Origin of the sequence: Paenibacillus sp. FSL E2-0201, from assembly GCF_037963325.1 — a bacterium.
In the GTDB taxonomy this organism is placed as follows: domain Bacteria; phylum Bacillota; class Bacilli; order Paenibacillales; family Paenibacillaceae; genus Paenibacillus_AQ.
On record NZ_CP150154.1, the window covers coordinates 980,413 to 1,038,083 of the forward strand.

At 44.2% G+C, this 57,671-nt stretch carries 46 protein-coding genes, 1 pseudogene and 1 riboswitch (1 of these 48 running past the window's edge); of the genes and pseudogenes, 32 read left to right on the forward strand and 15 right to left on the reverse strand.

The window, feature by feature from the left end; all coding sequences use genetic code 11:
- Positions 1-554, forward strand: the 3' portion of a protein-coding gene (locus NSU15_RS04325) for a Gfo/Idh/MocA family oxidoreductase (protein WP_339289333.1). The gene continues 445 nt to the left of window position 1, outside the view; the window shows 554 of its 999 coding nt (coding positions 446-999); its start codon lies off the left edge, out of view; it ends in the stop codon at positions 552-554.
- 85 nt (positions 555-639) lie between these two features.
- Here the strand turns inward: NSU15_RS04325 and wrbA are convergent, their stop codons facing one another.
- Positions 640-1,275 carry an NAD(P)H:quinone oxidoreductase type IV gene (gene wrbA, locus NSU15_RS04330; RefSeq protein WP_042124350.1) on the reverse strand — a complete coding sequence of 212 codons (636 nt, stop codon included), beginning with the start codon at positions 1,273-1,275 and terminating at the stop codon, positions 640-642.
- A 154-nt stretch (positions 1,276-1,429) separates the two neighbouring features.
- Here wrbA and NSU15_RS04335 point away from each other — a divergent pair, with 154 nt between their 5' ends.
- Both NSU15_RS04335 and NSU15_RS04340 read left to right on the forward strand, forming a co-directional pair.
- Positions 1,430-1,912, forward strand: coding sequence for a GyrI-like domain-containing protein (locus NSU15_RS04335; protein WP_339289334.1), 483 nt, complete (start codon positions 1,430-1,432; stop codon positions 1,910-1,912).
- A 317-nt stretch (positions 1,913-2,229) separates the two neighbouring features.
- Positions 2,230-2,784 (forward strand): pyridoxamine 5'-phosphate oxidase family protein, encoded by a 555-nt coding sequence (locus NSU15_RS04340; RefSeq protein ID WP_339289336.1) that lies wholly within the window; start codon positions 2,230-2,232, stop codon positions 2,782-2,784.
- A 201-nt stretch (positions 2,785-2,985) separates the two neighbouring features.
- On the opposite strand, the gene NSU15_RS04345 is transcribed toward NSU15_RS04340, so the two are convergent.
- The 3 genes from NSU15_RS04345 to NSU15_RS04355 are packed head-to-tail and all read right to left on the reverse strand — an operon-like array spanning position 2,986 to position 5,912.
- A complete protein-coding gene (locus tag NSU15_RS04345) occupies positions 2,986-4,764 on the reverse strand; it encodes a hypothetical protein (RefSeq protein ID WP_339289338.1) in 1,779 nt (592 codons plus the stop codon).
- A 58-nt stretch (positions 4,765-4,822) separates the two neighbouring features.
- Positions 4,823-5,749 (reverse strand): hypothetical protein, encoded by a 927-nt coding sequence (locus NSU15_RS04350; protein WP_339289340.1) that lies wholly within the window; start codon positions 5,747-5,749, stop codon positions 4,823-4,825.
- Complete coding sequence (locus tag NSU15_RS04355; protein WP_231574047.1) at positions 5,742-5,912, reverse strand: hypothetical protein; 171 nt, start codon at positions 5,910-5,912, stop codon at positions 5,742-5,744. Before NSU15_RS04355 ends, NSU15_RS04350 begins: the two co-directional genes overlap by 8 nt.
- A gap of 187 nt (positions 5,913-6,099) precedes the next feature.
- Here NSU15_RS04355 and NSU15_RS04360 point away from each other — a divergent pair, with 187 nt between their 5' ends.
- From NSU15_RS04360 to NSU15_RS04400, 9 genes are all read left to right on the forward strand, one after another.
- Positions 6,100-7,917, forward strand: a complete 1,818-nt coding sequence (locus NSU15_RS04360) for a vWA domain-containing protein (RefSeq protein ID WP_339289342.1) — start codon at positions 6,100-6,102, stop codon at positions 7,915-7,917.
- A gap of 60 nt (positions 7,918-7,977) precedes the next feature.
- A complete protein-coding gene (locus NSU15_RS04365) occupies positions 7,978-11,367 on the forward strand; it encodes a tubulin-like doman-containing protein (RefSeq protein WP_339289344.1) in 3,390 nt (1,129 codons plus the stop codon).
- Between the two features lie 4 nt (positions 11,368-11,371).
- Positions 11,372-13,774, forward strand: a complete 2,403-nt coding sequence (locus NSU15_RS04370) for a transcription initiation factor TFIID (RefSeq protein ID WP_339289346.1) — start codon at positions 11,372-11,374, stop codon at positions 13,772-13,774.
- 332 nt (positions 13,775-14,106) lie between these two features.
- Positions 14,107-15,378 (forward strand): vWA domain-containing protein, encoded by a 1,272-nt coding sequence (locus NSU15_RS04375; protein ID WP_042124364.1) that lies wholly within the window; start codon positions 14,107-14,109, stop codon positions 15,376-15,378.
- A 22-nt stretch (positions 15,379-15,400) separates the two neighbouring features.
- The gene (locus NSU15_RS04380; protein WP_339289347.1) at positions 15,401-16,042 is read left to right on the forward strand and encodes a beta-mannanase; all 642 of its coding nucleotides are present in this window, start codon (positions 15,401-15,403) and stop codon (positions 16,040-16,042) included.
- An 86-nt stretch (positions 16,043-16,128) separates the two neighbouring features.
- The gene (locus NSU15_RS04385; protein WP_042124368.1) at positions 16,129-17,391 is read left to right on the forward strand and encodes a hypothetical protein; all 1,263 of its coding nucleotides are present in this window, start codon (positions 16,129-16,131) and stop codon (positions 17,389-17,391) included.
- Positions 17,388-20,372 carry a hypothetical protein gene (locus NSU15_RS04390; RefSeq protein ID WP_339289349.1) on the forward strand — a complete coding sequence of 995 codons (2,985 nt, stop codon included), beginning with the start codon at positions 17,388-17,390 and terminating at the stop codon, positions 20,370-20,372. Before NSU15_RS04385 ends, NSU15_RS04390 begins: the two co-directional genes overlap by 4 nt.
- 122 nt (positions 20,373-20,494) lie before the next feature.
- Positions 20,495-20,696: riboswitch (cobalamin riboswitch) on the forward strand.
- A gap of 175 nt (positions 20,697-20,871) precedes the next feature.
- Positions 20,872-23,451, forward strand: coding sequence for a DUF4430 domain-containing protein (locus tag NSU15_RS04395; protein ID WP_339289351.1), 2,580 nt, complete (start codon positions 20,872-20,874; stop codon positions 23,449-23,451).
- Positions 23,452-23,660: 209 nt separating this feature from the next.
- On the forward strand, positions 23,661-25,367 hold the full coding sequence (locus tag NSU15_RS04400; protein ID WP_076119842.1) for a methyl-accepting chemotaxis protein: 1,707 nt from the start codon (positions 23,661-23,663) through the stop codon (positions 25,365-25,367).
- A 76-nt stretch (positions 25,368-25,443) separates the two neighbouring features.
- On the opposite strand, the gene qoxD is transcribed toward NSU15_RS04400, so the two are convergent.
- From qoxD to qoxA, 4 genes are read right to left on the reverse strand one after another with little or no spacing between them, the layout of a single operon-like run.
- A complete protein-coding gene (qoxD, locus tag NSU15_RS04405; protein WP_036680878.1) occupies positions 25,444-25,734 on the reverse strand; it encodes a cytochrome aa3 quinol oxidase subunit IV in 291 nt (96 codons plus the stop codon).
- Positions 25,735-25,738: 4 nt separating this feature from the next.
- Positions 25,739-26,335 (reverse strand): cytochrome aa3 quinol oxidase subunit III, encoded by a 597-nt coding sequence (qoxC, locus tag NSU15_RS04410; RefSeq protein ID WP_042124373.1) that lies wholly within the window; start codon positions 26,333-26,335, stop codon positions 25,739-25,741.
- Positions 26,332-28,275 carry a cytochrome aa3 quinol oxidase subunit I gene (qoxB, locus tag NSU15_RS04415; RefSeq protein WP_042124376.1) on the reverse strand — a complete coding sequence of 648 codons (1,944 nt, stop codon included), beginning with the start codon at positions 28,273-28,275 and terminating at the stop codon, positions 26,332-26,334. Before qoxB ends, qoxC begins: the two co-directional genes overlap by 4 nt.
- 38 nt (positions 28,276-28,313) lie before the next feature.
- Positions 28,314-29,309: a cytochrome aa3 quinol oxidase subunit II gene (gene qoxA, locus NSU15_RS04420; protein ID WP_042124378.1), complete on the reverse strand. Its 996-nt coding sequence runs from the start codon at positions 29,307-29,309 to the stop codon at positions 28,314-28,316.
- Positions 29,310-29,792: 483 nt separating this feature from the next.
- On the opposite strand from qoxA, the gene NSU15_RS04425 reads away from it, so the two are divergent.
- From NSU15_RS04425 to NSU15_RS04475, 11 genes and pseudogenes are all read left to right on the forward strand, one after another.
- On the forward strand, positions 29,793-30,902 hold the full coding sequence (locus NSU15_RS04425) for a polysaccharide deacetylase (protein WP_076119843.1): 1,110 nt from the start codon (positions 29,793-29,795) through the stop codon (positions 30,900-30,902).
- A 210-nt stretch (positions 30,903-31,112) separates the two neighbouring features.
- Complete coding sequence (locus NSU15_RS04430; protein WP_042124381.1) at positions 31,113-31,883, forward strand: amino acid ABC transporter substrate-binding protein; 771 nt, start codon at positions 31,113-31,115, stop codon at positions 31,881-31,883.
- 29 nt (positions 31,884-31,912) lie between these two features.
- The gene (locus NSU15_RS04435; RefSeq protein WP_339291245.1) at positions 31,913-32,572 is read left to right on the forward strand and encodes an amino acid ABC transporter permease; all 660 of its coding nucleotides are present in this window, start codon (positions 31,913-31,915) and stop codon (positions 32,570-32,572) included.
- Positions 32,573-32,587: 15 nt separating this feature from the next.
- Entirely contained in the window at positions 32,588-33,340 is a 753-nt protein-coding gene (locus NSU15_RS04440; protein WP_339289355.1) for an amino acid ABC transporter ATP-binding protein, read from the forward strand.
- A 167-nt stretch (positions 33,341-33,507) separates the two neighbouring features.
- The gene (locus tag NSU15_RS04445) at positions 33,508-33,897 is read left to right on the forward strand and encodes a GntR family transcriptional regulator (RefSeq protein WP_076119847.1); all 390 of its coding nucleotides are present in this window, start codon (positions 33,508-33,510) and stop codon (positions 33,895-33,897) included.
- Positions 33,890-34,792 (forward strand): ABC transporter ATP-binding protein, encoded by a 903-nt coding sequence (locus NSU15_RS04450; protein WP_076119848.1) that lies wholly within the window; start codon positions 33,890-33,892, stop codon positions 34,790-34,792. The genes NSU15_RS04445 and NSU15_RS04450 overlap by 8 nt, the downstream gene beginning before the upstream one ends.
- Positions 34,767-36,788 (forward strand): hypothetical protein, encoded by a 2,022-nt coding sequence (locus NSU15_RS04455; protein WP_339289357.1) that lies wholly within the window; start codon positions 34,767-34,769, stop codon positions 36,786-36,788. Before NSU15_RS04450 ends, NSU15_RS04455 begins: the two co-directional genes overlap by 26 nt.
- Positions 36,789-37,164: 376 nt before the next feature.
- Entirely contained in the window at positions 37,165-37,968 is an 804-nt protein-coding gene (locus NSU15_RS04460) for a nucleotidyltransferase domain-containing protein (RefSeq protein WP_339289358.1), read from the forward strand.
- Between the two features lie 106 nt (positions 37,969-38,074).
- Positions 38,075-38,421: pseudogene (locus tag NSU15_RS04465) on the forward strand (hypothetical protein).
- A gap of 30 nt (positions 38,422-38,451) precedes the next feature.
- Complete coding sequence (locus NSU15_RS04470) at positions 38,452-39,006, forward strand: RNA 2'-phosphotransferase (protein ID WP_339289360.1); 555 nt, start codon at positions 38,452-38,454, stop codon at positions 39,004-39,006.
- A gap of 38 nt (positions 39,007-39,044) precedes the next feature.
- Entirely contained in the window at positions 39,045-39,566 is a 522-nt protein-coding gene (locus tag NSU15_RS04475) for a mismatch-specific DNA-glycosylase (protein ID WP_339289362.1), read from the forward strand.
- Positions 39,567-39,965: 399 nt separating this feature from the next.
- Here the strand turns inward: NSU15_RS04475 and NSU15_RS04480 are convergent, their stop codons facing one another.
- On the reverse strand, positions 39,966-40,901 hold the full coding sequence (locus NSU15_RS04480) for an MraY family glycosyltransferase (protein ID WP_339289364.1): 936 nt from the start codon (positions 40,899-40,901) through the stop codon (positions 39,966-39,968).
- Positions 40,902-41,070: 169 nt separating this feature from the next.
- Between NSU15_RS04480 and NSU15_RS04485 the strand changes: the two genes are divergently transcribed.
- On the forward strand, positions 41,071-41,769 hold the full coding sequence (locus NSU15_RS04485; protein WP_339289366.1) for a YjjG family noncanonical pyrimidine nucleotidase: 699 nt from the start codon (positions 41,071-41,073) through the stop codon (positions 41,767-41,769).
- A gap of 62 nt (positions 41,770-41,831) precedes the next feature.
- Here NSU15_RS04485 and NSU15_RS04490 read toward each other — a convergent pair whose 3' ends face one another.
- Positions 41,832-42,809 (reverse strand): ring-cleaving dioxygenase, encoded by a 978-nt coding sequence (locus NSU15_RS04490; protein ID WP_339289368.1) that lies wholly within the window; start codon positions 42,807-42,809, stop codon positions 41,832-41,834.
- 166 nt (positions 42,810-42,975) lie between these two features.
- Between NSU15_RS04490 and NSU15_RS04495 the strand changes: the two genes are divergently transcribed.
- From NSU15_RS04495 to NSU15_RS04505, 3 genes are all read left to right on the forward strand, one after another.
- Complete coding sequence (locus NSU15_RS04495) at positions 42,976-43,782, forward strand: AAC(3) family N-acetyltransferase (protein WP_076119854.1); 807 nt, start codon at positions 42,976-42,978, stop codon at positions 43,780-43,782.
- Positions 43,783-43,878: 96 nt separating this feature from the next.
- Positions 43,879-44,811, forward strand: a complete 933-nt coding sequence (locus NSU15_RS04500) for a manganese-dependent inorganic pyrophosphatase (protein WP_042124406.1) — start codon at positions 43,879-43,881, stop codon at positions 44,809-44,811.
- Between the two features lie 183 nt (positions 44,812-44,994).
- Positions 44,995-46,101 carry a Glu/Leu/Phe/Val dehydrogenase gene (locus NSU15_RS04505; RefSeq protein WP_076119856.1) on the forward strand — a complete coding sequence of 369 codons (1,107 nt, stop codon included), beginning with the start codon at positions 44,995-44,997 and terminating at the stop codon, positions 46,099-46,101.
- Positions 46,102-46,343: 242 nt separating this feature from the next.
- Here the strand turns inward: NSU15_RS04505 and NSU15_RS04510 are convergent, their stop codons facing one another.
- Complete coding sequence (locus tag NSU15_RS04510) at positions 46,344-47,009, reverse strand: peptidylprolyl isomerase (protein WP_339291247.1); 666 nt, start codon at positions 47,007-47,009, stop codon at positions 46,344-46,346.
- Between the two features lie 204 nt (positions 47,010-47,213).
- Between NSU15_RS04510 and NSU15_RS04515 the strand changes: the two genes are divergently transcribed.
- A complete protein-coding gene (locus NSU15_RS04515) occupies positions 47,214-48,419 on the forward strand; it encodes an MFS transporter (protein WP_042124410.1) in 1,206 nt (401 codons plus the stop codon).
- Between the two features lie 94 nt (positions 48,420-48,513).
- Here NSU15_RS04515 and NSU15_RS04520 read toward each other — a convergent pair whose 3' ends face one another.
- Complete coding sequence (locus NSU15_RS04520; protein WP_076119857.1) at positions 48,514-48,918, reverse strand: hypothetical protein; 405 nt, start codon at positions 48,916-48,918, stop codon at positions 48,514-48,516.
- A 224-nt stretch (positions 48,919-49,142) separates the two neighbouring features.
- Here NSU15_RS04520 and NSU15_RS04525 point away from each other — a divergent pair, with 224 nt between their 5' ends.
- Both NSU15_RS04525 and NSU15_RS04530 read left to right on the forward strand, forming a co-directional pair.
- Positions 49,143-51,041, forward strand: coding sequence for a HAMP domain-containing sensor histidine kinase (locus NSU15_RS04525; RefSeq protein ID WP_339289371.1), 1,899 nt, complete (start codon positions 49,143-49,145; stop codon positions 51,039-51,041).
- Positions 51,042-51,268: 227 nt separating this feature from the next.
- Positions 51,269-53,065 (forward strand): ATP-binding protein, encoded by a 1,797-nt coding sequence (locus NSU15_RS04530; RefSeq protein WP_339289373.1) that lies wholly within the window; start codon positions 51,269-51,271, stop codon positions 53,063-53,065.
- A gap of 16 nt (positions 53,066-53,081) precedes the next feature.
- On the opposite strand, the gene NSU15_RS04535 is transcribed toward NSU15_RS04530, so the two are convergent.
- Both NSU15_RS04535 and NSU15_RS04540 read right to left on the reverse strand, forming a co-directional pair.
- A complete protein-coding gene (locus NSU15_RS04535; protein WP_170880314.1) occupies positions 53,082-53,321 on the reverse strand; it encodes an NHLP leader peptide family RiPP precursor in 240 nt (79 codons plus the stop codon).
- Positions 53,322-53,415: 94 nt separating this feature from the next.
- Complete coding sequence (locus NSU15_RS04540; protein ID WP_339289374.1) at positions 53,416-54,351, reverse strand: hypothetical protein; 936 nt, start codon at positions 54,349-54,351, stop codon at positions 53,416-53,418.
- 103 nt (positions 54,352-54,454) lie between these two features.
- Here NSU15_RS04540 and NSU15_RS04545 point away from each other — a divergent pair, with 103 nt between their 5' ends.
- Positions 54,455-54,748: a hypothetical protein gene (locus NSU15_RS04545; protein WP_042124418.1), complete on the forward strand. Its 294-nt coding sequence runs from the start codon at positions 54,455-54,457 to the stop codon at positions 54,746-54,748.
- A 41-nt stretch (positions 54,749-54,789) separates the two neighbouring features.
- Here NSU15_RS04545 and NSU15_RS04550 read toward each other — a convergent pair whose 3' ends face one another.
- Positions 54,790-56,700: a glycoside hydrolase family 20 zincin-like fold domain-containing protein gene (locus tag NSU15_RS04550; RefSeq protein WP_339289376.1), complete on the reverse strand. Its 1,911-nt coding sequence runs from the start codon at positions 56,698-56,700 to the stop codon at positions 54,790-54,792.
- An 84-nt stretch (positions 56,701-56,784) separates the two neighbouring features.
- On the opposite strand from NSU15_RS04550, the gene NSU15_RS04555 reads away from it, so the two are divergent.
- The gene (locus NSU15_RS04555; RefSeq protein ID WP_042124422.1) at positions 56,785-57,639 is read left to right on the forward strand and encodes an AraC family transcriptional regulator; all 855 of its coding nucleotides are present in this window, start codon (positions 56,785-56,787) and stop codon (positions 57,637-57,639) included.
- Positions 57,640-57,671 lie beyond the last annotated feature (32 nt).

Sequence of the window (57,671 nt, forward strand, 5' to 3'; positions counted from 1 at the left end):
GTGAAGTTCGCTTGGTGAAGGCGGATTTAGGATTTCGCACCGACTGGAATCCGGAGAGCAGATTGCTGAATCCGAAGCTCGGCGGAGGCGCACTGCTGGATGTTGGGATTTATCCGGTTTCTTTTGCCTCGATGGTGTTTGGGCCTCATCCTGAATCTATAGCCAGTACTGTGCATATTGGTGAGACTGGTGTGGACGAGCATTTCTCTATGCTGCTGTCTTACGGTAATGGAAAAACCGCTTCATTGAACGGCGGTATTCGTCTTAATATGCTGGAGGAAGCACATGTATTTGGGACAGAAGGCCGTATTATTGTAGAAGGAACGTTAGTGAACCCGAAATCTGCTTCGCTCTATATAGGAGATGAGAAGATAGAGAGCTTTGTGGATGATCGAGCTTCTATCGGATATTGCTTTGAAGCAGAGGAAGTAGGACGTTGTCTCCAGGCGGGACTTACAGAGAGTCCGGTGATGTCACTCGATGAGTCTTTAGCGATTCTGAAACTGCTGGATCAAATACGTGCGCAGTGGGGCCTTAAGTATCCTGGAGAATAATTTTCAAAAAAAAAACACCCCTCGGTTTACATGCTACTAAGGTAGCTCCGAGGGGTGTTTGCTATATCGAACGATAGGTGTAAGCCTAGTTCTGACTATTGGCGTTCTTGCCTGCTAGGACCCAGCCTGCAACTTCAACGGTACGCTTCGCTTGATGAAAAACAGCGTCACGGATCCGATCCTGATCTTCAATCATTTTACCGTCTCCATCTACACTGACGCTTGTTCCGTAGGGGTTGCCTCCCGCACCGAATGTGACTGGATCGGTATAACCTGGTGCTGCGACAATCGCTCCCCAGTGATACATCGATGTGTAGAGTGCTAAAATCGTAGCTTCTTGTCCACCGTGTGGATTCTGTGCTGAGCTCATGGCACTGACGACTTTGTTTACCGTTAGTCCTTTGCCCCAAATGCCTCCGGTTGTATCAAGGAACTGTTTCATTTGAGAAGCAATGTTACCGAACCGGGTAGGAGAACTGAAAATAATCGCATCTGCCTCCACAATATCGTCGGGTGTTGCCACGGGGATATCTTTTGTTTTCTCCGCTAGGGCTTTCATAGCCGGATTGGCGGCAATTTTGTCCTCGGGAACCAGCTCCTGTACCTTCAGAAGTTTTACCTCAGCCCCCGCCTTCTCGGCGCTTTCCGCGGCCCACTGTGCTAGCTGGTAGTTAGTTCCTGTGGCACTGTAGTAGATGACGGCTAATTTTATTTTAGACATGGTGTTGTCATTCCCTTCGAGTGTAGTTCCATACTATTAATTACCCCATTGAAGCATTTATAACCCAAATTACTAATTGTAAGATGAACTGGACAGACAGCTGTCCACTTTCCTTGTGTATACTAAGCTCAATCACAGGAAATGAGGGAGAATTATGGATACTTATTTTGTACAAAAACCGAAAATGACCGTGGCTGGAGTTAGCATACGCACGACTAATGAAGTGGAAATGGGACCTGATGGGCGCTTGTCGCAGCTGTGGGAAACGTATTTTCAGAATAATATTGCGGGGCAGATAGATACGGCTCAGCCTGAGTATGTCTATGCTTTGTATACAGATTATGAGAGTGATGCGTCGGGTGCGTATACCGTTGTAATTGGGCATGAAGTCGCTATGGAGAGTCATGTAGAGGGCGGCGCCCTCGCGTGTGCGGTTGTTCCGGAGAGCAAATACATGGTGTTTACGACGAAAAAAGGACCGGTATTCGAAGTAGTCGCGCAAGCGTGGGGGGAGATTTGGGCGTATTTTGAGGCGTCTACGGAGGTAAGAACTTATACGGGCGATTTTGAAATTTACGATTCTCGGAATTTTGATCCTGCTAACACGCAGGTTGAGATTTATATTGCGATTAAGTAGATCCGGTGAGGGATTTTTCAGCTAAATGAAATGTTTCGTGGGATTTGGGGGCTGCCGAGAGGCAGCTCCCTTTTTCGCGCCGATGAGCTGAATACCTCGGGAGAAGGGTTACTCAACGATTGAAACGAATATATATCAACAAAAGGAATGAGCAAGGACTCTTCATTCTATGGCAGATGTGCTGTTAACCAGTGAACGTTAGAAAATTTTGTATCCTGCGCTGTGTTTGGCCGAAATGGTGCAAAAGAAGGGTAAAAGGAGTTGAACAATCCGCCAAACAGCCAACACACAAACCACAAAGAAATGGAGAACACCAAATGGGAAAACAATTCGCGGCTATGCTACCTGTACATGAGGAGTTTATTCTTCGCCAGCATCTTTTTTTTGTAGGGTCAGCGCCCCTTTCTGAAGAAGGGCATGTTAACCTTTCGCCTAAGGGTCATGATTGCTTTCGGATTTTGTCTCCTAATCAGGTGGCTTATCTTGATATGACCGGTAGTGGCAATGAGACCAGCGCACATCTGATGGAAAATGGAAGAGTGACGGTTATGTTTTGTGCGTTTCAAGGACCGCCGAACATTCTGAGACTGTATGGAACAGGGGTGGTAATTTTACCTGGATCATTGGAATGGGAAACGCTGTACCCTATGTTTACACCTCTTCCGGGAGCTAGACAGATCATTTTAATCGATGTTCATAAAGTACAGACTTCCTGTGGATTTTCGGTCCCATTTATGAGTTATGATGGTGAGCGAGATACGTTACAACGTTGGTCTATCCAAAAAGGGGAAGTAGGTCTAAAAGAATATAGACAAGAGAAGAACAGCACCAGTATAGACGGACTACCAACCCCCCTTGGACAAAAAAAATGAGCGGACATGGCCGCTCCAAGGTTTATGCATCTTGTAAAATAACCTTACTAATCTTAGGTTTGCTCCTTTAAATCACTATAGCCGATTATTGCTCCAAGGGCTTGCTCTCTCAGGCAATACATCTACGCCACAAGCTGAAGGGACTCTCATTCGTCACGACGAGAGATCCCACAATTCGACTAAGCAGTTATCTCATATGTTCTACTGTCTAAAACTCATACTACCCACGGATTCCACCACAAACACAGGAACATATTGCTCTCCCATGTCCGTTCCAACAAGCTGATAACCGTTCTGATATTGACCACTAACTAACGCGTTACCTGTAACGGAACCTAAGTCTCCTTGAAGTAAAATATAAACTCCATTTGAGTAAGCAAGCATATTACCGAAGTTATCTGCGACGATTTCACAGTGAAAAGATACCTTTTCAAAAGGATGAAGCGCTACATCGGAAGCTGAAATTACAGCATACTCCTGAACAATCTCAGCAAACTGATAGCTGCCGTCTACTTTACGGTAACGTGCCGTCTGTCCATCGACACCGTCTCCGAGATCCGCGTTAGGTACGAGTATGGAATCATCGGACTGTAGTTCGTAGCTATCGCCAGACATTGAGAACAACTGGGAAATACCATCCGATTTCATTTCATATGCTGTAAAAAGGGTACGTCCACCTTTGACCTCGGATTCAGCCAGAACTACGGGGGCACCAGAGCCTGAAGAGGCAGCGAGCTGATCATTAAAAGTAAGACTGCGAAGGCTCTCGAAATTCGGTAAAATATTTCCAGTTAAAGTAATGACACTTTCGTCGTTATTCATTGCTGCATAATAGAGTACACCATTGCTATCTGTTCCAGCCACAATGACCTTTGTACCATGTAGTCCCTTGCTGGAGATGACGTTCCCATATTTGTTTTGCTCTTCACCGCCCGGAAGAAGGCGCACAGGTTCGGCGATATTCCAAGCCAACCTTGTAGCGGCAATGATGGAAGAAGTATCCTCTAGCGGAGCAAGATCGCCGTATAGCTGGATAGCTTCAGCATATTGACCTTTACTTATCATGCGCTTGGCATTTTTCAGTAGTTGAGCTTTACTAGTATCGACTAAGGTTAGTACTTTAGATGAGGTGATATTCGCAGATCCCGCAAAATTACGATAGGCTACAGCATGCCCAGCAAAAGCGGTTATGTTATTGCCCTCTAGGTCTTTGTTCAGGATGATCTTTCCACTGCTTTCTGTCTGTAGAAGTACCCATGGAGCATCGTAACTATGCTGGCTGTAAGCATTCATCATAGAGAGTGCGCTCTCCAGCATGCCTGAAAAGTTTCCTGTGCCTGCTAAGTTTTTTAATTTAGCTGTATCATGGCTTTTGAACTTGGAGGCTAGCAACTCATTCTTGGAAGCGGCGCTTCCGTAATAAGCATCGGGAATCAGCAATAGATTCCATTTAAAAGTGTCCTCTTCACTCGTATTTCCACTCTGATTCTGAGCAAGCTCGGCAAGAAATTGCTCCTTAAACTCACGGAAGTAGGTTGTGAACTGGTCAGAAATGCCTGAAGCGGTTGATAACTGGCGATAATAGGATTCATAAGGCCCACCGGGCTTCATATATGTAGCTTTTAAGCTGAGGAGAGTATCATAACTTTTCATGAATCCGGTAAAATCCTTAGTCACTGCTTGTGCTTTAGCGGATGATACCAAGGCATTCAAACCTTGGCGGATGGCCGTAATGGGTGACAGCTCATCAAGCCGCTTCGCAACCTTCTCTTCCATATAAAGAATGGAATGGTTTGCTGCCGCTAAGCGATACTGATTCTCTGCACTAATCAGATCGCCAGCAGCATAGAGACGGTCGGCTTCCTTGGTTATTTGTATTTTATCAGCGATGAGAAAAGCCTTCTGTCCAAGCAACACAAACATGCTTATACACAAAATGATCATAAAGTTTCGCAGGGTTATTAATTGTTTGAACGTCATATAGAGTAGCCTCTTTTTTCGAAATATAAGAAAGCATAGTTTCACATCATTCTTTATCCTATTGAACTTCCGGGTCCCAGCGATATTTAGCTTCTCGAATGTCAGCTACTCTATGGTCCAGTCCGTTCCATGGTTCATGGGGATTCGCAGCAATGAGTTTGGACAACCGCATAAAGCGGTCTTTAGGTAGATCTTGCACGTATCGGCTGATCATACTGGAGTAGAGCAGGGCATAACGCTTCATTCTTACTGCGGCTCCGGTAACTCCCGTAAGGATGGTCATACCATTATCCATATGACGGATTTCTTCTTCATAGTTCTTTACGTATCGCAGTGTACGATCTTTGATCAGATCAGGGCGGACTTTAGCGATCTCGCCGATATATTCGGCCAGCAGCGGCTCGAAATCCTTCAAAAGTAGCTGTTCCAGTTCTAAATCCATGTCCTTGCGAAGCAAAAAACCATGCAGCAAGGCGATCCGTTGCCGTGCGATCCGGTCACCACGAAGCAGGATGGAGAGTTCACGCAGCTTCTCGTAGGCAAGGACATCATCCTCACGGAGTACGGAGACAGCCTCCTGGCGGTTGATCTCTAGCCCCTCTTTGATGATGCCGATCCCTCGGCCAAGCAGCTCGTTAAGAGAACGAAGATTCTCGTTCTGCCGTACTTTTCGCTGCGTATAGTACAATAGTCCAGCGAGGAGAACCCCTCCGGCACCACACAGGATCATCTGCTCTATGCTATTTCCAAAATAGACGGATGCTAATGTGAGCAGTAAGATGAATAGGAGGCGTGTATGCATTTTTCTTCCTGCAATGGATGCGGCTTGCTGCTCTACCGTAATAAGTGAGGCTCTGCCGCATTTGGTGCATCGATCTTCACCGAGAGCGGTGTATTGCCCGCAGTGGCGACAAATGCGCAGCTTGTCATAAGCGTAACGAGGGGCCTTGAAAGGCCGAAAGGTAACAGGTCTTTTCTTATTCACGGCCTTTATCGCCTCCGTTCAAAGCGGCCAGTAGGCGGTCGTTAATATCATCACGTGTTAGTGGTTTACGCTGGCGTGAAGCATAGATGGAAATCTGAATTACGGCAATTAGGAACGTAATCCCAAGAATGACGTATGAAATCATGGAACAGTCCTTTCTCATGGACGCCTCGCAGTCTGGATGGCGCATAGAATGATCATTCTATGCAGCATTGCTACTTTGGTCCGGCGGTCCTAAAGTTGAAGTTTACAAGGTTTAATTATATCATAATGGCATACTATTTACAGATTTTAGCGACAGTGCTGAAGCTGTCATATGTGCCTAATATAACACAAGAGGAGCCCTATTTATGCTTCGTAAATATCAAAGTAACAGAATAACTAAGACGCTTATACAACGTATCTTCCCGGCATTACTGCTGGCTCTATGTCTTGCTGCCTCACCATTTGCAGCTGTTCAGGCCTATGCGGCAACGTCGGTGCAATCTCACATTGATGCGGTGCTTCTTATCGATGTCAGCAACTCTATGAAGACTAGTGACAAGAACAAAGTCGCGAACGAAGCGATGAAAATGTTCATAGATATGCTATCCACCCAAGGTGATAAAGTAGGTATTGTTGCCTATACCGACAAGGTACAGCGGGAGAAGGCCCTGCTGGAAATTAACTCAGAGACAGATAAACAGGATTTGAAGGATTTTATTGATGGACTGGACCGTGGAGCTTATACCGACATTGCTGTCGGTGTGGAAGAAGCTGTGAAGGTGCTCCAGAATGGTAGCGATCCGAAACATGAGCCAATCATCGTAATGCTAGCTGACGGCAATAACGATTTCAACAAAACAACAGGCCGGACGCAAAGCGAATCGGATAAAGAACTGAACGCCGCTGTGGAGGTTGCCAAGAAGAATGGCTATCCCATTTATACGATTGGGCTTAATGCAGACGGCAAGCTGAATAAACAGAAACTCGCTGATCTGTCCACTGAGACAGGTGGTAAAGCATTTTCGACGGACTCCGCAGATGATCTTCCGCAAATACTTAGTGAAATTTTTGCTAGTCATCTGAAGCTAAAGGTAGTACCTGTGCAGTCGATCACTGCAAATGGGGATTATCAGGATGTGACCGTCAACGTGCCTAACGGCAGTGTTTTGGAAGCCAATATCTCAATTATGTCGTCACAGCCTGTGACCGCGAAGCTAACTGATCCTTCAGGAAATGCTGTCGCCATCCCGTCCAAGGATGTTGTGCTGTCGAAGTCTTCTACTTATAGCTTGATCAAGCTGTTGTCACCGCAAGAAGGAGATTGGAAGCTTCAGGTCAAAGGTGTGCCAAAGGATAAAATTGATATTAATCTAGTTTTCAACTACGATTTGGAGCTTAAGATCGATGCGTTGCCATCAGCAACCTATAAAAAAGGTGATAAAATTGATATTACCTCTCACCTGTTCAGCAATGGTACTCAGGTAACGCTCAGTAATTTGTATCAAGATATGAAGGCGGTACTGCTTGCTACAGATATCGATACAGGTGATGTACAGGAAATCGAACTAGATAACTCCGGGGATGTTTTTAAGGGCACCTTCGAGGTAAAAGAAATCCATGACTATGAGCTGAAGGTTCGTGCAGAGGAAAGCAGTTTCTATCGTGAAAGTGCTCCTGTAAAAATCAGCGCGAAGGCAGGTGGCGCTGCAACTACCAGTCCTTCGACAGGGACTGGCACAGAAGAACCTCTGAAAGAAGCTTCGTCCAATACCTTGTATTACATTATTGGTGGTATTCTTCTGGTGTTGGCAGCCGCTGCCGCATGGTATGTGCTGAATAAGAAATCGGCACGTGGTTTTGTTGGACAGCTGGTAGTCGAGGTTAAAGACGGCAATACGGGTGAGAAGACCTACCCACAATATAAGAAGCTTGCTGGATTCAGAGGCAAATTTACCCTTCATCAGCTGCTGCAATTAGCGCCTGAGCTGAAGGAAAGCGAAAGTATTATTTTCACACCAGCTAAGAACGACCGATTGCTGCTACGCAGCGGAGAAGGTGTTACTGTAGAGAGATCCGGACGTGCTGCGGATGCCTCACGTGGTTTGGAGCTGAAGAGTGGTGACCGCGTTTCGGTATCCCTACACACGGTAGATAAGACGATTTATCTCGAATATTTAGTATAGAAGTGGTTTTGCAAGAGATCTGAAGTACAGCTTCCGCAAAACTTTTAGGAGGATAAGCATATGAAACCAGTAGTAAGAGAGCATATACAGCAATTGGATGTATCACTAGGCGGAGGGATTGTCAGTGATAAGATCAGGGTGGATACGATTGATAATCCGATCCTGATTATTGGACTAGGCGGCACGGGCATTGATGCCCTGCTGCGTCTTAAATATCAGATTAACCGCCGCTTTAAGCTGCCGGAAGATCCGATATCCAAGAAGAAACGGGACAAGCCGGATAATGTAGAGTTCCTAGCTTTTGAGACGAATGAACAGGATCGCGGAAAAAAATACAAAGGGATCGGGCTCGATCCTCAGAATGAATTTGTATTACTAGCGAATGCTGAGATCGGCGGATTGCTGCAGAATCGCAGTATTCTTGACTCGTATATTACGGACTGGCTGTCGCCTGAGCTGAGCATTACGGATGGTATGAACGGTGCTGCTGGTGTGCGCCAGGCCGGACGTCTGCTCTTGTTCACCAAGATTAATCAGGTGGTAGGCGCGATTGATAAGAAAATTAAGACATTATCCGTAGGTACTAACAAAAAGCTGATGGTCTTCCTTTTGACAGGATTGTCAGGGGGTACCGGTAGTGGAGCTTTCCTTGATATTGCGTATATCGTACGCGGTATTATTGAACGTGATTATGGATCAGCTGGTATTGACCGTGTGAACACACTGGGTTATCTCTTTACACCGGACGTGAACCTGTCTAATAAAAGTCTAAGTGAGCATACGCGTGAATATATTCGCAAGAACGGTTATGCGGCGCTAAAAGAGCTGGATTACTGGATGAATGTAGACAGTCGTGGCGAGCGATTCCAACAGCAATACGGTAATATTTTGACGGTGAATTCACCGCTGCCTCCGTTTAATCTATGCCATTTGATCTCTGCAACGAATACCGAAGGTAAGCTGCTTGAGAATGCGTACGATTACTGTATGAATGTAACGGCGGAGAACATCACGAACTTTATGGCAAGTGAAGAAAAACAGTCTGGTGAAGAATTCGCGATCCATGACTATATCAGTAATATCCGCACCAACATTGCGCAGATGAATAAGACATATCCAGCTAACTATGAGTACAACATTATCGGTGCCTCGTCTGCCGTGCTTCCGATTGAGGAAATGACGACTTATCTGGCCTTCCGCTTGTTTGACAAAATGGAAAAAATGTTCCAACAGGCGCCTGGTCAAGAGGATGTAGAGAAATTCGCGCGCAAGCTTGGGATAGATCTCGACAGTATGATTAAGACGTTTGAATCCCGTGTGCCTGAGCCATTGCCAGGTTACGAGAACAGTGAACGCTTGAGCCATGCCAACGTAGTTAAGAATCAGGTTGTGAGCATGGATACAGAGCTGGAGCAGAACTTCTTGGCTCGTGCCCGTGAAGAATATATCAAATCGAAAAAACAATTGCCTGGCGAAATAGTAGGACGTTTCAGTGAAGAGCTGGAGCGCATCTTCCTGCACCCAGAGCAAGGGCCGTTCTACGTTTCCCGTTTGCTGTACACCGAGAAGGGCTTCTGTATTTTGAAGCTGATTCAGTCTTATATTGAGGCGTTACGTGAAAGCTTGCTGCGTTTGCCACGCGATATTGAAACGGCACAGGACAGTGCGGATGAGAAGCTGAGCGATGCTCGCAGCGCTTTTGTATCTAAAGAGAAGAAGAAAAATGCCTATATTGAAGCTAAAATCAATGAGTATTGGTTGCATGCCGATGTAGAACGCACAGAGCAAATGATTCAATTCTATGAGGACTTATATGAGCTCTTAAATGATGAAAACAATCGGATTTATGGTGTGTTTACAGAGATTCTTAGTGCGCTTAGCTCGATTTTTGCCAAGAATGGAGACATCCTTATCAATGGTGAAGAGCAGGCGGATTATAAAGGAAACAAAACGTATTATTGGAACATTGTTAACGTGCCGGATATTTCGGCGACGATCTCCAAAATCATGGATCAGAAGGACGGCGACGATCTGATTCGTGACTTCACCCGTGAAATGCTGAAGCATTCCGGACGTTGGGTCAAAGAACAGGAGATAGATATCGTTCGTTCGATTTCGGAGTTCCTAAGCGATAAGTTCGGGGATTTGATCACCCGTTCGATGGAAGACTTCCTTGTGATGAAATTCGGTCATGAAGAGCCGCTAGATAAATTCGTAGAGCGAATTATCGCAGGTAAGTTGGACGAAGAGGCTGTGCCTACCTTCCACCTTAGCAATAGCTCAGGCAGCTTGCATTTCCCATCATGGGGCTTCGTTTCCGTGCCTGTTAAAGCACCTGGCATTCTGAAGGGGATTCGTAATTATCAGAATAATGCGCTGGGTAAATCGCAATTTACGATCAAAGAAAGCCAAGTGAAAAACCGTATTTTCTGGCTTAACACCCGTAATGGTGTGCCACTCTTCGTATACACGCCGCTGCGGGTGTTTGAAGAGAACTATGAGCGGACCATTCTCGATAAGGAAGGGATCGGCCGCCATCTGGTGATGACGGATAAGAACAACTGGACGTATCTGCCTTCTCCGATTCCGGAAAAATCATGGGGTGACACCTATGTTAATGCCCGTGTCCGTGATTATAACGCCCGTGTGCGTGCAGACTTTGCAAAAGCGTTGGCCAGCGGCGTGATTATCGAAAAAGGTGTAGACGAGAATACAAGCAACAGATATTCTGTTGTGTTCACGAAACCATTTGATATGGATGCTCTTTTGAGCGGGTTTGATTTGCAGTTGAATTCTTCACGTCCGAATCTCGGCGAAGTGAAGAAGGCGGCTGATGAACTTAAGAATCTGCGTGAGAAGGGCTTGGAGCGGGAAAGCATTAAAGATATCTTTGGCAGCATTAACAAAGAAATGGCGCAGGAGAATCTTATACGTTCACCACAGCTGATTTCTCGTGTTCGCGCGGAGCTAGCCAAGTATGCTGAACTGACTGCCAAAGCTGCTGAGCTTGAAGGTCTGCTCCATCAATATCTGGATGAAGATAAGTGGATGGATCAATTCATCGAGGCGCTCTACACGGACAGCATTATCAAGAAAGGCGCTCTCTATGTTTATGATCGTGATGAAGAAGAGGACGCTTGGGAGCCGTTTGCCAACTTGATGAAAGAGCGCAGCTACGTGGAATATGCCGTGTACCGCCATTTCCGGGAGCTGGATGAGAAGAGCCGCAGCGTTCTGCTGCGTAAGGCAGCTCGTCGTGCAAGTGAAATGACTGCTGCTGAGGACGTTACTCCATTGCTCTATAAGCTGGAAGGATTGTATGTATCGTTCCTGGAAGCACGCGACAGCTTGGAGTACGAACGGGTAGAGTATGAGAGCGGCGATGAAATGTACAGCTTCTACAAGAGCATGACAAGTAAGCTGGGCAGTATCCGCAGAAAGTTGAAATAATCCTATGATCAAAACACAGGTATTATCTTATGGTGAACAATATGCGGCACAGGAAGAGGCAAGGCGCAGCATGGGGGATGGACGCAGCAGCATCCATTACCCTGCCCTGTTTCTGTTCGTAGGCGACAAGGTTGCTCCGGCTATCGGTCCGGTGCTGGATAGCTGCGAACGGAAATGGGATAACGCCGGCGGTGTTATGGCACTACATGCTGTCTCAGGTGCGAAGAGCGAGGGAACAGACAGAAGCAAAAGTGGATCTGATGCGGGAGGAAGAGACCGGGTGCTGGCTATGGCCTTGCCGGATATGGCAGGGTCAGATCCACGGACTGTGCGTCATGAGCTTTACCGCAAGTTTCATGAGGATACACGTTATCTTGCTGAAATGAATAAAGTTGTCCGGCGGCTGAGCAACAGTATAGCGGATTATGGACGTCTATATTCATCTTTTGACGTGATTCATCTTTCAATCATCACGCGGGTCGATGACCCGCTTAATGTATTGTTGCCGGAAATTACACTGCTGGCTCGTGCAATACTCAGCCAGTCTTTTAAGTCGGTTCAGACGGATCTCTACGCTCTAATCAATGAGCGGGAGCAAGGGGATAATTTTGGATATTCCAGCTCGGTAGGGCTGGCTTTTCTGCGTGAATTGGACAGAATGCAAGCAACGGACTATACGTTTAACGCACCGCTGCTTGTAACCGAAGATGGTCTGTCGATTCCGGTTGGCCATGGTCCTTCTGCATTATTTGACCTTGTGTATTTGCTCTCTGATAAGAATGAGCGCGGCATGATGTCTGCTCACGGCATGGATGATAACTATGAGATCATCTCCCATATCAGTCTACTTAAGAATCGTGTCCGTCCGACTTCTGATCAGGCAACCGGACACGGTGGCTATAACAATATGACTTTCAAAAGCGGTATCAGAGGCAGTACAGGAAGACAAGGCTATGCTTCTGCGGGCTTTTCTGGAGTAAGAAGACCTAATGTTCAGATTGCATTGGCTGTGCTGTATCACGCTTTCCGGCGCCTTGCAGCGGATATGCGTGAGGGGAGTCCGTGGACAATGCGCGAGCGTCAATCCCTATTAGGACTGGATCCTGACAGTTTGCGGGAGCATGCGACGCAGCTAGTTCCGGAGAAAGACGGTCTTAGTGAAATGACGGGGCTAATGAGCCACGGACGTCCGTCCTACAATGAGCTGAAGCAGTTATCACTACGTGAAGCTGAACAGCAGCTGTTCGGTGACGGGGGTGAAGCTTATTTCCGCAATAATTTTGTCGCAGAGTCTAACCGGAGAGTAGAAGGTATTCATCCGCTTCGTGGATGGCGCACTATATTGGCGGCACAGGAAACAGCTACGCCAGCAATAACATTCTATCAGCTTGCGGAGTGGACAGCTGATCGCGATGAGGGTGGCAGTGTGCTGCATGCTTTACGTCAGCATATGACTGGACTGCGTTCAGCAATGGTCTCCGCACAGGATGAGCTTGAAGATCTTTATGCGGAAAGTGTGGAGCGCCAGCCGTTCCAGCGAGTGCCGCTTTTTGACAAACGAACGGTACGTAATTTCATTCATTATTTATTCTCAGCGGTTTATGGTAAAAGATATGAGCTGTTATGTATGGAAAGTGAGCTTGCGCTGTGCAGTCGTTTGGAATCTGCGCTTGAGCAGCTTCATGTGGAAAGTGTGGCTCGTGTGAAAGCTATGGAGACGCTCGAAGAAGAGCTGCGTATTACTGTGATGGACAGCATTGGGCGAACGAACGAAACCACTGGCCAGAACGTGATGGAATACTACCGAGTCGTCACAGAAGAAGTGATGAAAGAGATCGAAACTCGGCGTGGCCCAGGGATTTTCTTCAGTGAGAAGTATATGGGCAGCATTTCTAAGCTCTTAGAGCAAGGCAAAGAAGCGGTAGCGGAACGCTTGATTAGCATTTGCCAACGGGAAATATTAACGGCAGATCCGTTTGCCCTATCTTTCGAGGAAGAGCTTCTGCGGCGTGCGAATGTTGCGGCTGCTTATGAGAACCGCCAGGTTCTATCGAAGGAAGAGTTGTTCAAGCGTCTGTATCATAATCTGGAGGATGGCGCGACGATCAATGTTCGTCTGTTCGAATACACGCAAGAGCATCGTCATGAGGAAAAATATTTCTTCGGAGACAGTGCATCTGAATTCCTGCGCTACGCATTTGGTGTGGATGAGACGACTCGCATTTACCGCTTAGGCTTCGTGCATGAGCAGCGTAGAAGTGGTGTTGAGAAGCTAAATCTGATGGGCGGTTTCCATTTAGAGGATCTGCTCTATTACCGTAATGGTAAGGTTTATTATGAAACGTATGCTCAGAATGGTTATCAGCTTCATGGATTGAGTGAGGATCAGCTTCCCGAAATGCGTTGATGGCGTCGTAATAGATAGTAGTCTCAATTTGAGTCTCTTATTGTACTTTGTGCAATAGAATCATCGGATACAGCCTTTAATTAGAATTCTATTGTATTTAGTACATTAGATTTAAGAAGATATCTGAAATAGGGACATTTCTCCTTATTTCCAATGCACATTATGCAATAGAATTGAAATAGATGTGATTTCTGTTCCATTCTATTGCACAAAGTGCAATCTGGGGGATGATAACACATCCGGGTAGCCCGTTTATCAGGCAGCATAACCCCCGAACAATGTTAAAAACATCGGAGTACAATTCAGGTTTCTCCCGGAAAGGAAGTATAAAGATGCAGCGAAAAATCAATCTGCTCCTGCTCTTCTTCAGTCTGATCGGCGGCGGGGTCGCCTTTCTTTTTGGAGAGTGGCTGCTAAGCTGGTACAATGATATGCCTTCCATCTTGCTCGTAGGCATTTATTTTGCCATAGTAGCGCTCGGTATCGGCATCGGTTGCCTGCTAGCGGAGATGATCTCGCCTCGGTTAAACGGAGCCTCATGGAAGCAGCGCTACCTAGGTCTATCCTGGAAGCTGCTGCCTATAATGCTTGTACTTGCACTTGGGGTAGGTGCATTAACGGAGTTTGTTTATGAGCTGAATTTTGGCGGTGTGAAGCCGATTAAGAATGTAGTTATGGCTATCGATGACTCTGGCAGTATGGCGCAGAGTGATCCTGATAACAGCCGTTATTCAGCCGCTAAGGCGTTAATTGCGAGAATGGACAATGACAATCAGGTAGCGGTGGTGACATTTAACCACGAAGCAGTAGTTGTCCAGCCGTTAACACCACTCTCAGATTCACAGAATCGTGAGAAGGTGCTGACTGCAATTGATAATTTGAAGCCAACTGAGGGTGGCACGAACATTAGCGGTGCGATTTCGGAAGCACTTAAAGAGATAGACAGTGACGGCAAAAAAAATCAGGGCGCTATGGTCATTTTGCTGTCGGATGGCGTGAGCAATTTCGATACTTCACGAGAATTGCAGACCTATATAGATCGTGGAATTGCTGTAAATACCATTGGTCTGGGGATGCAGGATCCTGCGGGTACCCAGTTGCTGCAGGATATTGCGAAAATAACAGGCGGTCACTATTATGATGTGACAGATACGGCCCTTTTGGGTGATGTATTCCAGCAAATCTATGATCGTTTGGGAGATCGTACATTGCTTACGGTGCGCAGTGATGCTACAGCAGATAGTCCATACTATGCTGCAGTTCGTATTTTGTCGCTGATGCTAATCGGTGCTGGACTTGGACTCGGACTTGGCATTATGTTTGATAATCGTCATTTAGCAAAAAGCTTCGGGATTGGCGGCGTAATCTCAGGGTTGTTCGCAGGACTTGTTCTGGAATTCGGACTTAGCGGTCATAATTTCACTGATGGACTTATTCGCCTCCTAGCTGTTCTTATACTGGCTGCAATCATCTCATTATTTACAGGCGTCATTCCGGTAGGAGAAGGACGTATTTACCGTAATAAAAGAAATAATGCAGCGTCAACTCCAACGTCAGAAAGCTTTCCTGGCCGACGGAGAAATCGGAACAGCAAAGGATTCTAGTAGTTGAAAGGGGCTTACAGTAATGAGGTACGCCGAGGATAATGTTTCCGCTCTGGTAATAACGGATGTGACATCTCAAGTGGATGACCGGTTCTGTACGCTGAGATGGCGCTGGCCGGACGGCGTGCAGGCAGTGTACATCCACAAGACCTCCGCAGAAGAGGCTTCCATGGGAACAGGAGATATTCCGCCGGTCGGAATGAAGCTCTATACTCGTGAGGAATACAAGTCTAACAATGGATACCGTGACCGATTGGATGAGATCGGCCTAGTCTCCTATACCATATTTGCTCGCCTTGCTGAGAACGGAGAGACACTGCTGGTGAGGCAAAATGACGGTGCCAACCGTGTGGTGGTCAGTGCAGGCAAAGCCAGAATTTATTATTCCATTCAACAAAAAAGAGGATTATTCGGAAAACAAAAGACCGTACATATGGCAATTACGGCAGAAGTTCCAGTAGCCCGGGATGTCCTCTGTTATGTTAAGAAACGGGGAGGACATCCCGCAGGGAAAGAGGATGGTATTCTCTTTCCCTTTGTACAAGATTTCGCCCCTGGACGAAACGTACTCCCGCCGATCGAGATCGGTAAGGATGATTTTGTACGCATCTTTTTCACCGATGGTCCTAAGTATGGGCTTTATTACGAGTTGGTGCCGGAGTAAGATATCAGTCTACGCGTACAAGCGATTGTTGGACATTGCCTGTCCATAGTAAGATACGCAGATACAACTTTTGGGAGGATGAGTAGATGTCTTTTTTTAGCCGTTTTATGAAAAAGAATCAGCCGGAGCCAAGGCCGCTTTTTTACGATATAGTGTGTCCTTATTGCTTCACCAAGTTCTCTCCGGAGGATGTGGTCTTTCGGGCTATGCATAGCCGAGAGGACGATGAGAATTACGCGCTGGGCGAGGATGACGCCTTAAATAAATACCGTGAGCGCTTTGGGCTCGATACGGTGGATGACATAGAAGCGATCATTAATCCGGCGGATATTCCGGAAGAATACCATCATTATACCGATCATGTGTTAACAGGGCTTACGGATCGCTATGGAGTGCTCACACGCAGACGGCTTTGTCCATCCTGTCATAACGAGCTGCCTGTGACTGCAGGTAAAGTTCCTAGTAACATTATCTCGATTATCGGTGCTTCCCAAGTCGGGAAGTCGGTGTATATGACCGCGCTGATTCATACCTTGCAGCATACGACAGCAGGACATTTTGATGCCGCTTGTATGCCGCTTAATGCAGAGATTAGCCGCAAGTTCCGTACGCTATATGAAGAACCGCTTTTTGAGCGTGGGGATCTGCTTGCTTCTACACAAAAGGAAAAAATGCAAGAGCCGTTTATTTTTCAATTCGTCTTTAAGGATGAAGAGAAGCCGCCGCTGACACTCGTGTTCTTCGATGTAGCAGGTGAGGGTATGGTGGATCAGGATTATCTGGGACTACATGGTCAGCATATCAAGAACTCTGCCGGTATTCTGTTTATGGTCGATCCGCTGCAAATCCGTTCGATCCGTGAGAAGATTCATATTAATATCGGCGATCGTCCGGGAGAATGGGTCTCGCAATATGACGAGCCGCGTGACGTTGTGCTGACAATGTTCGGTGATTTTATCGCCTATCAGGAAAAGAGCAAAACAGACATTCCAACAGCAGTCGTTCTTGCAAAAAGTGATATGCTGCATTCGCTGAAGGATGAGGATGGCGATTACATCAAGTCTAACAGTAATGTATTCAATAACTATGTTCATCGCAAAACATTGAATATGGATGAGTTCCATAATATCGACGGAGAGATTCGCAGATTTATTGGTAAAGTGGACAGACCTTTTAAAGATACGATGGATGTTTACTTCTCAAATACGGGCTATTTTGCGGTATCTGCTCTGGGCAGTAATCCTGTAAATCAGAAGATTGAGGGTGTGGTAAGCCCGATTCGTGTAGACGAGCCATTTATTTGGCTGCTGCATAAGCTGAAGTATATTGAGGGGAGCGACGGCCCGTGAATGCATTCTCAGGGTCTAAGATCGCCCAACAGATGTACACCCGCGAACGCCGCGGATTGTTTCGTTCCACAGAAGGCTTTGATACGGTCGCGAAGTCGGACAGTCTAGACAATAATTTTATCAAAAAAACACTGCATCCCTTCTGCCTCTATGATGCTCCGGCTGAGCTGGCTGCGCGCGGAGAGAAGGATGAGTCTGTATATCCTAGTGCGCTGCACCTGTTCCATGCAGAGAATGGCGACACAGTCATTGGGATGAGTCGTTATCAAGCAACGGATTTTACGGGCCAACGCAGCGCTTTTTTCGCACATAACTTTGTAGTTCCTGCCTCACGATCAGAAGAGATTGTTCAGAACTACGGAGATTGGCTACATGCTGATTTCGCAAGAAGCTATGACGGAGAGCTAGGCGGAACCTTGCCGGAGCTGTCTGATATTCCAGTTATACGTACGGATCGTCGCCCTGATCCTATAGCGGGCTTACGCTTGTTAGGAATTAATGAAGGAATATTTAAGGCATTGCTGCAAGCGGTGATGCTCTCTGTGGCAGGTAAGAAAAAAATCTATATTGCCCTTAATGTATCTATCACGGAGTTGTCCGCACGTGCGGTGGAGCTTACAGAGATTTTATATAGCGTGCTGCCGTATGAATTCCGCCGTAGATTAGGCGTGATTACGTATGCCAATGAACCGCAAAGCCGTAAATATATTCATCTTAGCTTTGTGGAAAAAGGTTCGCTTCGTCCCGGTGATCGCAACATCGAGAAGGATTTTACATTTGATTTGGTTTCAGGTCGGATGGGGAATGTGGATTTTGGAGAGTCTCGTCAGCCGTATGCTGATTTGGTTTGGAAGCTGTTACTTCTAAATCCAGGGGATCTTGACGATTTCGTAAGTTTTGCTGATCAGATCCTGCGTGGAGAAAGCCCTGAGCATAAGCTATCGCTCGCTTTTTATAATGAGTTAGCTGTATTTTATGAGATTGAGCAGGGGAATGAGCATTTATATACAGAGAATAAGAGCGCGGTGCTAAGCGGATTGCTCTCTTACCTTAAGGCGGAGGGTGCTATTCATTCCAGAATCCGACTGAACGATATTTTCTTGGAGCGGTTCGACCGAGAATTTGATTTAGTCCGGCAAAGGAATGTTCCAGAGCCTGCTATTATGGAGTGCTTTAAAGATTATTTTATGCTCAAGGATCATAATTACAAAGTCAGAATCGTTGATTATTTCATTAATGGAATGCTTCATAGCGTGGAAGCGGGACGCAAAGATGTTCTTAATGCAGCTTACGGGATCATTGAAAATAATGATGAGCTAAGTGCTGCGTTTTTTCAACGGGTAATGTCTGAATCGTACTTCCGCAAGCAGTTATTAGAGCCTTATATGGAGTCAAGACTAATTGCTGCATCTAAATCTGTGGACATTCTGAATTTTGTACTCCATTGGGGCCGTTTTCTGCCAGCTGCGTTAGAGCAACCTTTTGCTCAGGATGCAGTAAGGGATTACTTGCTGGAAAAGCTACAACTGGAGACGGATCCGGTTGCTGCGGTGGCGGAAATTCATAGCACTGTAGATAAAGCGGAGAAAGATCGACGTAGAGGGACAGGCGTATCTCCTAAAGTACTCTCGCTCATGCAGGATCTTGCAGCATCTGCAGACAGATTCTTGCTGAATCGGCTATCTCTTACTGAAATGACGCAGGAGGACTTATTAGAGGTTGTTTTCTTACGTTATGGCAATGTTGTGGATTGGCAGCCGCCACTAGATAGAATTAGCAAGCAGAAAGAAAATGCACTCCGCGCTGCTTATCGCTGGTTTGGTGAAGAGAAGCCGAATGAAGAGATATTTGCAGGCTTGTCTCCGAAGGAGCTGGATGATGTACAGCTGCTCGGTCGCCGTTTACTAAAGGAAGCTCGGGTGTTAGAACCGTTTGAACGTCTTCCACTAGCTTTCTACTACACGAGTCAACGCGAGGGTGGTCCGCTGGATTATGACGCATTGCTGGAGTTAGTTAAGCATAAAGCTGGTAACGACAAGGATGTGATCTATCGATTCTTTGCATGGTCTCAAGGAAATTCTTTATTTACGATATCGAATAAAAAGCTTCACCCGGGATACCGCCGGGCGATTCTGAAGTATTTCCAGAGCAGTGACCGCGAGGCATTCAAGAATCGTGAATTTCGTAAAAGCTATGTCGCTACAGCTCGGCCTGCTCTACAAAATGTCTACAATGAGGCTCGCTCCCAGCTGGCTTCCCCGCTGGCGCGCTGGATCAGCCGCAGCCGATTTCGACTCCTGATCTCCGGTTCCATCACTGGCATTCTGGTGATTATCACAATTATCGTATTCAGTATGCTGCGTCCGGAAGATCCAAAGACGGCCCTGCCTGGGACAACCCCTGCACCGACACCTGTTCAGAGTGCAGGCAATATGCTTCCTCCGGCTTCCGTATACCTGAAGGATCTAGGTACCGAAGGAGATAAGGGAAGCAGTGTATTGGTGTTCACGTTTGCTAACGCGGATGATTGTGTGCAATTTAATCCGACGGACATTAGTTTAATGACTTCATCCGATGTAGTGGATAAGAGCTTTAAGGTTGCTGCTAGCACTGGGACTTGTTCAGTGCCGTCAACGGATGGAGACTTATCTGGCGATACGAACGCCGCTGATACGACTGCGGGGACGGCGGAAGGCGTAGAGGCTACTAATACTGCAGACGAGGCATCTCCATCTCCTACACCTTCCTCTGATGCAGAGGGCAGCACAGTTGTGCCGTCCGCGACAGCTATTACAGAAGGTGAGCAACCTTCCTATCAGGTGGAGGTTACTATGGAGCCGGGTGCGACAATCGTCGAGCATAGCATGATCAAGGCTGGTAGATTTACGTTGATCGTAGATCCCGCTCCAAAGGATACAACGGGTGTTAACTCAAGTGCTGAACCTTCGGCAACTGCAAGTCCGGAAGGAACAGCCGAATAAAGTAATTTCTGATCAGCAGGACGATACCGAAAGGTTTGGTTCTGCTGTTCTTTTTTTTGTTGCTCATACAAAGCTTTTCTATAGACATGCTGTGTATTAATAGATATGATTATGAAAATAAGATAATACATATTGGAAAAGGTGCAGACTCCCCTAAATCAGAGTCTGCTTAAAAGGGAAGTCCGGTGTAAAATTCCGGCGCGGTCCCGCCACTGTAAATGCGGAGCGGCTCTTCTATGAACCACTGTCAGTAGTTAGGACGGGAAGGTGAAGAGCGGCAATGAAGCATTAGCCAGGAGACCTGCCTTTTTCGTGAGCGTTTCTATTCTTCGTGGGGTAAGAATGTGGAACATATACAGATAGACTGTGTGGTCGTAGAGGTTCACGCGCCCCAGCCTCGATTTGTTATCTTCCCGGGCCGCCCTTCATAGGGGCGGTCTTTATGTTGTGCGCTCTTATTTTGTGTAGTATCCATTCCTTTAAAGAAAGAGGCTGAACAATGAAGAAAATATTCTCCTCCAGGTTTTTTGTACTTGGACTGGCCGTATTCATGGTCATATCGATTCTTGGAACATCACTTGCTCCGGCAGGAACCATCTTTGCGGAGGCGGGCGTTAGCTCCGGGCAGGAAGCATCTGGCGATTCTGCTGCTAATGTAGAACGGATTAATGTTGCGGATGCGACCTATACGGCTGCGGAATTTATTTTAAAGGGTGGCGTGCAGTCGGATTGGCAAGCGATTGGGCTGGCTCAAGCGGGATACAAGCTGCCAGTAAGTTATCGAGCAGCTCTTGAGAAAAAGGTGAAAGATGCAGAGGGGAATTTCGCGAGCGTAACGGATTACGCGAGAATTGTACTCGCAGTAAGAGCAATAGGAGCCGATCCTACCAGCTTTGCTGGAAGCGGAACAAGTCCTGGCTATAACTTAATAGAGAAGATCTATAATCATGACAAAATCAGTGGACAGACGCTTAATAATCCGGTTTATGCTTTGCTCGCACTGGACTCAGGGAAATATAATATTCCTAAAGATGCGAAATGGACAACGGATAAGCTTCTTGCTGAGATTCTTTCCAAGCAAAATCAAGACGGTGGCTTTGCCTTAACTACAGGCGCCAGTGAGCCCGATATGACAGCAATAGCTTTGACCGCTCTAGCGGCACATAAGAGTAATCCGGAAGCTTACACAGCGGGACTACAAGCCGTATCTTGGTTATCCAAAGCTCAGGATAGCCATGGAGGTTACGGAGATAGTGCTGAAAGTGCAGCACAAGCTATTCTAGGTCTCACATCCTTTGGTGTAGATCCAAGTGGGTTAGAATATACCAAGAATAAAGTGAGTTTGATCGGTAATCTACTGAGCTACCGTCTCGCTGACGGCAGCTTCGCTCATAGCCGTGGCGGAAGCAGCAATATTCTAGCTACAGAACAGGGCCTTCAGGCGCTTGTAGCCTACAATCTACTTCATAAAGGCAGCAACAGTAAACTGTACGATTTTTCTAAGTCATCCGTTCAGAATGCACTTATCTATGCACCGATTACTGTAGAGGGTCCTGAGAGTACTTTAGCACAGGGATATGGATATGCTGGCAACGTATTAGGTGCACTAGAAAAGCTGGCTCTTCAGACGAAATTGCCAATCACGAATCCTTCCGGTGCTTATGTCACTGGAATTGGAAGTATTCTGGCTGGAACCTATGGCGGTTACGATGGTTGGATGTATGTTGTATCCCGTAATGGTCAATGGATTAATCCAGATGTTGGAATGAACGATTTTGTGCTTAAAGATTCAGATCAGGTTCTGGTCTATTATGCCGGAGATGATACTAAACTTGTTGATTCGGTAACGGTGTCCAAGCCAAGCCTCAAAGAGGGCGATTCTTTTACTGTAGCAGTGACTAGTAAGACATGGAAATGGGACGTTGTAACGAATACGTCCTCTCCGGTAATTGCCAAAGCTTCTGGCGTTCAGGTCCAAATTGGAAATCGCATCGTAACAACGAACGCAAAAGGTGAAGCGTTATTCTCAGGGAATGTTCCAGCAGGTGACTACAAGCTGACTGTAACAGGCTATCGTGAAGGAAAAGCACCATCGATTGCTAAATATACTCAAGATCTAAAGGTGATTCCAAAGAATGTAACGGCTTCACTTACCGTTGAAGGTCCGCAAGGCCTGATCGGTGAGGGGACTTTAAAGGCTTCCAATGCGCTTGAAGCACTGCAGCAATTGGCGGCGTCTAAGGATTTTAAAGTAGATATCACGAAATCGTCGTATGGTAATTTTGTATCTGGCATTTATGGCATTACGCAAGGTCTTTATGACGGTTGGTGGAGCTTCGTTGTATGGCGCAGCGGAGAATGGATCTATCCTAGTGTGGGCATGGACAGCTTTGAATTACAGGAATCCGACCGTGTTCTTGTCTATTATGCCGGAGAAACCACACAGGTTGTTGATACTGCTGTTGTATCTCCCGCACAGCCGAAGCCGGGTGAAGCTTTCACAGTAACAGTTTCTCAGAAAAAATGGGTGTGGAATAAGGATACCTTTACTTCCGATCCAGTGATTTCTCCAGCCGCTGGCGTGCAGGTCTTGATCGGTGATCAGAAGGCGATCACAAATGCTAAGGGTGTAGCTGCATTTGACCAAGGTCTACCAGCGAATACCTATACGATCATTGTTACCGGATATGCTAAAGATAGTGTGCCTAGTGTGGCGCGTTATACTCAGTCACTAAACATGACTTCAGGTGTTGTTACTCCTGCTAAAGCTACGGCCACCCTGTCAGTCATTGGGGATAGCAAGAAGGGAACGATCCTTAACAATACTACAGTAGCTCTAAAAGAAGGTGAGACAGCTTATAGCTTACTGATCAGTCAATTAGGGGATAAGGTAGTATCATCCGGAAACGCTGGTAGTAAATACGTGAAATCTATAGATGGTTTGGCCGAATTTGATGGCGGACCTAGCAGTGGATGGAAGTACAAGACGAATAGAGATGCTGATCCAAGTATAAGTGCAGACAGCTACATTTTAGAGAACGGTGATACGGTATATTGGTACTATTCATCGGGTGAATAAGTACGTTTGATTATTCGTAAGACGGGCACTGCGATTCGGAGTATTAGCGGATCGAGTGTCCGTTTTTATTTTTGTTCGTTGCAATATTTGACAACAGACACTTTTTTTCGACAATTTCATTCATAATTTTATTTAAAATCATCAAACAATTCACTTCTTTAACCGATAAAAATAGATAGTGAGTTAGATTATGTGAAGGCGGAATGTAGATGAAGAATATGAAAGTGAAGTTCAAGATTGGAATTCTTTTAGTATTTTCAGTAGTCATGTTGAACATCGTGGGGGTAACTGGCTTTACCACCATGGACAAAATGACCCAAAAAACAAAAGAGACGTACAATGAAAACTTGTTGCCAATTTCTTACGTGGGGCAAATGCGTACAAATAATCGGGCCATTGAAGCCTTTCTTTTGGAGCGTTTGATTAGCGTTGATGCAAACAAGAACAAAGACTTGTTAGAGAGCATTAAGAGAAAAGTTCAGGAAAATAATGATCTATTGAACAAGCTGAAGACCGTCCAGTACAATGATAGTGCCATTTTGAGCAAAATAAAGGAATATGAGTCCTCCCTAACAGACTATCGTGCACAAAGGGACAGTATTATTCAGATTGCCGATAGCAAAGGTAGACAAGAGGCCTTTCAAGTATTCACGGGGGATTTTAGTATTTCTCGTGAGAAAATGATCAATATGCTTAAAGGAATAAGCGATTCGTTGCTAAAGGGAGCTGGAGAATATAACTTAGAGTCCACTGCTTCCGCTGAAAGAATGAGGACTAAAAGTATAGTATTGATATCGTTCTCTTGGATTATTTGTATCGTGCTTAGTGTAGCAATCATTCGACTGATTACGAAACCTCTCAAGGAACTGCAAGGTTTAATGAAGCGGGCGGAAAATGGAGATTTAACCGTCATAGCAACGTATACCGCTAAGGATGAAATCGGCCAAATTAATAGCTCATTTAACAATATGCTGGAGAGCTTACGAAAGATGATGCAAGGTATCGCGGAGAGTGCAGAGTTGTTATCAGCCTCATCGCAAGAGATGAGCGCTAGTGCTGAGCAGACCTCGCTGGCTTCGCAAATGATCGCCGAATCTTCAGGTGAGATTGCAGCGGGCTTTGATGAACAGACGGAAAGCATTAATCGTACCTCTCAGTCTATACAAGCTATGACTAATAATATTTCGGCCGTAGAAAGTAGCAGTTTTGAAATGTCCGACCTTATGGGAGTTGCTTCTGGTTCAACAGATCGAGGGGTAATCGCCGTAGATAACATTATTGAACAGATGAAGGAAATCGACTCCAGCGTAACTCAGAGCCAAGAGATTATTAGTAACCTTGGGGAGCTGTCTCAGGATATAAATACAATAATTACTACGATTAACGGAATTGCAACACAGACAAACTTGCTGGCGCTTAATGCTTCTATCGAGGCAGCGAGAGCTGGAGAACATGGACGTGGCTTTGCTGTAGTTGCTGGAGAAATTCGGGGGCTTGCAGAAGCGACGCGAAACAGTTCACTGAAAGTAACAGATATTATTACGCATATTCAAAAGCAAACTGAAAAAGCAGTAGAATCAATGGCTTCAGGCTCTGAACTAGTCTCTAACGGCGTAGTTCAAAGTCAGTTCGTATCTCAAGCGTTTCATGAGATTCAAAGTTCCATTAAAGAGGCTACGCTGCAGACCGAAGAGATTAGAGAGGCGGTTGCGCATGTCTCTTTAGAGTCACAAGGTGTAGCGGCAGCAATGGAACAGGTCAATGCTATATCCAATAGAGGGGCAGTGGGTGTTCAGGACACCAGTGCAGCTAGTCAGCAGCAACTGTCTGCTATGGAGGAAATGTCCGCATCAGCTCAGTATTTAGCGGTGCTGGCGGAAGATCTGCAGAAGACTTTAGCACGATTTAGATTATAACGCGAAATGAAAAAAAAAGGACGTCCCAGAGCCATTTAGGCTTTGGAGACGTCCTTTTGTGTGTTAATGAATGGAATTAAGCATACCAGCCCCATACGAAGATGAAGAGCGTACCAAAGATCGTAACTAAGCCAACGAATAAGGCATAGGCGATATTGATATAAAGTTCTTTCTTGGTATCCGCTGATTCTCCAATATGCATGAACAGGAAGAGCTGCAGGGAAGCCTGAATGAGGGCTGTAACAAGCAGGATAGCCATGTTTGCAGTATTGGATAGATCCAGATAGATTACGGCAAGTGCAGCCACAGAAAGGACAAGAGAGGCTAAGAAACCCATCACATGGCGAATTGGAAACAGTTGCTTCATCATGCTACATCAGTCCTTTCAGATAGACGAAGCTGAAAATAAAGATCCAGACAACGTCCAAGAAATGCCAGTACAGCGAGAAGATAAAGGATTTATTGGCCGTAGCCGGATTAATACCTTGACGCTTCAACTGGATTAGAATAGCCGCACCCCACAGGAACCCGAACGATACGTGAGCTCCGTGTGTTCCCAGCAGTACAAAGAGACTGGATAGGAAACCACTGGTTTGAAGTGTAGCCCCTTCGTGAACATAAGTGACAAACTCCGTGATTTCAATACCAAGGAAGCCGAGACCCATTAACAGGGTTAGTCCGAAGAAGACCATCATGGCTTTTTGGTAGCCATGCCGCATGGCATGTACTGCAAGACCGATTGTAAACGAGCTTGTCAAGAGCAGCAATGTTTCGATCATCACTGGACCAATTTCAAAGAGGTCCGGCCCGCTAGGGCCGCTAGCGAAGCGGTCTACCATTACAAAGTAAACAGTGAACAACGTAGCGAACAGTGCAATCTCTGCTCCTAGAAAGACCCAGAAGCCAAAGATTTTATTACTATTCTCCTCTGTTGAGTACTCAAGCGGCTTAGACGCATCTATTTTCATACTGTCTCACCCCGCAATTTCTTTTCAGTAGCAATAACTTCTTCTGCTGGGATGTAGAATCCGTGATCCCGATCAAAGGACATAGCAGCTAGAACGATGAGGATACCAACTCCGGAGATAATGGCTGGAATCCAGAGACTGAATACCAGAGAGAATCCTGCAACGAAGAAGATAACACCCAGAATAAATGGTTTTCCTGTATTGCTTGGCATATGGATCTTAGTAATCTTGTCTTCGTATAGAGGTACTTTATCTTGTTTAGAGAACCAGTAGGCATCGCGTGTTTTTACGGTTGGAACCACTGCGAAGTTGTAAGCTGGAATCGGACTTTTCGTTGCCCACTCCAGTGTACGTGCATCCCATGGATCTCCATTTGTATCTCTTGGTTCATAACGTGTACTCCAGTAGATGTTATACACCAGAATTACAAATCCGACTGTAAGACCTATCGCCCCTATGAACGAGACCATACTGAGCGGACCAAATCCGGTATCCGCAGAATAAGTGTATTGTCGACGTGTCATTCCCTTAAGTCCGAGAAGGAACAGTGGGAAGAACGATACGTTAAAGGAAATAATAATCCACCAGAAGGCATGTTTACCAAGACGTTCGTTTAGACGGAAGCCGAATACTTTAGGGAACCAGTAGTGGAAACCTGCGATTACGGCGAATACAGCACCTGGAATGAGAACGTAGTGGAAATGCGCTACTAGGAACATTGTATTATGGTACTGATAATCGGCGCTGGCCATGGCCAGCATGACACCTGTTACCCCACCGATCGTAAAGATCGGGATAAAGGCGAGCGAATACAGCATCGGCGTCGTAAATGATATTCGCCCTTTTCGTAAGGTGAATAGCCAGTTAAATATTTTCACACCTGTTGGAACAGCAATGGCCATGGTAGTAATCGAGAAGAAACTGTTAACCATAGCGCCTTGACCCATTGTATAGAAATGGTGAGCCCATACTAAGAAGGACAAGAGGGAGATGATCAACATACTAAAGACCATGGATGTATATCCATACAGGTTCTTTTTGGAGAAGGTGGCGATAATTTCACTATAAATACCGAAGGCAGGTAGTACAACGATATATACTTCTGGATGCCCCCATACCCAGAAAAGGTTGGCCCATAACATATCCATACCGCCGTTGGCCATCGTGAAGAATTGAGAGCCGAATAACCGGTCGAACATCATCAAAGCGAGCGCTACCGTAAGCACTGGGAATGCGAATACGATAATTACGTTCGTGATTAGTACAGACCATGTAAACATTGGCATTTTCATCAGCTTCATGCCAGGAGCACGCATCTTCAGAATCGTTACAATAAAGTTAACGCCTGTGATGAGTGTACCGATACCTGATATTTGCAGCGCGAGTGAGTAGTAGTTGTTACCCACCGTTGGACTAAACTCTATACTTGCCAGCGGGAAGTACGCAGACCAACCAGCATCTGGTGATCCCCCGATAACAAAAGAGATGTTAAGCAACATTGCTCCGAAGAAGAAGAGCCAGAAGCTGACGGCGTTAAGACGTGGGAAGGCAACGTCTCTGGCACCGATTTGTAGCGGTACGATAACGTTCATCAGACCGATAATAAACGGCATGGCCATAAAGAGGATCATGATCAAGCCGTGTGTTGTAAATACCTCGTTGTAATGCTGTGCGTCAAGAAATTTCATGTCTGGGGCTGCGGTTTGTAGCTTCATCATAATAGCGTCAACGCCGCCGCGGAAAAGCATTAGTAGCGCAGCGAGGATATACATAACCCCGATACGTTTGTGGTCAACGGTAGTTAACCATTCGCGCCATAAATATCCCCATTTTTTAAAATAGGTTAGGCCGACGATAATCCCGATTGTAGCCAGAACAATACTTGCCATTGCCCCGTAAATCAGGGGTTCGCCGTGGACCTTAAATTTATCCCAATCCATTAGGAATCGCTCCTTTCAAGTTGCTCAATTAACATTGACTAATGTCCGTCATGTGTAGTGCTTTGTTCATCCAGTTCTGGATTAGGTTCACTGTTGAATTCCGTCTCGCTAGATGGTGCAGGAGTCGGGTGAATTTCTTTATTATCCTGGTGTTCCGTCGTTCCATTATCCATATCCATTTCGGTGCCATTATTACTCATATGGTCGCCATGATCTCCCGGAGGAGGGCTAAAGGATAAGTGAGTATTGGTGTAAGTTTTACGTCCGACATATTCCATTTTCAAAAGATTTTTGAATTCATCTTCGGTCAATGGACCTGCTGTTTCTTTAACGTCTTTTACCCATTCCTGATAGTCCTTATCAGTCATCGCAAGGGCTTCAAACTCCATGTGGGCAAAACCCTTACCATTAAAGTTCGCATTTCTTCCGGTATAAGAACCTACAGTATCTGCTGAAAGATGCAGTGTTGTAAGCATGTCACTCATCGCATATTTCTGTCCTCCCAATTGTGGGATCCAGAGACTTGAGATCGTACCGAAAGAGTACAATCTGAACTCGACAGCACGGTGAACTGGAATGTTCACGTAGTTTACAGTTTCAATACCTTCCTCTGGATAGCTGAAGTGCCATTTCCAGTTGGAGGAGGAAGCATAGATTACAAGCGGTTTCTGATCTTTATAATCCGCTGCAACGTTTTCTACATCTACTGTCGTTTTGACAGTGACCACGGAGAGGAATGCCACGATAATAATCGGAATCGTAATCCAGATGGCCTCCAGCCATTTGTTTCCTTCCTCGTGAGGAGGAATATAATCTTCGTTACTTTTCTTAGCGCGGTATTTCAATAGTACGAAGACATATAAGATGTAGACAACTGCTAGAACACCGAGCATCACAACAATGGAGAGGATGATCGTGTCAGACAGAGTTCTCGCAGCCGGGCCCTTCGGATTCAGAACAGCGATTGAACTGCATCCTGGCAAGAGTAAAATTAGGCTGAGAAATAAAGCGTATAACGGTCCCTTTTTCTTCATGCTTAAGCTCCTTCCTTCAATACTTCTATTAATTAACCCTCATCATTACCTTCATATATAGTAAGAATTAATGAGAAAGAAAGCAAAAGACTTATTTTGCCATTTTAGCCACAATAGTCCTTAAAAATGGCGATCAAGTTAAATATGTGTGATCAATTTGTTACAAGTTCCTAATGATATGATAAAGATCACTGTAGCCACGGCGTTTGCTGGTTATTTAAATCCGTTCAAACTTTGTTCAATAATTTACTAAAGTTGCTAATTTGGACACATCTATTTTGCGCAAAAGGACTGGAATTTAACCATTTTTGTTGGTGTGTTAGGAATTAGTTAGAATACGTCATTTGCGAAAAATGTCGAAATATCTGTGAGTGTCAAAAAGGGTAACAAATTATTATGTATTAAGTTACAATCTCTCAAATTTCTTTCTATTAATCTATGGTAATGTTATAGATAAATATACGAGATGGGAGATTTTTTGAGATGTTTAAAAAGAAAGTGTGGCTATTATTTATAGTATTGTTCGTATGTACTGGTTTGGTACGAGAAATAGATTCAGTAGATGCTGCTGGTGCAGGATCCCTGAAATTAGGTGTAAATGATAAATTAACTGACATTGATGCAGTGTCGATAAAAGATACATATTTTGTTCCGTTACGTGATTTGTCTGTGGAACTGAATCTTCATCTAATCGCTCAGGGCGATGGCATTAATGTTAAGGGAAATAATGGATCTATTAAACTGCTGAATGATCACGCAACAGCTCTTCTTCCTAATGGAAAGACAATCGCCCTGAATACATTTATTAAAAATGGAAGAACTATGGTTCCGGTGAAAATGACAACTTATCTTGGATTCTCAATTTCGTTTAAACCAGCTCAATCTTTATTAAGAGTTCATAATTCCGGGGCTAAATTAGACGACGCTGCATTTGTGAATCAACATAAAAAAGCTTTGCAACAAAATGTAACTACAGGCACGAACGGTAAAGTTGTTTATCTTAGCTTTGATGATGGCCCATCCGCTACAACCTCTCAACTACTTGATATCTTAGCTAAGTATGATGCGAAAGCTACGTTCTTCATGCTAGGAAATAACATGAACGCACATGCGTCTCAAGTGAAACGATTAGTGAAGGAAGGACATGCACCTGGTTTACACGGTATGACACATGTGAAAGATAAATTTTATGCTTCTCCTGCTTCTGCGTTAAAAGAAATGAATGACGATAATGCCATTCTGAAGAAGATTACGGGTAAAAGTACAACATTGATTCGCACACCTTATGGTAGTAAACCTTATTTAACCAAATCTTATAGAGATAAGATACTAACACAAGGATATCATCTGTGGGATTGGAACGTTGACTCTGAGGATTGGAGATTTAAGAATGATAGTAACTCCATCTATAATACGGTTATGAGAGAGGTTCATAATCTGAAGAAGAGCAGCCCAGTGGTTCTAATGCATGATCAAAAGGCTACACTTAAAGTTCTTCCACGCATCCTAGAGACGCTGAAGAAAGAAGGCTATGCGTTTCATATTATTACTTCGGATATGGAACCTAACAACTTCTGGAATGATAAACGTTAATTCTGGATACTAAGATCAAATGATTCCTATCATTGAGGCGACAGATCTAATCTGTCGTCTCTTTTTGTTGTCTGAATCTTTGTAGATTTGACACATGTAGGCTTCTCTAATCTATCGACGTAGTTAATCTGTCGTGTTATCATGATACTCTGATAACGTATTAGCGAACTAAAGCACACGCAGTTGTGTCAACGATGGGGGATAAAAGAGATGAAGAAAAATGCATTGCTAATCTTATTTATGATCATGGTAATTGGAGCTTTATCAGGCTGCTCATCTTCTGGGAGTAAGGATGGAAAGCTGGTGATCGGGATTGATGATAAGTTCGCTCCGATGGGCTTTAGAGATGAGAACAATGAAATTGTTGGGTTTGATATCGACTACGCCAGAGCTGCAGCTGAAAAAATGGGTAAAGAAATTACTTTTCAGCCTATTGACTGGTCCGCTAAGGAGTCAGAACTGAATAGTGGTCGTATTGATATGATTTGGAATGGCTATACCATCACAGATGAACGCAAGGAAAAGGTATTATTCACGAAGCCTTATCTTGAGAATAGTCAGGTAGTAGTCGTATTAGCGGATTCCTCTATTTCAAAGCTTGAGGATTTGGCTGGTAAAGAGGTAGGGCTTCAAAGTCTATCCTCCGCTTCCGATGCTTTAAATGCTAATCCGATTAAAGACCAAATTGCTAATCTGTCGGAATTTCCGGATAACGTCCTAGCGCTCACTGACTTGAAGACTAAGCGTCTGGACGGTGTTGTGATTGATGAAGTTGTAGCTAGATATTATATGTCAAAAGAGCCGAATACCTTTAAGCTGCTAGATGAATCGCTTGCTCCTGAGCAGTACGGTATTGGAATAAAGAAAGGCAATGAAGCCCTGCTAGAAGAACTTCAAAAGGCTTTGGATGAAATGAACAACGATGGAACGGCTGAGAAGATCTCCACAAAGTGGTTTGGTGAAAATAAGGTATTGAAATAGAAGGTCAATATACAGAGTTTATTGGAGAAATAAAAATGGATTATATTATACAAATTTCCGGGCCGATGTTAGAAGGCGCGCGTACAACTATTTTATTGTTCCTTATTGTTATTTTAGTGTCGATTCCGCTCGGGTTCCTAGTCACTTTGATGGCGAAGAGTGTGATCAAACCCTTGGCATGGATAGCACATACTTATATTTATGTCATGCGGGGAACCCCTCTTTTACTGCAATTGTTATTTTTTTGCTTTGGCTTACCACAGATTCCGGTGATTGGTCAGTATCTGGTTATGGATCGCTTCGTTGCTGCGAGTCTTGGATTTATTCTTAACTATGGAGCATATTTTGCAGAGATCTTCCGTGGGGGCATGCTCTCCATTGATAAAGGGCAGCATGAAGCAGCTAAGGTGCTCGGACTGAGTAAATGGCAAACGCTGCGTAAGGTAATTCTGGCACAAATGTTCAGAGTAGCTTTGCCAGCTGTGGCCAACGAATCGATTTCATTAGTAAAAGATACGGCACTACTGTATGCCGTTGCTGTACCTGAGCTACTGAACTATGCCAAAACAGCAGTAAATCGAGACTTTACAGTAACTCCCTTTGTAGTAGCGGGAGTGATTTACTTACTGATGACGCTGGTGCTTACTTTATTCTTCAAAGCACTGGAGAAACGTTTTAAATTTGAGTAGAAGGACTGTCCGAATATGAGTAGCATGATAGAAGTAAGGGATTTACAGAAATCCTTCGGCAATTTGGATGTATTAAAGAAGGTTAGTTTCAATATCGAGGCGGGTGAAGCTATTGCTGTTATCGGGCCTTCGGGTTCAGGTAAGAGTACGATGCTACGTAGTTTAGTACATCTAGAGGAAGTTACAGGCGGAAGCATCTCGATCCAAGGCAAGCCGCTCGTTGAGAATGGGAAATACGCTAGTGGAGCAAATATTCGTGAGATCACGGCGTCCATGGGAATGGTGTTTCAGCACTTTAACTTATTTCCACACCTAACGGTGCGGGGCAACCTAGAGCTAGCTCCAAGGATGCTGAAGCGGGAGAGCGTGAAGGAGATTACGGCTAGAAGCAAGGACTTGCTCTCTAAGGTAGGTCTTGTTGAAAAAGCGGATGTGTATCCTGCTAATCTCTCCGGTGGACAGAAGCAGAGGGTTGCCATTGCGAGAGCGTTAATGCTGAATCCGGATATTTTATTATTTGATGAACCCACCTCCGCGCTTGATCCCGAGCTTACAGGCGAGGTGCTACGTGTTATCCGTCAGCTTGCTGAGGAGAAGATGACGATGATTGTTGTCACTCATGAGATGAACTTTGCTCGTGACGTAGCGGATCGTGTGATATTCATGGATAACGGTGAGATAACGGAGTCTGGAACACCGGAGCAGATTTTTGACAATCCGCAGCAGGAGCGAACCCGGGTTTTTCTGAGCCAAGAATCGAGGGTGTGAATACCTCAGCTGATAAATTGTCTATTTATGAGAAAAAATCCCCGCAGTGGCTATATAACTGCTGGGTTTTTTTGCGTTGACATAAAGAACAAACTGTATTAATAATAGTAGTACAGTTAACACGCGTCATAATGGGTTTATTGTAAGATAGTGGGAGGAGGAAGATTATGTTCGAATTGGATGTTCGCAGTCGCAAGCCGATTTATGAGCAGCTGACCGACAAGGTCAAGGAGATGATTTTACATGGTATTTTGCAGACTGATGAACAACTGCCCTCGGTAAGGACATTATCCCAACAGCTAACCGTGAATCCCAATACGATTCAGAAGGCTTATCGTGAATTGGAGCGTGAAGGGTATATCTATTCATTGCAGGGGAAAGGCAGTTTTGTAGCCCCGATGAAAAAAGAACAAAATGAGGCCAAAAAAGCTGAAGTCCGAGATGCGCTGCTCAGACTGATGGCGGAAGCGGTATACCTTGGATTCACCGCAGCTGAGATTAGTTCATTGTACGAACAAGTGGGGAAGCAGAGAGAAGGAGGGAAGAGCGATGATTGAGATTCGAGGAGTCAGCAAGTTATTTCAAGGCGAGAAGGCAGTCGACGATATCTCTTTAACAGTACATAAAGGAACCATATATGGGCTGCTCGGGTCTAATGGCGCGGGTAAAACTACGCTGCTGAAGACTTTGGCGGGCATTTACTCTCCAAATAAAGGGACTGTGAAGGTGGATGGTGAAGTGGTGTTCGAACACCCGAAGTCTAAGCAACGGGTTATTTTTATGCCGGATTCTCCGTACTTTTTCCCGCAATCTACAATGCTGCAAATGGCAGCCTTCTATCGCTCGATCTATCCGAGTTGGAATCAGAAGCGTTTTGAAGATTTGGGAACTGTATTTCAGCTCGATAAGAAGCGTAAGCTTAGTCGTTTCTCCAAAGGAATGCAGCGGCAAGCGTCATTCTGGTTATGTTTAAGCTGTATGCCGGATGTGCTTATTATGGATGAACCGATTGACGGGTTAGATCCGGTCATGCGGCGTCAGATCAAAAATCTGCTGTTTCAGGAGGTAGCTGAACGCGAGTTGACAGTAATCATATCTTCGCATAACCTTCGTGAGATTGAGGACCTGTGCGATCATGTCGGAATTATGCACGGCGGGAAAATGCTGATTGAGAAGGATCTCGATGATCTTAAGGCGGATACACATAAGATTCAAGTGGCATTCCGAGATGAACGGCATGAAATTCCGTTAGCAGCGAAGCTGCAAATTCTGCATCAAGAGCGCCGGGGAAGTGTGAACCTATTCATTGTAAAAGGGGACCGTGAACGGATCAAAGCGGCTTTTCAGGTATACGAGCCATACGTATTCGATTTGCTTCCATTGACGTTAGAAGAGATCTTTATTTATGAAATGGGGGATGTCGGATATGACGCGCAGCCGTTACTACTTTAATAGCAGTGTTTTTCGTCAAAACTTCCGCCAGCACGGCTGGATAGGGATTATATATGCACTTGGCTTATTGTTCGCACTTCCATTGCAGCTCTTCATGAGCAACAATCCGAATGCAAAGCCGCAGGAAATTGATCATTTATTTCGAATCGCTGGTAGTGTGCAAGCATTGTTCATTATTACGATCCCTGTTGCGGCCGGACTATTCTTATTCAGATACCTTCAGGCGAAATCACCCTCAGATCTTTGGCATAGCTTGCCTTTACGCAGAGAGCATTTATTTACAGCTCATCTGACAAGTGGACTTACCTTACTGTTGCTACCGGTTTGGGTAACTGCTGGGGTGGTTGCGGTTGTTAAGTCATGGAGTGGTAATTTTTATATTTTTCAGGGTGCAGATATTTGGCAATGGTGTATCACAGTTAGTATTCTGACTTTGTTTCTCTTCTGCTTTAGTGTTTTTGTGGGAATATGCACAGGTCAATCTATTCTTCAGGGAATTATCATTTATATTTTGCTTATTCTGCCTGCTGTACTGATTTCATTAATCAATAGTCATTTAGCCATGTATCTTTATGGTTATGCGAATGCAAATGTAAACTTACGTGATTCTAGTTTGCAGATGTGGTCTCCGTTTGTTCATATTGTATATTATTATACCGGCAAACCATTCACCAATACAGAATTATGGGTTTATGGTGTATTGTCACTTTTGTTTATTGGACTATCCTATCTTTTATACCGTAAACGTAATACGGAAAAAGCTGGTCAGGCTATCGCTTTTGGATATTTCAACCCGCTGTTTAAAGCAGGGGTTATGTTATGTGCCATGCTTATTTCCGGTAATTATTTTGCGCAAATGAAGCAACAGCAAATGGGCTGGGTGATTAGTGGATATGCCATTGGAGCCATTATTGGTTATGTTGCCGCAGAAATGATTATTCGGAAAACTTGGCAGATTATGACGCGTAAAGTGGTAGCCGAGTTTGCAGTTTATGCAGTAATGTTAGGGCTGCTTGTGTATATCCCAGTATCAAGTGTTACCGGGTATGAAGCTAGAGTGCCTTCTAGTGATAAGATTAGCGGTGTTTATATGGGATCTAACTATCGGATGTATACCCCAACGGATGATTTGTACACTACACCCTATATGGGGCAGGACCCATTTTCCAATAATAAAGATTATATAGAAGCTGTCCGTAAACTTCATCAAGCGGTAGTTGCAGTACGCCCAGAGCTTAATTCACAACAATACGTTTATGAATATTTTACTCTGGCCTATCAATTGGAGAACGGTGACAAGCTAGTGAGGGAATACTGGATTCCTAACAAGGGATTCGAAGCAGAGCTTAAGACGATTAAGGAGACCGAGGACTTCAAGGAAGAAAAGTATAATTTAACTCTGTTAGATAGAGATCTGGATTATATGTGGATTACCAACAGGAATAAGAAGGTGGCGGTCTCTGATCCTTTACAAATTACAGAGCTAAAGGCGATTATTAAACGTGAAATTTTGAATATGTCCTACGAAGTACAGATAGACAAGGACAGAAAACCTGATGTGGCTAATATCCAAACAGAGGTAAAGGTAAAAGAGGAAAGTAATCAGCCAACTTCAAGTTATGGTTATTATTATCCGTGGAAGTCATCTTTTCATGAGTTAGAGAAATGGATGATTGATAAAGGATATGCGGATAAAATCCGGACAACCGCTGAAGATATACAATCGGCAGAGATAATAAAAGATGACTTTATGGATAAGCAAACACCTAAGAATCCTACCAGTCCTGAACAAAGAGTAGTGCTTGCACGTGAAAAGAATCGTACAGTTGTTACGAAGGATAAGACGCTATTAGCGGATATTTTGGATCAACGTTTCAATTATGGAGTAGAGAATGGCAACTATCTTGTGAAATTGCTATACAAGGAGGGTTATAGTGATTTCGTAATGTTAAAAGCATCGGAAATGACGTCCGAATTGAAGGCATTACTGAAATAAGGTAAGGGATAGTGGTAAGTAGAAGACTACAGAGAAAAGACTACTGGTTGACAGAAACTGGATAGTTAGATTATGCTTTTGGAGATATGTTAGGTATTAAATGGAACTGAGTGTATACAAAATGATCAGGGGGTAAGGACAGATGAATGAGAATATGAATAATCAGCTTTCGTTTTTGTATAATGTTTTCTCATATGTTCGTCCATCTCTCACCTTGGCTTACAGGTCAACCTCAGAACCAGTGTATTCATTTCCGGTTAAATAACATTTCATTATTACCCGGTAAATATAACTGTAATCAGGTTGAAGCCCGACCATGGACGATGGAGTCCGTGGTCTTTTTTGCATATTCAGAAGTTAAAAGGGAGGAATTAAGATGAAGGGAATTCATCAATCGGTCATTCAGCAGCTTCGAACTATCGAATCTGAAGAAAATGTTCGCATTCTGTATGCGTGTGAATCGGGTAGCCGGGCCTGGGGGTTTCCATCCAAGGATAGTGATTATGATGTTAGATTCCTATACATACGGAGACCTGAGGCGTATTTATCCATTTTTGAGCACAGAGATGTAATAGAGCGGCCGATCAGTGAGATGCTTGATATTAACGGTTGGGACTTGAAGAAGGGGCTTAATCTATTTCGGAAATCTAATCCGCCTCTGTTGGAATGGTTAGAATCACCGATTCGCTATGAAGAGCAATACGCTGTAGCCGAAAGGATCCGTGCACTCTCACCACAAAGCTTTTCGCCAAAATCATGCATTTACCACTATTTGAACATGGCGCGAGGAAATTACCGGGATTATCTGCAACGCAGTGAGGTTAAAATTAAGAAATATTTTTACGTATTAAGACCACTCTTAGCATGCGCTTGGATTGAAAAATATAACGAAGTGCCACCACTCGATTTTAACATTCTTGTACAGGATCTGATTCCACATGGTTCTGAATTACAGGAAACCGTTCAGAACCTGTTATCTCGCAAAATGTCAGGTGAGGAACTAAATCTGGAGCTGCGCTTGGATGTAATCAATACTTATTTGGAGGAGAGAATTGCTCATTACGAGGCGGTTGCTTCTGCTTTTGAACAGAGCGTAGGTGTTATGGATGAAGCGTTAGATGTCTTGTTCCGATCAGCACTGATAGAGGTCTGGGGGGAAACGGGGCAGTGGAGCTGGTAAATCAGAATTTCAATAATTGTTAATTAAGGAGAGGTGAAGTTTATGCAATTAATCATCAAGGCGGCAGGTGCAGGTTGTTAAGACAATGATTGCGGAGAAAAAACATATGGGCAGACCGACGCTAGGCACGATTTATACACGTACAGGCCGAGCTTTTTTTGATAGGGATACTGAATCGGAAGTGTTACGCAGGATGAACGAAGATCTCGTACGGCGAATTATTTTGCGAACAATAACACCGATTTGCTGCTCCTAGACGCGGAGATCGTACCGTGTAACTTGAAAGCACGCGAGCTGATTTCCTCCCAAAATGCCCATGTCGCTGAAGCTGCTTTACTAGATCGGGAACATCTATTGGGAAAGCTGCGTGAGGCTGAAAGATCAGGGCGAGATGTTACCTCGTGGATAATGGAAATGGAGGAGAAGCTCCGGAATGCGGCTGTAGAAGAATAGAAATGAGTTGTGAATAGAGGTGGTAATATAATGTTGAGCAACGCTACAGAAGTGTCGTTAAGTAAATTTATGACTAAATTGCTCCGGCATACTCCAGAGCAGTATGGCCTTATTTTGGACCCTGAGGATGGTTCCTGTACGTTAGACGAATTGCTGTCCGTGCTTGTGAAGTCTCCTAGATGGTCTGAGGTAACTGCGGGAGATATTCGGCAAGTGGTTGCAGGCTGTGAGAAGCAACGGTTTGAAATTGAAGGTGAACGAATCAAAGCGCGGTATGGGCATAGCCATACGAAAATCACTTATGAGCCGGGGACTCCTCCACCTACGCTATATCACGGTACCCACTCTGGTGCGCTTCCTGTCATTATGGAGGAAGGACTCCGACCAATGGGACGGCAGTATGTTCATTTGTCCGAGGGGACACATTTTGCCAGTCTGGCTGGAAGTCGTAGAGGGAAATTGATTTTGCTGACTGTTGATACGATTAGCGCTGGTCAAATGGGTGTAACCTTTTATTATGCAGGTAATGAGGTCTGGCTGGCGGCACCAGTTCCGCCTTCCTGTCTTAGTATTTACACCCAATAGGGAAATAAGAGCGTTGTTTTGGTAGGAGGTAAAATCACATGGATCAAATTCCAGATCATTTAGATCACGGACTACAGATCGTATTTATAGGTTTTAACCCGAGTATCCGCTCAGGTGAAGTGGGGCATCACTACGCAAATCCGCGTAATAATTTCTGGAGAATCTTGCATCAGTCGGGACTTACGCCTCGGTTGTACGACGCTTCTGAGGACGGGGAGCTGCTTAAGCTGGGTTATGGTTTTACGAACATTGTTGCTAGGCCTACACGCGGAATCGATGATATTACTCGTGAGGAATATAATGAGGGTCGCGAATTGCTTCGCTCCAAGCTGGAGTTATATCGCCCACAGGTGGCTTGCTTCGTTGGAAAAGGTGTATATACAGAGTTTAGCCGGAGAAAAAAAGTCGATTGGGGATTCCAGGGAGATGTGTCTCCTACGGTAGATGGTGTACGTGAATTCGTCGCCCCCTCTTCCAGTGGATTGGTTAGAATGCCGATGGATGAGATCATTCGCATTTACAGTAGATTGGCTGAGTTTACGCAAGAAAGTGACATCTGAGATGATGTGATGTGTTTGGATGCGTAGGCAGGGAGTTAAATTTGGGATATGAGTAGATACACTGAGTAGAACATTGATTAGTGAACTAAGTGGAGGTTCGATTAGTGGAATCATTGAATTGAGAATTTGCGAGTGTAGCTAACGGACTCAGGTGTCGTTATTGGAAGGGAATCGTCGACGAATAACGCTTCCTGGGTCAGACAGCCCCAAGGTTAGTTAGATCGGCGTACGCACCACAGCCCAACTTAGATCCCGAGGACCATAATAATCCGGATTCTTCAAGTAGCTTCAAACAAGAAACGAGCAAGTCTCCATACTGGAAACTTGCTCGTTTTTATTACTTCAATGGCCTTCTTGATGATACTTTGTTTATAACGATATTCCTTCGCTAACAATACATCAAATCTCGATCAACAACAGAATGATAGAGGATAAAGATAGACAAACGCTGATCAAGCATAACACGGCAACGACTTGCTTCTGGCTTAGACCTGCACGGAGCAGGCGGTAATGAGCCTGGGTAGCATCAGCCTGATAAATAGACTTGCCTTGGATAAAGCGCTTGACGACGACGAAAATATTGTCGAAGATCGGAACGCCCAGCGCCAGAATCGGGATGAATAGCGACAGGGCTGTGGCTTGCTTAAACGCGCCGTCGAGTGCTATTACCGCAAGAATGAAACCGAGGAAGGTTGCCCCGGCGTCGCCCATAAAGATTTTGGCAGGCGGTTTATTATAGCGTAGATAAGCAATGGTAACGCCGACGAGTGCAATCGCCATAATCGCAGAAGAGGATTGCCCCTTAGTTAATGCGACAATAAATAGTGTTATAGCTGAAATAGCAGTCAAAGCACCAGCCAAACCATCCATGCCGTCCGAGAAATTAATGACAGTGGTTACGCCAAAGATCCAGATAATCGTCAGCAGAAACTGTAATACTACGGGTAGAACGATATAATCCCCTGAGAAGGGGTTGTAGAAGCCTGTAAATGCGTTGCCAGAAAGATATACAAGGACAGCCGCACTAACCTGAACAATCATTTTTGGCAGTGCCGGGAAATCTTTACCTTTTGTTTTGTACCAGTCATCTATGGTACCTATGGTTAGCAGCAGCACGCCTCCTGCAAACAGTGCGACGGTCTCCATGGAGAATTCACGGGCAAATACCAGATAAGTGATAAAGAATCCGATGAATATGGCGTAACTGGCCGTTAGCGGTATAGGTTCTCTATGGATTTTACGCTCAACGTCTTGACGAGGCTTGTCCACAAAATCAAGCCGGAAAGCCAGTCTGCCGAGCGGCGGAATTAGAAAGTATACGATAGAAAAAGACATTAGAAACGATAAAACGTATAATATGACGCTCACCACCGTTTTCTTTTTAAAATAACACAGTTCGCTTAAAACTACCTTAAAAAAGTAAATTTTTGTCGTCTGACTGATAAGTTGACTTGATTGTATCACTGTAGTACCTTTTTGAGAAAAGAGTTTTGGGGGATATTGTATGGAATACGACGTTATTTTATTCGATGCTGATGATACACTGTTTGATTACGGAATGGCAGAAAGCCACGCACTATCTAACGCATTCTTACACTTTGGTTTGCCAACAGGTGCTAAGGACTATGCTGCCAGTTATCAGGAGATCAACCATGCGCTGTGGCGGGATTTGGAGCAAGGGAAGATTAGTTCGGCGGCATTACGTGTGGAACGGTTCAATCGGTTATTTGCTGCAAATGCGCTGGAGTTGAATCCTGAGGCTTTTAGTGAAGCCTATCTACGTTTCTTAGGCGAGGGAACTTTTCTGATTCAGGGAGCGATTGAGCTGTGCGGGGAACTTGCGGACTGCCGATTAGCAATCATCACGAACGGAATTAAAGAAGTGCAAACCTCCAGAATTCAAGGTTCGCCGCTTAATGAAACATTTGAGCAGATCATTATTTCTGAGGAGGCTGGCTGTCAGAAGCCGGAGACAGGGATTTTTGATTATGCTTTTGTTAAATTGGGGATTTCGGATAAGGAAAAAGTGCTGATTGTTGGTGACTCCTTAACCTCTGATATCCAAGGCGGAATCAATTATGGGATCGATACTTGCTGGTTTAACCCGTTGGGTAAAGAGAACACATCGGCTGTTCAACCGAAATATGAAATTCGAGATCTGTCGGAGCTATTAGACATTGTAGGGAAGACAGCTAATCTTTAATGAAAAAATAAGGTGTGAGCGCATATGCGACTCACACCTTTTGTTAAATGAACTGAAGAATCTTACTGCCGAGTATTCAGCGGTTTAAGATAAGCTTCGATTTGCTCGCGTTTGGATTCAAGAAAAGGTGGCAAGGCAAGGGATTCGCCAAGACTTTCCATCGGTTCATCAGTAGCAAAACCAGGTCCGTCAGTAGCCAGTTCAAAAAGAATACCGTTAGGCTCACGGAAATAAAGGGAGCGGAAGTAGAAACGATCCACGAATCCGGAGTTAGGAAGCTGAGCTGTGCGTATATGTTCGACCCATTGCTTCAATTCCTCCTCATTATCCACGCGGAATGCGACATGGTGCACACCACCTCGTCCTAAATGCTCCTGATCTAGATCATTACGTTCCTCCAGGTGAACTTCTGCGCCCGATCCGCCTTCTCCAGTCTCGAATACGAGCACATCTGGCTGGCCCGCTACGCTTGAAGGATAAGTGCCTTTGCGGCGGAAGCCAAGCAATTGCTCCAGTACAACCGCTGTATGCTCTGCACTTTCAACAGTAAGATGTGCGGGACCTAGACCGATAATCCCGTACTCAGCAGGTACTGGGCTTTTGGCCCAAGGCGTTCCGCCGGCTACACCGTAATCATTTTCGTCAGATACGAGAATGAAACGTTGCCCTTCGTGATCGCGGAAGGATAAAGTCTGGCGACCGCCGAGTGTTTGAATCGTTCCGTGCTCTACGTTAAGCTCAGTGAAGCGTTGCTCCCAATAGGTAAGTGCGGCATCGCTCGGTACTCGAAGAGAGAGCGCGGAGATGCTGTTATTACCTTCACGGTTGCGGCCCGCCATCGGGAGTTCGAAGAAAGTTAATTCGGTTCCGGGATTACCCTTCTCATCACCATAGAATAAATGGTACACTGAAATATCATCCTGATTTACTGTCTTTTTAATGAGACGCAGTCCAAGGACTTCGGTGTAGAACTTGAAGTTTTCCTGCGCTTTGCCTGTAATTGCGGATACGTGGTGCAGTCCTTTTAATGTTAAAGTCATGTGAAATTACCTCCGTGTAAATGCTGAATGTGAGCAAGTTATATTGTGATCGTTCTATAATTAGTGAATATTATTAAGTTACTATAATTTTAATAGTAAATGAAAACAATTGCAAGTTTATATTTATGAATCGCAAAATCTAATCCATACATAAGGAGAGCGTACAATGCACACAACAACTAGCTTGATGAAACAATTGCAGGAGCTGAAGCTTGATCCACACGGAACCATTCTGGTCCACTCTTCATTAAAAAGCGTTGGCGAAGTAGATGGAGGTGCGAACACAGTACTGGATGTACTCAGTGAATATATGAAGGACGGACTGCTCGTATTGCCAACTCATACATGGGCTTATATTAATGCGGATAATCCGCGGTTCTCAGTTCTAGATTCCCCATCTTGTGTAGGTATATTACCGGAACTGTTTCGTAAACGTCCTGATGTCATTCGCTCTTGGCATCCGACACATTCTGTAGCGGCTTTAGGTGCAGATGCTGAGCAGTTCACTACGGGGGATGAACGCTGGGATACGCCGTGTGCCCGTGGCTCAGCATGGGGAAAGCTGCTTGATCGGAAGGCGGAAATTGTACTGCTGGGCGTTGATCTGCGGCGGAATACGTTCATTCATGGCATTGAAGAGTGGGTCGATATTCCAGGTAGAATGACGGATAGTCATGAGGAGTTATACACGGTGACACCGGATGGAGATGAAATCATGGTGCCTTCCCGCAGACATTGTGGTCTCTCTTGGTCGGAGCATTTTTGGAAAGTGGAACGCGAGCTTGAGGAAGGTGGTGCCATGCGAAAGGGGAAATTTGGAGATGCGCTGGTTAGGGTATGCGGGACGGTAGAAACTACGAATATTCTGAGTCAGATGTTGAAGGAAAATCCAGATCTTTTCTCGGACAATGAACCGCTGCATGGTGAAACCAAACCAGATCCGCTTCCAAAGACTAGACGTGAACAGCCTTAGAATGGTCATAAAGCATTTTTTCAAACTGGACAATCTGGAAGCCGCTATCAATGTATGGTATATTAATCTCACTAAAACATAGTAAGGAGATTGGAAATGGAAAAAACTTTGGTTTTTGGACACAAAAATCCGGATACGGATACCATTTGTTCTGCAATTGCTTATGCTGCACTCAAAAAGGAATTGGGTTGGGATGCTGAGGCCGTTCGTCTGGGCGACGTTAGTGGTGAAACGCAATTTGCGCTTGATCATTTCGGAGTCGCTGCTCCTCGTCTGGTAGAGAACGTTGCTGGTGAAGCCAATCAGGTTATTCTTGTTGACCATAACGAACGCCAACAAAGTGCGAATGACATTGATCAAGTACGTGTGGTTGAAGTTATCGACCATCACCGGATCGCAAACTTTGAAACTGCACATCCGTTGTACTATCGTGCTGAGCCAGTAGGCTGTACAGCTACTATTCTTAACAAGTTGTATAAAGAAAACGGAGTTGCTATCCCTAAAGAAATCGCTGGATTGATGCTGTCTGCCATCATTTCCGATTCCTTGTTGTTTAAATCACCGACATGCACAGCGGAAGATGTAGCAGCAGCACGCGAGCTTGCTGAAATCGCTGGTGTAGATGCAGAAAGCTACGGTCTTGATATGTTGAAGGCTGGCGCTGACCTTAGCGACAAGAGTATCGCTCAACTGATTTCCTTGGATGCAAAGGAATTTAAAATGGGTGAATACAAAGTAGAAATCGCACAAGTAAACGCGGTGGATGTTAATGATGTTCTCTCCAAGCAAGCCGAACTGGAAACTGCACTTACTTCCATTATTGCTGAAAAAGAATTGGATCTGTTCCTGTTCGTAGTTACAGATATCCTCAATAACGATTCCGTAGGTCTGGCTCTGGGCCGTGTTGCAGGAGCAGTAGAACAGGCGTACAACGTGAAGCTTGATGACAATAAGGCACTTCTCAAAGGTGTAGTATCCCGCAAATCGCAAATCGTACCTGTTCTTACAGAAACCATTGCTAAGCTGTAACGCATGCTGACCCTTGCACTCTATTCTGTGCAGTAGCATTCATATAAGAGCCGCGTCATCCATTAGAAGTTATGAGGGTGACGCGGTTCTTTTTGTTTTACGACGCATTCTGCTACAATACTTTGAGAGGTAAGAGTAATCACCAACATGTGGAATATAACAAAAAGACAGGGGATATTAAGAATGGAATTGTTTGCAGCAATGGAGCGGGACGATTACGAAGAACTGTTGTTTTGTCAGGATAAAGCATCAGGGTTAAAGGCCATCATTGCCATTCATGACACAACACTGGGGCCCGCACTGGGTGGTACACGGATGTGGACCTACGCTACAGAAGAGGATGCAATTGTTGACGCACTTCGATTAGCAAAAGGAATGACATACAAAAATGCAGTATCGGGTCTGAACTTAGGCGGTGGGAAGACAGTAATCATAGGAGATCCCAAGAAGGATAAGAACGAAGCGATGTTCCGTGCTTTCGGAAGATACATACAGGGCTTGAATGGACGCTATATAACTGCCGAAGATGTTGGCACAACAGAAGAAGATATGAACATAATCTATCAGGAGACAGATTATGTTACAGGTACATCACCTACATACGGCTCCTCGGGCAATCCGTCACCAGCTACGGCTTATGGCGTATACCAAGGGATGAAGGCAGCGGCCAAAGCGGCATTTGGAAATGATTCACTCGAAGGGAAGACTGTCGCTGTTCAAGGCGTTGGAAATGTAGCTTTTTCACTCTGCAAGCACCTTCATGAAGAGGGCGCTCAGCTTATTATAACCGATATTCATAAAGAAGCTGTGGCGCGCGCGGTAGAGGCTTATGGTGCTAAAGCCGTCGATCCCGCAGATATTATCAGTGCAGATTGTGATATTTATGCTCCATGCGCACTCGGAGCAACGATCAATGATGAGTCTCTTCGGGTAATTAAGGCGAAGGTAATCGCAGGTGCGGCCAACAATCAGTTAAAAGAGGCCTATCACGGCGATACTCTTCATGAAATGGGCATTGTGTATGCTCCTGACTATGTGATTAATGCCGGTGGCGTTATTAATATCGCGGATGAGTTGAACGGTTATAATAGGGAGCGTGCGTTTAAGCAGGTTTCGAAAATTTATGATAACATCACCCGCGTACTGGAAATCTCACGTCTAAATGGGATTCCAACTTCTGTCGCGGCAAATCAGCTTGCAGAGGAACGGATATCCTTATTAAGAAATACTCGTAGTACTTTCCTGCGTAACGGCCAACATGCTCTTAGCAGAAGATCACTACGGGGATAAGTTGCATAGGTACTTAAATTAGTCTTTTCACATAAAAGCGCCATTGTCGTCCCTAAAGGACGGTAAGCTTATATTTTCAAAAAAAAAACTCGGTAGTCCCTCCGAATCACATTCCGGATGGGAGCATACCGAGTTTTTTTAAAATATAAGAATTTATAAGTTTCACGCTATATATTATCCTTATATTTTTTCTCGCATAAACGCTTACCGTCCGTTAAGGACGCCGAAGGCGTTTTTGCTCGTTATTGTACCTTTTGTGGTTCCGGGTAAGTGACGCCTAGTGTGTCGACGGTTACTTTCTTCATTACCGGTGGCTCTTCCGGACGATCTGAACTGTCTGTTTTCAAACCAACAATAGCTTTAACCACGTCCATGCCTTCGGTAACTTTACCAAAAGCAGCATAGCTTCCATCTAAACTTGGATACGCTGCATCCATAATAAAGAACTGGGAACCGGCAGAATCTGGAGCCTGTGATCTTGCCATGGACAGAACGCCCTCTGTATGCAACAGGTTATTAGTAAACCCGTTTCCGGAGAATTCTCCAGCGATACTATACCCTGGGCCACCCATACCTGTACCATCAGGGTCACCGCCCTGAATCATGAAGTCAGGAATTACTCTATGGAATATGGTGCCGTCATAAAATCCTTTTTGAATCAGTGAGATGAAATTGTTCACAGTGTTAGGGGCAACTTCTGGATAAAGCTCGGCTTTGATGATGCCACCGTTATCCATCTCAATGGTCACTATGGGGTGGCTTGCTGTAGCTGAAGGAAGTCCTTCGTTAGCCCCGGAATTTGTCTCAGTGCTTGTGTTATTTCCTGCTGCTCCGCTGCTGGCATTGTTATTGGTAGGCTTATTCCCGCAACCCGCTGCAATAACCATCACCAGGCATAACATGACCATTAGGATAGCAGATCTTGCTCTTGTTAACTTCACTAATCAATCTCTCCTTTTTCTTGAATAATCTCGTAGGTACTTCTCATAATAACCTCTTTGTCCCTTTACATGCAAAGGTCAGTTGTGACTTGTGGGATTGGCACATTCTTAAAAGAGGTTTACAATAATAGGAATGTTTCCGCGAGAACATCAAGAAAGGATGTGTAGATCATGCGCTTTTCATGGAAACGGAACTTAATCGTGCTTTGGGTGGGTGTCTTTTTTTGTAGTACGGCGTATTCGATCTCTATTCCGTTCCTCTCTATTTTTTTGAGTGACGAGCTTGGGGTTACGAATCATTTGGAAATTTGGTCTGGGGTTAGTTTTGGCATAACCTTTCTAGCCAGCGCTTTAATTTCTCCCTACTGGGGTTCCCTCGCCGACAAATACGGTCGGAAGCCGATGCTTATTCGCTCGGGCTTTAGTTTGGCAGCCTTATATCTGATTAATTACTTCGTGCATGATCCTTATGTCTTTCTAATCGTGCGCGTACTGCAAGGGCTGCTCGCTGGATTTGTTCCTGCTGCGATTGCCATGGTGGCCACGAACACTCCTGAAGATAAGACAGGATACGCGCTGAGTATTATGTCTACGGCCGGAGCAACGGGGAGTATCATTGGTCCGTTGATCGGCGGTTTAGTGAGTTTTTACACTAGCAATCGGGTTGCTTTTTTATTCTCAGCAGGTATTGTGCTTGTTTCGGCACTTATCGCTACTTTCTTTGCTAAAGAGGAGAACTTTGATCGATCTGCTCCGAGATCACATGTAAGTGATGATATCAAGGAAGCGAGAAGTAATCGCGCATTTATGACTTTGCTATTGCTGGCGGGGATTAGCACCTTTTCAGTTATGATTCTGGAGCCGCTTATTCCGATACATTTGCTAGACATGGGAATCGCCAAAAGCAGAGCCTCGCTTAGCTCAGGAATTGTATTCTCTGCTGTGGGTATTGCTACTGTGCTGATGGCTCCGCAGTGGGGTAGAATCGGAAGCCGTAAGGGCTTTGGAATGATCTTGTTCATTGGTTTAATTGGTGGAGGTATCGGTAATATTCTGCAGTTCTTTGTTACAGGTTATGTGGAATTCGCCGTTCTTCGTTTTGCTTATGGCTTGTTTTATGCCGGTGTACTTCCATCTGTAAATGCAATGATTGTACAAGTGATTGAGCCCGGATTTCGTGGACGTGCTTTTGGTCTCAATCAAGCGGCATCTCAACTAGCGACAATGGCCGGGCCTATTATAGGCGGCTTACTTGGGGCATTTATCCAGATTCGTTGGGTGTTTGTAATCAATGGGGTGATGCTGCTTGTAGCAGCGGTATTGGTGAAGACCCGCAAGCTGGATGCACAAATCGCAGCAGCACGTTCAGCAGAATAACCATAGTGCTTCAATAGTAACCCTTACTGAGGTCAGCACTTGTATTGAAAAACAAATAAAGCCGCCGGATTCTAGCCCGGCGGCTTTATTTATTCTAATCTCCATGTGATCCGTTTAAGACGTCTGTTCCGGGCATGCCATCCACTGGTGGTGAAGCAGGATCGATGATGGATCCAGGATACACCTCATCTGCATCGGGAATATCCTCCAGTGGCGGATCCTCCTCTTCCATCTCTAGTAGCTCCTCGCTCTCAGCATCATCCATATCCCTGCTTGTTAGTCCTGCCGTTTCAGCAGCCAGGAATGCATCGGATTCCAGTAAGTCATTTCTTTCGAGTGTTTCCTCAGGTTGGTTTAAACCAATATCCGCCGCCAAATATTTATCGCCAACCAACACGGGGTCGGCATCTTCATTGACAACATCATCTACATCAATATCTGCTTGTATATAACGCTCATATACAAAATCGGCTTCAGTTTTATTAGGTGTATCTTCCATAGCCGTTCACTCCCTCAGTAGGATAAGATTTGGACTTCTCTTATGTATCTTTACCCGAATGCCTATGATCGAATCGTTTTACAAATAATCAGGGAATTAACGCTGATAAATAACGTCTTTTTTCGAGAAAATTCACAAGAATAGGCAGGAATAGTGCGAACGTTGTCGAAATTAAGAATCATATATGATCATTTAAACAACTAATGAATTACTGAGGTGCTACGATGAAGTTGCCAAAACCAAAGATAGCGGCTACTTTGCTATTATTTCTATTGCTAACAGCAATAGTGCCTTACGGTGCGGCGATAGTGAGTGCTGGATCATCAGACTCTGCGCTGCCGGGTTGGGAAATTAGATTTGGAAATACTGAAGTAGAGACTGTCGAAGAAGCTGTAGCAGCTTCAGATGATGAATGGATTCGCGTAACGCCTCAAGATAATAAACCAGAGACACCAAGAGGTGTATCCTCAGCGTGGCTCCGGTTTTCTTTGCCGCAATTAAGTGACAAATCAGCATTGTTCATTAATAAGATATATGGAAATAGCGTTAAGGCTTATCTGAATAACGCGTTAGTATACGATTCTGAGGATAAGTATAATTTCAACGGCAGCAAAATTCTAATTCCTCTATCCAAAGAAGATGGAGGGCAAAAACTATACATATGGACCCAGGGAGGAAGCAAGGATTTAGGGATTGAAGGCGAAATTAGAGTAGATCGTTATAGTACGTTGTTGTCCATTTATGTGAAGCAGGGCTTACTGGATATCATCATTGGGACGACGTTTATCTTTGTAGCTATTGTGCTCTTGATTTGCTCGCTATTCATGAGAAAAGGATTTTTTACAGACGGATTTTTACTGGTGCTAATTCTTTTATCCATTGGAGTAATAGTGGTTACGTATTCTTCGTTCTTGCCGATCGTCCTCGGTGATTATGGGAAAATCGTGCTTGTATTTTTTGATTTAGCTTTGTATACCTTATTACCATCCTTAACATTTTATTTTGAGAAAATTTTCGGTTCAGGGAAAAAACAAATCGTCACCCGATTCCGTAAATTTCAAATGGTTTATTCTATATTCTGTTTTTTTCTAATGGTTGTTAATATCCTTCTGTCGTATCAGCTGGAAGACTTTTATAGATTTATGACAACTAACGTTCTAGGCATCTTTATGATTTTGCAATTTATATTATTGGTAAGCTTGGCGTTTATTCATACTTATCGCGGTAATGCAGATGCCATTGTTTTCACTACAGGGTTTACTATATTTTCCTTTGTATCTCTTACTGAATTGGTCGTGTACTACATATCCAGAGAATCCTATCAATTATATTGGTGGAAGTGGGGGTTGATGTTTTTCGTATTATCTTTAATCGTCATTCTAGGGAGAAGGTTTACGAGAAACCATGAACAACTCGTTGAATATTCTCGTAGGCTTGAGAAGTTCAATAATGATTTGCAGCGCTCCGAGAAGATGGAGATTATTAGTGAATTAGCGGCTTCTGTAGCGCATGAGGTACGAAATCCCTTGCAGGTGACCCGTGGTTTCCTTCAGATCCTAGGGGAACGGTCAGATCATAAGGAGAGGGAATATATGCAGATGGCCATCGCAGAACTGGATAGAGCCACAGTTATTATTTCAGACTTCCTTACCTTTGCTAAGCCGGGCTTGGAGACTATTGAAAGGCTTGATGTATCCGAAGAGTTACGCCATGTTTCTGGTATTCTTTCTCCGCTTGCCAATTTACAAGGGGGAGTGATTGAACTCAACCTACAGTCAGATCTCTGCGTAATTGGGTCATCTGCCAAATTCAAACAAGCCTTTATTAATATTATAAAAAATAGCATCGAAGCTTTGCAGGATAATGGACTGATTAGAGTTACAGCCTGGGAATTCGGAGCTCATGTAATGATTAGTGTACGTGATAACGGGGAAGGGATGAATGGCAGTGAACTAGCCCGATTGGGTGAGCCTTATTACTCTAATAAAACAAAAGGAACAGGGCTTGGACTTATGGTCACCTTTCGAATTATTGAAGCGATGGAAGGGACAACGGAGTTTCAAAGTGAGAAGGGGGAAGGAACGGAGATTATCATCAAGTTACCAAAGTATAGAAAAATTTAGGAGAAATTTATGATTATTCCGTTTTTTAGGAGGAAAGGGTAGTGTAGTGAGCGAAGTAGTACACACAGAATATTGTTTCTGAAACTTCCTTCTGAGGTGCCTATATGCGCTTGATGGTTAAAATACTCCACATTGTTATCATCCTTTCTTTCCTCTGGATAGGTTTAGATTCTATTATTGTATCGGCGGCAAACCCATATTCATCTCAAGAAATTACAAAGTGGCAAATGAAATGGGGGCCTGAAACAGGAAATACAGAAGAAGAGGTTCCGTGGAGTGAAGGCCAGCAAAGCTGGATGAACGTAGATTCTAAGAAGGGAATCCCAGATTTACCTTCAGGGGTATCCTCATCTTGGACCCGTATTGCCTTACCTGATCTTACATATGTATCTCCTTCGGTGTATATCGATACTTTATATGCTCTTGATGTAAAGGTTTATGTGGAGGACCGTTTGATCTTCGAGGAAGATCGTAATTATATCAAGGATAATTATTCTTTGCTGTTGCCTTTAAGTAAAGAAGATAACGGGAAAACACTATATATCTGGACAGCAACGATGCAAGACAGAATCGGAATTAAAGATAGTGTTGTGATTGGTGAACACAGTCAATTAATAAATAAATATATTGAGAATGGACTAAGCGATGTGATTCTGGGCTGCGCTTTTTTTCTGGTGGCCATTGTTCTATTTATAAGTGCCTTTTACATAAACAAAGAATATTTCTCCAGTGTTGCCTCATTAGCAGTGGTTATAGCGTCTACAGGCATCCTTTCATTAACCTACTCCCCCTTCATTTATACCTTTTACAGTAAATTGGGACCAATCAGCAATGTCTGCTTGGACTTAGCCCTTTTTTCACTTTTACCGGCCCTCACCTTTTTATTTGAAAAGTTATTCGGTTGCGGTAAGTTCAGTATCATTCAAAAATTCCGTAAATTTCAAGTCCTTTACTCCTCTTTTTGTTTCCTATGTCTTTTTATCAATCTCCTATCAAATAATCGTTATATTGAGTTCTATTATTTTGTTTCTACCACTATTATAGGGTTCATCTTCATCCTCCAATTCATCCTATTAATCGTATGTGTGGTGATGTTCTCACTTAAAGGAAATAAAGATGCTGATGTTTTTGCTATTGGATTTGGGATCGCAGCGTTTACAGTAGTTGCAGAGCTACTATGGTATTACATCCAAAAAGGGAACTATGATTTGTTCTTGTGGAAGTGGGGGCTTGTTGTTTTCATTATTTCCTTGATCGTAATTCTGGAGCGGAGATTGGCCTATAGCCATCAACAGGTTGTTAATTATTCTAGAGAATTAGAGCGTTTCAACAATGAATTGGAGCGTTCAGAAAAAATGGAGATCATCAGCGAGCTTGCTGCATCCGTAGCCCATGAAGTGCGAAACCCACTACAAGTAACTCGAGGCTTCCTTCAGCTGATTAGCGAGAAGTCCGTTAACGAAGAACAAATTTATATGTCAATGGCCTTAAGCGAACTTGATCGCGCATCTAATATAATTACCGATTTCTTGACCTTTGCTAAACCAGAATTTGAGACGATCTCTAGCCTGAATTTATATGATGAATTTAAGCATATTGAGAGCATTATGCAGCCTCTTTGTCACATCAATGGAGGAAAGATGATTCTGGATGTATCCGGTCCATTATGGGTAAAAGGAAATTCCTCGAAGTTTAAACAGGCGTTCATCAACATTATCAAGAACAGTATTGAATCTTTCAGAGAGGAAGGGTTCATTTATATGTCGGTGTACGGCGAAGATGATAAAGTGATTATTCACATCAAAGACAATGGGGAGGGAATGGACGCTGATGTTCTGCACCGACTCGGAGAACCGTATTTCACGAAGAAAAATAAAGGAACAGGATTAGGCTTGATGGTTACTTTTCGTATCATAGAAGCTATGCATGGCGAAGTAAGATTTACAAGCAAAAAAGGAGTAGGAACCGAATCCATCACCATACTGCCATTGGCAGAAGCTCCGGATGATTCCTACTCCCTATGAGGTTAATCTTGCTGTCTTACCAAGAACCGCGTGGTGCTGCGGTTGCTTTCAATACATCTGATGATGGACTTGGTGGGATTACAAGATAGAATTCATTTGAACCTTCTTCAACGGCTTTCAAGGTAACGCTGTCGGGAATGATTACGCCTAGCGCTTCTTGGAGAGCTGCTTTTGGATCTGCGAGTAGTCTTTGCTTGAAACTTGGATCTTCCCATGCCTTTTGAATGACTTGATTTCTAAGAACTGCTTCTGACATAATAATCACCCTTTCCGAAATGTATATATTTACCTTAAATAATATAACATAGCAATTGTGCTAATACTATTCTTTTTTCTACAAAATAATAGAATTATTGTATATTTTTTGAAAGATAATAAAATAAGCCTCCACCTTGTAATAGCTGCTTTTCTGCTTCAATTGAATCAGAGATCTGTTGTAAGTTCGTCACTAGCATAGAATGAAATGCAAGAAGATGAGGTACATCTAAGCTGGAAGCTATCACTTTATGATGTGTATCCTGCGCTAATTCGGTATAGGTATGTAATCCGCTTGTAGTGAATAGGAAAAATTCGACCTCGTTCGATGTGAGTGAGGTTTCTTTATCAGTGGATAGATTACTCCGTGTAAGTGAGAGTATACAATTATAGCTGCCTTCTGCTAAATCTTCTTTCCAGTCTTCATAGTCGTCAAGCATTTGTAGGGTAAGTAGAACGGAGTCGATCATTTCCTCAGTCTGCGGTACAAGAGAATCCTTACCAGATAGAAGAAGGGCAGCAGTGCTGGATAATTTGAGCGGACTGGCTTTATAAGAGATTTTGATTCGATCGCTAAGAAAATAATCGCTGGTGGATTCATTACTAACACTGTCTGCCCATTGAGCAATATAGCGATTAAATGAAGTCCAGAAAGAGGAGTCATTCGGAAATAAACCTCTGTAGATATTCAAAAATTCAACATAGAGCAGGTTCGCCAAAGGTAGTCTTTCGTATGTAGAGGATTCTTTGCTATCCATCAGGTCATCTTGTATGAAAAAATATAGCATAAAGAAGACATTGCCCATCGACATTTGACGGGTAATTTCTGCTGAGAGTCCGCAGCCTTTCTGAAGCCAAAAGGGTAATAGATAACATATGTAATTTTTGTGGCTTTCCGCATTAAATACGTTAAAATGTTCAAGATAGGACATGCCTTGTGAATTTAGAGGCGCTGGAAATTCGGAGATGATCTTTTTGCTCTCTTGAAATACTAAGCGGAGTTCTTCTTCGTAATCATTTAGCCAATCCATTGCATCTCTCCTCTAATGAAATTACAAAAATCTGGTTCTTTCGCCCTGATTATATCCTTCTCTTTATTCCATTACAACTAAAATTTAGGAGGTTTCAGGACAAATGGAGTGCTATACTTTGGGTCAAATGCTTATGACGATTCGAATGGGGCAAAAGGCTGAAACGCCAGACGGCCGCATTGTGATGCGTACCTCTACGGGTCTTATTTGGAGAAACGGGATCTTGAATGGAAAAACAGTAGAAATCAAGGATTATTTGTTCTCTGATTTGTGGCAAATCTATGAGGATGAGGAAAGTATGAAAGAGGGAATTGGCAGAGAAAAGCATGAGGAGCGGGAGCGGGAGATGCTTGAAAATCAATATGAAGAGCTGCGCTTAGCGAGTCGAAAACGCTAGATTTAACGTTAAACTCGCCAAGCGCAGCTAGGATGAGGAAATTACTTCGATTTCAATGCTTCGTATTGACCTCTTAGACGTAGAAGTCTCCAAATACTTTGATCCAAGCCACCGAGTCGGTTGCGCTCGGTCCACAATAGACGATATTGATGAAGAAGAACATTCAAATCATTGATTTGCTCCGTAATCAGGTTAGGGTCAATCGAATCTGGTGAGGATGCCAGCTGCAGTTTGATTCTGCCAAGCTGCACAGCGTGTTTCACAAAATGGATTCCGTTACTCAGTTCCTTTAGGACAAGATCAGCATCATCACATTGTAGATCAAGTCCCGAGAGACGTGCCTCGATAGAGAGCATGTATTCTTCGAGATTGTTGAAATGTTCTTCGGTAAGTTTCTCTACAATTAACAAATTGTCGAGATTAGTGCGAAGAAGCAGGGACATTTCCGTATCATTTGAACGAATAATCTCGGATTCAAGCTGATAGTAATTGCCGAGATCAAGGAGTAGTTGACCAATACCCTCGGAGCGATCGGCAAAGATGAATGTATTTAGGTACTTTGCAGTGTTCACTTTTAGATTGTTATCTACATTCCAGGCAAGTGCAGCACCGTAAACATATCCAGTATAGCTGATTGGGAGATGCTGCCAGTGTCCGTGATCCCCCCAATCGGTAATGAGATAGCCGATGGCACCGTTATTCTTGCCATGAATAGCAGCGCTACGCAGATTGGCAAACATATTGTCGCTACGCCCTGTAATGGAGTTCCATGAGCTGGTGCCTGGGCAGACATAGAAAGGAATACCTGCTTCACGGAATTTGAGGGTATCCGACTCGAAAGGATGTTCAGCACTATATCCCCATTCCATTGCAATAATGTCTTTAGGAAGATGAGGAATCAGCTCGGGATGCTGGATAATAATATCACCCCAGAATTGCATCGTTTTGCCGCGTTTCGTAACGAGTTCATAAATCTTCTGAAGAAAAGATAAATAGATCTGACCTTTGCCTTGTGATTCAGCTAGCGCTTTGCTTTTGCCAAGACCTAGCTCATACGTCTCATCACAGCCTACATTAAACTGATTAGAGGTAAAATAAGGAAGCAGATCATCGAACATTTTTTCTAGCAGAGGGAGTACGGCAGGGTCTTCGGTGTCAAACGTACCGGGATGCATAAATAACCCTTCTGGATATACATCTGCCATGTACAATTCCTTAGGAAGCATGAATCCCTCTGGAATTTCCGCCAAAGCATTGAATTCAGGACGGGAAAGCCAGCCTTCCATATGTCCAAAGCTGTTCTGGTTTGGAACAAGCTCAATATATCGCGCCTTACAATAGGCATCTAGAAGCAAGATTTCCTCGCCAGTAATCGGAGTTTCAAGCTCCCACACTTGAGGGAAAGATTCATACGCGAACGGAGCACCTTCTATATATAGCTGAACTTGGTTCATCTTCAGATCGGCCATAAGGTCAATGATTCGGTACAAGGTTTCTTGCTTCGGAATTTTATTGCGGCTGATATCAATGGTAATCCCGCGAGCTCCAAAATCAGGTTCATCGTGAATATGCAGATGAGGAATAGATCTTCCGCTTTGCTCAATAATTTGTTTCAGGGTTGCTACGGCGTAGAAAGCCCCGACAGGTGAGCTATAGGAGACAACGATACCGCTTTGATCAATAACAATCTCATATGCCTGCTCTGATAAGGATGGCACATAGCTAAAGATACAAGCGGATACTACCGTTGGGCGTATGCCAATGGATAAAGTTAAATGAAGATTTAAGGCTTGTTTAATCACAGCTTGCAGCTTTTGTGCAGCCGGCATTGCACCTTGTTCTCCCATACTAGGAAGCACGATGCTTCCGCTTATTGGGAAACGGAATGAACCTTCGGACAATGTGATTTCACGCGGATTAGGTACAAGCAGTAGTGTAGAATGATTAAGCATAGCGTGGACACCTCTTATTCATGTAGAATATGATCAACTTCACAATAACCTTATCACTACTAAACAAGGGGAGGAATGTCTATAATGTCCAAGCACATGGATTATATGATCAGTCCATATCCAATACGAATTATTGATCCGAAGGTTGAGTCCTCCAAGCTGAAGCTTAAAAATATAAGAGTAGGACAAGCCGGTCATTTGCCGGGAAGAACGTTATTCCGGTCGGGCGTAATCTTTGAACACTGGGCAATTGTTTACATAGTATCTGGTGGCGGCACTTATATGGAAACTTCGGGTAAAGAACAGCAGGTGCGTGAGGGCAGCTTATTCTTTTTTCGCCCAGGATACAGTTACAATTTCGGTCCACCATCTGGAGGGAGCTGGGATGAGTATTATATTAACTTTAATGGGACACGTGTATCGGAATGGCTGGAGTCGGGTCTAATTGCTGGCGGGAATGTGTTCCAAGCAAATTCGATCATGGGTCTTTCGACCTTATTTGAAGAAGTGCTAGAGCGTATGGAGAGTGGAGAACCTGCAGATGCGGATCGGGCCGCATTACTCGTTGAAAGAATGCTATTGGAGTGTTCATTTATAATAGAAGAAAAAAGTTGGAATGCCCAGGCAGATTATATGCGTCAAATCCGTGAGGACCTTAATTTATGCATTTATGGTGAAATGGACCTAGAACAAATTGCGGCTAAACATCATATTTCGATGTCTACACTTCGTCGTCTTGTTCGTCGTAGTAGCGGTTATCCGCTTCATGAATATATTCACCGTCTTAAAATGGCAGAGGCTAAAAAGCTGCTTCTCAACACCTCATTACAAGTGAAAGAAATCTCTGGTATGCTTCATTATAATGATCCGTTCTATTTTTCACGTTTATTTAAAAAATATATGGGGATCGCGCCCCAACTTTGCCGAAGCAACATATAAAACGACATGACTCTACTAGAGTCCCATTGACA

Excerpts from the sequence above, each read along its gene's own strand:
- qoxC (WP_042124373.1), bottom strand. The coding sequence starts at position 26,335 with ATGAAAATAGATGCGTCTAAGCCGCTTGAGTACTCAACAGAGGAGAAT.
- NSU15_RS04470 (WP_339289360.1), top strand. The coding sequence starts at position 38,452 with ATGTTGAGCAACGCTACAGAAGTGTCGTTAAGTAAATTTATGACTAAA.
- NSU15_RS04360 (WP_339289342.1), top strand. The coding sequence starts at position 6,100 with ATGCTTCGTAAATATCAAAGTAACAGAATAACTAAGACGCTTATACAA.
- NSU15_RS04550 (WP_339289376.1), bottom strand. The coding sequence starts at position 56,700 with ATGCTTAATCATTCTACACTACTGCTTGTACCTAATCCGCGTGAAATC.
- NSU15_RS04430 (WP_042124381.1), top strand. The coding sequence starts at position 31,113 with ATGAAGAAAAATGCATTGCTAATCTTATTTATGATCATGGTAATTGGA.
- NSU15_RS04355 (WP_231574047.1), bottom strand. The coding sequence starts at position 5,912 with ATGAGAAAGGACTGTTCCATGATTTCATACGTCATTCTTGGGATTACG.
- NSU15_RS04495 (WP_076119854.1), top strand. The coding sequence starts at position 42,976 with ATGCACACAACAACTAGCTTGATGAAACAATTGCAGGAGCTGAAGCTT.
- NSU15_RS04475 (WP_339289362.1), top strand. The coding sequence starts at position 39,045 with ATGGATCAAATTCCAGATCATTTAGATCACGGACTACAGATCGTATTT.
- NSU15_RS04380 (WP_339289347.1), top strand. The coding sequence starts at position 15,401 with ATGAGGTACGCCGAGGATAATGTTTCCGCTCTGGTAATAACGGATGTG.
- NSU15_RS04490 (WP_339289368.1), bottom strand. The coding sequence starts at position 42,809 with ATGACTTTAACATTAAAAGGACTGCACCACGTATCCGCAATTACAGGC.
- NSU15_RS04370 (WP_339289346.1), top strand. The coding sequence starts at position 11,372 with ATGATCAAAACACAGGTATTATCTTATGGTGAACAATATGCGGCACAG.
- NSU15_RS04555 (WP_042124422.1), top strand. The coding sequence starts at position 56,785 with ATGTCCAAGCACATGGATTATATGATCAGTCCATATCCAATACGAATT.
- NSU15_RS04545 (WP_042124418.1), top strand. The coding sequence starts at position 54,455 with ATGGAGTGCTATACTTTGGGTCAAATGCTTATGACGATTCGAATGGGG.
- NSU15_RS04425 (WP_076119843.1), top strand. The coding sequence starts at position 29,793 with ATGTTTAAAAAGAAAGTGTGGCTATTATTTATAGTATTGTTCGTATGT.
- NSU15_RS04515 (WP_042124410.1), top strand. The coding sequence starts at position 47,214 with ATGCGCTTTTCATGGAAACGGAACTTAATCGTGCTTTGGGTGGGTGTC.
- qoxB (WP_042124376.1), bottom strand. The coding sequence starts at position 28,275 with ATGGATTGGGATAAATTTAAGGTCCACGGCGAACCCCTGATTTACGGG.
- qoxA (WP_042124378.1), bottom strand. The coding sequence starts at position 29,309 with ATGAAGAAAAAGGGACCGTTATACGCTTTATTTCTCAGCCTAATTTTA.
- NSU15_RS04480 (WP_339289364.1), bottom strand. The coding sequence starts at position 40,901 with ATGTCTTTTTCTATCGTATACTTTCTAATTCCGCCGCTCGGCAGACTG.
- wrbA (WP_042124350.1), bottom strand. The coding sequence starts at position 1,275 with ATGTCTAAAATAAAATTAGCCGTCATCTACTACAGTGCCACAGGAACT.
- NSU15_RS04520 (WP_076119857.1), bottom strand. The coding sequence starts at position 48,918 with ATGGAAGATACACCTAATAAAACTGAAGCCGATTTTGTATATGAGCGT.
- NSU15_RS04375 (WP_042124364.1), top strand. The coding sequence starts at position 14,107 with ATGCAGCGAAAAATCAATCTGCTCCTGCTCTTCTTCAGTCTGATCGGC.
- NSU15_RS04505 (WP_076119856.1), top strand. The coding sequence starts at position 44,995 with ATGGAATTGTTTGCAGCAATGGAGCGGGACGATTACGAAGAACTGTTG.
- NSU15_RS04510 (WP_339291247.1), bottom strand. The coding sequence starts at position 47,009 with ATGGTCATGTTATGCCTGGTGATGGTTATTGCAGCGGGTTGCGGGAAT.
- NSU15_RS04365 (WP_339289344.1), top strand. The coding sequence starts at position 7,978 with ATGAAACCAGTAGTAAGAGAGCATATACAGCAATTGGATGTATCACTA.
- NSU15_RS04335 (WP_339289334.1), top strand. The coding sequence starts at position 1,430 with ATGGATACTTATTTTGTACAAAAACCGAAAATGACCGTGGCTGGAGTT.
- NSU15_RS04540 (WP_339289374.1), bottom strand. The coding sequence starts at position 54,351 with ATGGATTGGCTAAATGATTACGAAGAAGAACTCCGCTTAGTATTTCAA.
- NSU15_RS04485 (WP_339289366.1), top strand. The coding sequence starts at position 41,071 with ATGGAATACGACGTTATTTTATTCGATGCTGATGATACACTGTTTGAT.
- qoxD (WP_036680878.1), bottom strand. The coding sequence starts at position 25,734 with ATGAAGCAACTGTTTCCAATTCGCCATGTGATGGGTTTCTTAGCCTCT.
- NSU15_RS04340 (WP_339289336.1), top strand. The coding sequence starts at position 2,230 with ATGGGAAAACAATTCGCGGCTATGCTACCTGTACATGAGGAGTTTATT.
- NSU15_RS04400 (WP_076119842.1), top strand. The coding sequence starts at position 23,661 with ATGAAGAATATGAAAGTGAAGTTCAAGATTGGAATTCTTTTAGTATTT.
- NSU15_RS04530 (WP_339289373.1), top strand. The coding sequence starts at position 51,269 with ATGAAATGGGGGCCTGAAACAGGAAATACAGAAGAAGAGGTTCCGTGG.
- NSU15_RS04440 (WP_339289355.1), top strand. The coding sequence starts at position 32,588 with ATGAGTAGCATGATAGAAGTAAGGGATTTACAGAAATCCTTCGGCAAT.
- NSU15_RS04385 (WP_042124368.1), top strand. The coding sequence starts at position 16,129 with ATGTCTTTTTTTAGCCGTTTTATGAAAAAGAATCAGCCGGAGCCAAGG.
- NSU15_RS04460 (WP_339289358.1), top strand. The coding sequence starts at position 37,165 with ATGAAGGGAATTCATCAATCGGTCATTCAGCAGCTTCGAACTATCGAA.
- NSU15_RS04535 (WP_170880314.1), bottom strand. The coding sequence starts at position 53,321 with ATGTCAGAAGCAGTTCTTAGAAATCAAGTCATTCAAAAGGCATGGGAA.
- NSU15_RS04450 (WP_076119848.1), top strand. The coding sequence starts at position 33,890 with ATGATTGAGATTCGAGGAGTCAGCAAGTTATTTCAAGGCGAGAAGGCA.
- NSU15_RS04455 (WP_339289357.1), top strand. The coding sequence starts at position 34,767 with ATGACGCGCAGCCGTTACTACTTTAATAGCAGTGTTTTTCGTCAAAAC.
- NSU15_RS04345 (WP_339289338.1), bottom strand. The coding sequence starts at position 4,764 with ATGACGTTCAAACAATTAATAACCCTGCGAAACTTTATGATCATTTTG.
- NSU15_RS04445 (WP_076119847.1), top strand. The coding sequence starts at position 33,508 with ATGTTCGAATTGGATGTTCGCAGTCGCAAGCCGATTTATGAGCAGCTG.
- NSU15_RS04500 (WP_042124406.1), top strand. The coding sequence starts at position 43,879 with ATGGAAAAAACTTTGGTTTTTGGACACAAAAATCCGGATACGGATACC.
- NSU15_RS04395 (WP_339289351.1), top strand. The coding sequence starts at position 20,872 with ATGAAGAAAATATTCTCCTCCAGGTTTTTTGTACTTGGACTGGCCGTA.
- NSU15_RS04525 (WP_339289371.1), top strand. The coding sequence starts at position 49,143 with ATGAAGTTGCCAAAACCAAAGATAGCGGCTACTTTGCTATTATTTCTA.